50 protein-coding genes and 1 other RNA gene (2 of these 51 cut by a window edge) are annotated in these 57,671 nt (G+C 59.1%); 22 read left to right on the forward strand and 29 right to left on the reverse strand.

Annotation, left to right across the window (positions count from 1 at the left end):
- Window positions 1–1,659: the 3' portion of an ATP-binding protein gene (locus OKC43_RS00535; RefSeq protein ID WP_270658756.1), read on the forward strand. Its footprint begins 168 nt before the window's first position; 1,659 of the gene's 1,827 nt are visible here — the last part of the coding sequence; its start codon lies off the left edge, out of view; its stop codon occupies window positions 1,657–1,659.
- A 218-nt stretch (window positions 1,660–1,877) separates the two neighbouring features.
- Here OKC43_RS00535 and OKC43_RS00540 read toward each other — a convergent pair whose 3' ends face one another.
- Window positions 1,878–2,762, reverse strand: a complete 885-nt coding sequence (locus tag OKC43_RS00540) for a LysR family transcriptional regulator (RefSeq protein WP_270658837.1) — start codon at window positions 2,760–2,762, stop codon at window positions 1,878–1,880.
- A 209-nt stretch (window positions 2,763–2,971) separates the two neighbouring features.
- Here OKC43_RS00540 and OKC43_RS00545 point away from each other — a divergent pair, with 209 nt between their 5' ends.
- The 3 genes from OKC43_RS00545 (at window position 2,972) to OKC43_RS00555 (ending at window position 5,798) form a co-directional block, all read left to right on the forward strand.
- Window positions 2,972–4,108, forward strand: a complete 1,137-nt coding sequence (locus OKC43_RS00545) for an alpha/beta hydrolase (protein WP_270658755.1) — start codon at window positions 2,972–2,974, stop codon at window positions 4,106–4,108.
- An 82-nt stretch (window positions 4,109–4,190) separates the two neighbouring features.
- Entirely contained in the window at window positions 4,191–4,640 is a 450-nt protein-coding gene (locus tag OKC43_RS00550; RefSeq protein ID WP_270658754.1) for a cyclophilin-like fold protein, read from the forward strand.
- Window positions 4,641–4,736: 96 nt separating this feature from the next.
- On the forward strand, window positions 4,737–5,798 hold the full coding sequence (locus OKC43_RS00555) for an MFS transporter (protein WP_270658753.1): 1,062 nt from the start codon (window positions 4,737–4,739) through the stop codon (window positions 5,796–5,798).
- Window positions 5,799–5,873: 75 nt separating this feature from the next.
- Here the strand turns inward: OKC43_RS00555 and OKC43_RS00560 are convergent, their stop codons facing one another.
- The 9 genes from OKC43_RS00560 to OKC43_RS00600 all read right to left on the reverse strand — a co-directional run bounded on the left by OKC43_RS00560 (window position 5,874) and on the right by OKC43_RS00600 (window position 14,239).
- Window positions 5,874–6,275, reverse strand: a complete 402-nt coding sequence (locus OKC43_RS00560; protein ID WP_270658752.1) for a hypothetical protein — start codon at window positions 6,273–6,275, stop codon at window positions 5,874–5,876.
- A gap of 84 nt (window positions 6,276–6,359) precedes the next feature.
- Window positions 6,360–6,456: signal recognition particle sRNA small type (gene ffs, locus OKC43_RS00565), an RNA gene on the reverse strand.
- A 102-nt stretch (window positions 6,457–6,558) separates the two neighbouring features.
- Window positions 6,559–7,347: a sulfite exporter TauE/SafE family protein gene (locus OKC43_RS00570; RefSeq protein ID WP_216948502.1), complete on the reverse strand. Its 789-nt coding sequence runs from the start codon at window positions 7,345–7,347 to the stop codon at window positions 6,559–6,561.
- Between the two features lie 105 nt (window positions 7,348–7,452).
- Complete coding sequence (gene arcD / locus OKC43_RS00575; RefSeq protein WP_005336921.1) at window positions 7,453–8,889, reverse strand: arginine-ornithine antiporter; 1,437 nt, start codon at window positions 8,887–8,889, stop codon at window positions 7,453–7,455.
- A gap of 358 nt (window positions 8,890–9,247) precedes the next feature.
- A complete protein-coding gene (locus OKC43_RS00580) occupies window positions 9,248–10,027 on the reverse strand; it encodes an SDR family oxidoreductase (RefSeq protein ID WP_123172940.1) in 780 nt (259 codons plus the stop codon).
- Between the two features lie 52 nt (window positions 10,028–10,079).
- Complete coding sequence (gene mmsB / locus OKC43_RS00585) at window positions 10,080–10,982, reverse strand: 3-hydroxyisobutyrate dehydrogenase (protein ID WP_270658751.1); 903 nt, start codon at window positions 10,980–10,982, stop codon at window positions 10,080–10,082.
- Window positions 10,983–11,033: 51 nt separating this feature from the next.
- Window positions 11,034–12,146, reverse strand: coding sequence for an enoyl-CoA hydratase/isomerase family protein (locus OKC43_RS00590; RefSeq protein ID WP_139442698.1), 1,113 nt, complete (start codon window positions 12,144–12,146; stop codon window positions 11,034–11,036).
- Between the two features lie 18 nt (window positions 12,147–12,164).
- Window positions 12,165–12,947, reverse strand: coding sequence for an enoyl-CoA hydratase (locus OKC43_RS00595; RefSeq protein WP_005336930.1), 783 nt, complete (start codon window positions 12,945–12,947; stop codon window positions 12,165–12,167).
- A gap of 134 nt (window positions 12,948–13,081) precedes the next feature.
- Window positions 13,082–14,239: an acyl-CoA dehydrogenase family protein gene (locus tag OKC43_RS00600; protein WP_270658750.1), complete on the reverse strand. Its 1,158-nt coding sequence runs from the start codon at window positions 14,237–14,239 to the stop codon at window positions 13,082–13,084.
- A 305-nt stretch (window positions 14,240–14,544) separates the two neighbouring features.
- Here OKC43_RS00600 and OKC43_RS00605 point away from each other — a divergent pair, with 305 nt between their 5' ends.
- The 9 genes from OKC43_RS00605 to OKC43_RS00645 all read left to right on the forward strand — a co-directional run bounded on the left by OKC43_RS00605 (window position 14,545) and on the right by OKC43_RS00645 (window position 26,170).
- Window positions 14,545–15,687, forward strand: coding sequence for an isovaleryl-CoA dehydrogenase (locus OKC43_RS00605; protein ID WP_144712818.1), 1,143 nt, complete (start codon window positions 14,545–14,547; stop codon window positions 15,685–15,687).
- Window positions 15,684–17,285, forward strand: coding sequence for a carboxyl transferase domain-containing protein (locus OKC43_RS00610; RefSeq protein WP_270658749.1), 1,602 nt, complete (start codon window positions 15,684–15,686; stop codon window positions 17,283–17,285). Before OKC43_RS00605 ends, OKC43_RS00610 begins: the two co-directional genes overlap by 4 nt.
- A gap of 11 nt (window positions 17,286–17,296) precedes the next feature.
- A complete protein-coding gene (locus OKC43_RS00615; RefSeq protein WP_270658748.1) occupies window positions 17,297–18,151 on the forward strand; it encodes an enoyl-CoA hydratase-related protein in 855 nt (284 codons plus the stop codon).
- Window positions 18,148–20,118: an acetyl/propionyl/methylcrotonyl-CoA carboxylase subunit alpha gene (locus OKC43_RS00620; RefSeq protein ID WP_270658747.1), complete on the forward strand. Its 1,971-nt coding sequence runs from the start codon at window positions 18,148–18,150 to the stop codon at window positions 20,116–20,118. The genes OKC43_RS00615 and OKC43_RS00620 overlap by 4 nt, the downstream gene beginning before the upstream one ends.
- Entirely contained in the window at window positions 20,115–21,083 is a 969-nt protein-coding gene (locus OKC43_RS00625; RefSeq protein ID WP_270658746.1) for a hydroxymethylglutaryl-CoA lyase, read from the forward strand. The genes OKC43_RS00620 and OKC43_RS00625 overlap by 4 nt, the downstream gene beginning before the upstream one ends.
- A gap of 2 nt (window positions 21,084–21,085) precedes the next feature.
- Window positions 21,086–21,496: a MerR family transcriptional regulator gene (locus OKC43_RS00630; protein ID WP_005336945.1), complete on the forward strand. Its 411-nt coding sequence runs from the start codon at window positions 21,086–21,088 to the stop codon at window positions 21,494–21,496.
- A gap of 36 nt (window positions 21,497–21,532) precedes the next feature.
- Complete coding sequence (locus OKC43_RS00635; protein ID WP_270658744.1) at window positions 21,533–22,294, forward strand: substrate-binding periplasmic protein; 762 nt, start codon at window positions 21,533–21,535, stop codon at window positions 22,292–22,294.
- Window positions 22,295–22,346: 52 nt separating this feature from the next.
- On the forward strand, window positions 22,347–25,349 hold the full coding sequence (locus tag OKC43_RS00640) for a DUF748 domain-containing protein (RefSeq protein ID WP_270658743.1): 3,003 nt from the start codon (window positions 22,347–22,349) through the stop codon (window positions 25,347–25,349).
- Between the two features lie 224 nt (window positions 25,350–25,573).
- Window positions 25,574–26,170 (forward strand): acetate uptake transporter, encoded by a 597-nt coding sequence (locus tag OKC43_RS00645; protein ID WP_005336948.1) that lies wholly within the window; start codon window positions 25,574–25,576, stop codon window positions 26,168–26,170.
- Window positions 26,171–26,506: 336 nt separating this feature from the next.
- Here OKC43_RS00645 and OKC43_RS00650 read toward each other — a convergent pair whose 3' ends face one another.
- The 9 genes from OKC43_RS00650 to sdhC all read right to left on the reverse strand — a co-directional run bounded on the left by OKC43_RS00650 (window position 26,507) and on the right by sdhC (window position 37,808).
- Window positions 26,507–27,955: an autotransporter outer membrane beta-barrel domain-containing protein gene (locus OKC43_RS00650; protein WP_270658742.1), complete on the reverse strand. Its 1,449-nt coding sequence runs from the start codon at window positions 27,953–27,955 to the stop codon at window positions 26,507–26,509.
- Between the two features lie 277 nt (window positions 27,956–28,232).
- Window positions 28,233–29,105 (reverse strand): succinate--CoA ligase subunit alpha, encoded by an 873-nt coding sequence (sucD, locus tag OKC43_RS00655; RefSeq protein ID WP_005333542.1) that lies wholly within the window; start codon window positions 29,103–29,105, stop codon window positions 28,233–28,235.
- Window positions 29,105–30,271: an ADP-forming succinate--CoA ligase subunit beta gene (sucC, locus tag OKC43_RS00660; protein ID WP_005361097.1), complete on the reverse strand. Its 1,167-nt coding sequence runs from the start codon at window positions 30,269–30,271 to the stop codon at window positions 29,105–29,107. Before sucC ends, sucD begins: the two co-directional genes overlap by 1 nt.
- Before the next feature lie 171 nt (window positions 30,272–30,442).
- Entirely contained in the window at window positions 30,443–31,633 is a 1,191-nt protein-coding gene (odhB, locus tag OKC43_RS00665; protein WP_005333546.1) for a 2-oxoglutarate dehydrogenase complex dihydrolipoyllysine-residue succinyltransferase, read from the reverse strand.
- Between the two features lie 35 nt (window positions 31,634–31,668).
- A complete protein-coding gene (gene sucA / locus OKC43_RS00670) occupies window positions 31,669–34,476 on the reverse strand; it encodes a 2-oxoglutarate dehydrogenase E1 component (protein WP_270658741.1) in 2,808 nt (935 codons plus the stop codon).
- 115 nt (window positions 34,477–34,591) lie between these two features.
- Window positions 34,592–35,308: a succinate dehydrogenase iron-sulfur subunit gene (locus OKC43_RS00675; protein WP_005333549.1), complete on the reverse strand. Its 717-nt coding sequence runs from the start codon at window positions 35,306–35,308 to the stop codon at window positions 34,592–34,594.
- Between the two features lie 16 nt (window positions 35,309–35,324).
- Window positions 35,325–37,091, reverse strand: a complete 1,767-nt coding sequence (gene sdhA, locus OKC43_RS00680; RefSeq protein ID WP_270658740.1) for a succinate dehydrogenase flavoprotein subunit — start codon at window positions 37,089–37,091, stop codon at window positions 35,325–35,327.
- 1 nt (window position 37,092) lies between these two features.
- Window positions 37,093–37,437 carry a succinate dehydrogenase, hydrophobic membrane anchor protein gene (gene sdhD / locus OKC43_RS00685; RefSeq protein ID WP_270658739.1) on the reverse strand — a complete coding sequence of 115 codons (345 nt, stop codon included), beginning with the start codon at window positions 37,435–37,437 and terminating at the stop codon, window positions 37,093–37,095.
- Entirely contained in the window at window positions 37,431–37,808 is a 378-nt protein-coding gene (gene sdhC / locus OKC43_RS00690; RefSeq protein ID WP_005333571.1) for a succinate dehydrogenase cytochrome b556 subunit, read from the reverse strand. Before sdhC ends, sdhD begins: the two co-directional genes overlap by 7 nt.
- Before the next feature lie 64 nt (window positions 37,809–37,872).
- On the opposite strand from sdhC, the gene OKC43_RS00695 reads away from it, so the two are divergent.
- The 3 genes from OKC43_RS00695 (at window position 37,873) to OKC43_RS00705 (ending at window position 39,950) form a co-directional block, all read left to right on the forward strand.
- A complete protein-coding gene (locus OKC43_RS00695; RefSeq protein ID WP_124929313.1) occupies window positions 37,873–38,073 on the forward strand; it encodes a hypothetical protein in 201 nt (66 codons plus the stop codon).
- A gap of 177 nt (window positions 38,074–38,250) precedes the next feature.
- Window positions 38,251–39,537 (forward strand): citrate synthase, encoded by a 1,287-nt coding sequence (locus OKC43_RS00700; RefSeq protein ID WP_005333572.1) that lies wholly within the window; start codon window positions 38,251–38,253, stop codon window positions 39,535–39,537.
- A gap of 92 nt (window positions 39,538–39,629) precedes the next feature.
- Complete coding sequence (locus tag OKC43_RS00705) at window positions 39,630–39,950, forward strand: DUF4377 domain-containing protein (RefSeq protein WP_019446103.1); 321 nt, start codon at window positions 39,630–39,632, stop codon at window positions 39,948–39,950.
- A 78-nt stretch (window positions 39,951–40,028) separates the two neighbouring features.
- Here the strand turns inward: OKC43_RS00705 and OKC43_RS00710 are convergent, their stop codons facing one another.
- Together OKC43_RS00710 and OKC43_RS00715 are read right to left on the reverse strand one after the other, a co-directional pair.
- The gene (locus OKC43_RS00710; protein WP_270658738.1) at window positions 40,029–40,469 is read right to left on the reverse strand and encodes an acetyltransferase; all 441 of its coding nucleotides are present in this window, start codon (window positions 40,467–40,469) and stop codon (window positions 40,029–40,031) included.
- A gap of 57 nt (window positions 40,470–40,526) precedes the next feature.
- Entirely contained in the window at window positions 40,527–41,372 is an 846-nt protein-coding gene (locus OKC43_RS00715; RefSeq protein WP_047438856.1) for a DUF5718 family protein, read from the reverse strand.
- Window positions 41,373–41,710: 338 nt separating this feature from the next.
- Between OKC43_RS00715 and OKC43_RS00720 the strand changes: the two genes are divergently transcribed.
- The 3 genes from OKC43_RS00720 to OKC43_RS00730 all read left to right on the forward strand — a co-directional run bounded on the left by OKC43_RS00720 (window position 41,711) and on the right by OKC43_RS00730 (window position 44,118).
- Complete coding sequence (locus tag OKC43_RS00720; RefSeq protein ID WP_069529935.1) at window positions 41,711–42,103, forward strand: NUDIX hydrolase; 393 nt, start codon at window positions 41,711–41,713, stop codon at window positions 42,101–42,103.
- Window positions 42,104–42,194: 91 nt separating this feature from the next.
- Complete coding sequence (locus tag OKC43_RS00725; protein ID WP_129503908.1) at window positions 42,195–42,701, forward strand: GNAT family N-acetyltransferase; 507 nt, start codon at window positions 42,195–42,197, stop codon at window positions 42,699–42,701.
- A gap of 298 nt (window positions 42,702–42,999) precedes the next feature.
- Complete coding sequence (locus OKC43_RS00730; RefSeq protein WP_129503907.1) at window positions 43,000–44,118, forward strand: glycerol dehydrogenase; 1,119 nt, start codon at window positions 43,000–43,002, stop codon at window positions 44,116–44,118.
- A 107-nt stretch (window positions 44,119–44,225) separates the two neighbouring features.
- On the opposite strand, the gene pdxY is transcribed toward OKC43_RS00730, so the two are convergent.
- From pdxY to OKC43_RS00745, 3 genes are all read right to left on the reverse strand, one after another.
- Window positions 44,226–45,089, reverse strand: coding sequence for a pyridoxal kinase PdxY (pdxY, locus tag OKC43_RS00735; RefSeq protein WP_129503906.1), 864 nt, complete (start codon window positions 45,087–45,089; stop codon window positions 44,226–44,228).
- 174 nt (window positions 45,090–45,263) lie between these two features.
- Entirely contained in the window at window positions 45,264–46,040 is a 777-nt protein-coding gene (locus tag OKC43_RS00740) for a DUF429 domain-containing protein (protein WP_270658735.1), read from the reverse strand.
- An 84-nt stretch (window positions 46,041–46,124) separates the two neighbouring features.
- Complete coding sequence (locus OKC43_RS00745) at window positions 46,125–46,688, reverse strand: VC2662 family protein (protein ID WP_005352548.1); 564 nt, start codon at window positions 46,686–46,688, stop codon at window positions 46,125–46,127.
- A gap of 260 nt (window positions 46,689–46,948) precedes the next feature.
- On the opposite strand from OKC43_RS00745, the gene ybcJ reads away from it, so the two are divergent.
- On the forward strand, window positions 46,949–47,182 hold the full coding sequence (gene ybcJ / locus OKC43_RS00750; protein ID WP_005361116.1) for a ribosome-associated protein YbcJ: 234 nt from the start codon (window positions 46,949–46,951) through the stop codon (window positions 47,180–47,182).
- Window positions 47,183–47,215: 33 nt separating this feature from the next.
- Here the strand turns inward: ybcJ and OKC43_RS00755 are convergent, their stop codons facing one another.
- The 4 genes from OKC43_RS00755 to OKC43_RS00770 form a co-directional block, all read right to left on the reverse strand.
- A complete protein-coding gene (locus OKC43_RS00755; RefSeq protein ID WP_005352552.1) occupies window positions 47,216–47,689 on the reverse strand; it encodes a DUF4442 domain-containing protein in 474 nt (157 codons plus the stop codon).
- Between the two features lie 167 nt (window positions 47,690–47,856).
- Complete coding sequence (locus tag OKC43_RS00760) at window positions 47,857–49,608, reverse strand: ABC transporter transmembrane domain-containing protein (RefSeq protein ID WP_270658734.1); 1,752 nt, start codon at window positions 49,606–49,608, stop codon at window positions 47,857–47,859.
- A complete protein-coding gene (locus OKC43_RS00765) occupies window positions 49,605–51,341 on the reverse strand; it encodes an ABC transporter transmembrane domain-containing protein (protein ID WP_270658733.1) in 1,737 nt (578 codons plus the stop codon). Before OKC43_RS00765 ends, OKC43_RS00760 begins: the two co-directional genes overlap by 4 nt.
- 166 nt (window positions 51,342–51,507) lie before the next feature.
- Window positions 51,508–54,312 carry a hybrid sensor histidine kinase/response regulator gene (locus OKC43_RS00770; protein WP_129503902.1) on the reverse strand — a complete coding sequence of 935 codons (2,805 nt, stop codon included), beginning with the start codon at window positions 54,310–54,312 and terminating at the stop codon, window positions 51,508–51,510.
- A gap of 187 nt (window positions 54,313–54,499) precedes the next feature.
- Between OKC43_RS00770 and trxC the strand changes: the two genes are divergently transcribed.
- Together trxC and OKC43_RS00780 are read left to right on the forward strand one after the other, a co-directional pair.
- On the forward strand, window positions 54,500–54,934 hold the full coding sequence (gene trxC, locus OKC43_RS00775) for a thioredoxin TrxC (protein ID WP_123172917.1): 435 nt from the start codon (window positions 54,500–54,502) through the stop codon (window positions 54,932–54,934).
- 161 nt (window positions 54,935–55,095) lie between these two features.
- Entirely contained in the window at window positions 55,096–56,478 is a 1,383-nt protein-coding gene (locus OKC43_RS00780) for an SLC13 family permease (protein WP_005333606.1), read from the forward strand.
- Between the two features lie 63 nt (window positions 56,479–56,541).
- On the opposite strand, the gene OKC43_RS00785 is transcribed toward OKC43_RS00780, so the two are convergent.
- Window positions 56,542–57,671: the final stretch of a glycogen/starch/alpha-glucan phosphorylase gene (locus OKC43_RS00785; protein WP_129503901.1), read on the reverse strand. Its footprint extends 1,345 nt past the window's final position; the window shows 1,130 of its 2,475 coding nt (coding positions 1,346–2,475); its start codon lies off the right edge, out of view; the stop codon is at window positions 56,542–56,544.

Raw genomic sequence — 57,671 nt, forward strand, 5'->3', positions numbered from 1 at the left:
GAAGCGCTGCGTTTTCAAAGCTCGCTGCTCCATGAGTCGCAACCGACCTTCCAGCTCAGATACGATATTCTGGTCAGCCGCATGGATCTGGTGTTGGAGAGCAAGGATCGCAGCCTGCTTCAGCAAACAGAGATCTACCAGCAGGCAAGCAAAGCCATTCGATCCTACATCTCTCTGGCGGATATCTGGCTCGGCCCGGAAGCCACCAAGCCGCTCGACAATCTTGCCCATCAGGAGCTGCGCCAACAGCTTGCCTCCCTGCTTCCCCTGCTCCATCAGCTGACTCTGGAGGTGAACCAGCAGGCGACCCTGTTTGATGTGGCACGTCGCGACAGCGTGAGGGAGCAGATCATCACGACGACACTCATCGCAACCCTGCAATTTGCGCTGCTCTTTGTGCTCGCCCTGCTGATCTGGCGGCAAATGAATATCTCGTTTCTGCAGCACAAACTGATGCAGCAGCTCAATGACAAACTGCTGCGGGCAAATCAGGCGGCAGAGGCCGGCACAAGAGCCAAAAGCAGCTTTTTGGCCAACATGAGCCATGAAATTCGCACCCCCATGAATGGTATTCTCGGCATGCTCTCACTGCTGGCCGACCGGGATATGGATCCGAGGGAGCGAGACTATCTGGAGACGGCGCGCGAATCGGCAAACCATCTGCTCGGTCTGCTTAACGACATTCTGGATGTATCCAAGCTGGAAGAGGGCAAGATCGAGCTGCAACTGGCCCCCCATCACTTGCCCCAGCTGCTGGAGGATATCCGGGCTCTGATGCAGAGCAACTGCGATGCAAAAGGGATCAAGCTGACCCTGACTGTTGCCCCCGATACGCCGGAGTGGTTGATGATCGACCCGCTGAGAGTGCGCCAGATCCTCTTCAATCTGGTGAGCAATGCCATCAAGTTCACCCATCAGGGGGAAGTAAAGATCCACGTTGATAGCACCCTGTTGGAGCAGGATCGCCACTCGATACGTATCTCGATCCAGGACACCGGGATCGGCATGAGCAAAAGTCAGTTAAAGAACCTGTTTCAACGTTTCGCTCAGGCGGATGTCTCGATCACCCGCCAATATGGCGGATCGGGCCTGGGACTTGAAATATCCCGTAACCTCGCACGCCTGATGGGCGGCGATATCTCGGTAGAGAGCAGCGAGGGGCATGGCAGTACTTTTACCTATATCTGGCCCGCCAGAGCCACGACCCCCTCGATTGTTTGCCTGCCGTCCAAGCCGCTGGATCAGGAGAGCTATCGCATCTTGCTGGTTGATGACAATGCCACCAACCGCAAGGTGATCGGTGCCATGCTCGACTCCGTGGGCCATCAGGTCACATTGGCCGTTCAGGGAGAAGAGGCGCTGGAGAAACTGGGTCACACCGAATTTGATCTGGTGTTGATGGATGTCCAGATGCCAGTGATGGATGGCCTGGTGGCCACCACCCGGATCCGCACCTCCCAGATGCCTTGGGCAGATATCCCCATCATCGCCCTGACGGCGGATGCGATGCCGGAATCCAAGCAATACTATCTTTCCCATGGCATGAACGGGTATATCACCAAGCCCATCAATAAAGAGACGCTACTGAGCGAGATAAACAGACATATTTCCCATGGTCGGCTCAAATACAACGCCACCCTGCGTGTCACCAAGCAATAAACCCCCCTCCCTGATTCCGGGCTACTGATTGCTCATGTGGGGCAACATTGACCTCTGCAGGCAACTGAATGGGCTTGGGTCTGGAACCCACGCAGGCAAGCCGCTTCGCAACAGCAGCACGGGCCGTCGGCTTGTCTCGGGTATGCAGGGATTTTTTGATCTGTACAGATCTAGTAATCCCCTCCCTACAACGTCCAGACCAGAGTGAATGACTATATTTATGTTTTTAATGCATCAATAACCACTCTTAATGCGGGTGAAACATTCCGGTGGGGATAATAGAGGTACAGACCAGCCAAACGGTGACTATAGGGTTTCAATACCTGGATTAAGATGCCGCGCTCAAGTTCATCGCTCACCAATTCCTCTGGCACATAGGCCAGTCCCAGCCCCATTTTGGCAGCAGCCGCCTCCATATAACTGTCAGAGAAGACCCACTGCCCCTGTGGTCGATGCTTAATCGCCTTCCCCTCTTGCCACAGTTCCCATTGATAGAGGTTGCCATCGGCAAATTGGTAAGCGATACAGGGATGTCCCGCCAGATCGGCAGGCGCCTGGGGAAATCCGTATTGAAGAAAATGATCTGGTGTGGCTACCATCACCATCTCCAGATCGGGCGTAATGCGCACGGCCACCATCCCCTCATCCACCTCGTCACCCAGCCGCACGCCAGCATCAAAGCGCTCATCGATGATGTTCACGAAGCGGCTTTCACTGATGAGTTCCAGCCGAATATCGGGATAACGCTGCCTGAAGATGGTCAGCTTGGGAAGCAGCACCTTGTCGATGGCATGTTGGCTGGCGTTGATCCGTACCGTGCCTGAAGGGGTATCACGATAGTGGGCGAGCGTGGCCAGACCCGCATCAAGGGACTGAAAACAGCCCTGCGCCGTGCGGTACAACTGCTCACCCGCTTGGGTTAAGGAGAGGCTGCGGGTAGTGCGCATCAGAAGCTGCACCCCGAGCCGGGCCTCGAGATCCCGAATCGTTCGGCTGACCCCGGACTGGGCAAGCCCCAACCTAGCTGCGGCCTTGGTAAAACTCCCTTCCCGAGCGACCAGCATAAAGACATGGAGATCGTTGTAATTCTCGCGGCCTGTCATTTTGTTCACCCCCTATGTTCCTGTCCGCCACGACCTGAGTCAGGTGCGCGTCAGACGTCTTAATTTAGAACAAATAAGCATTAATGTTATCAAAAAACCGCCACTAATCATCACTATTCGTTCTAACTAGACTGTGTGTCGTGGTTCACAAAACCAGCCCTCCACCACCAGGACCACGCATCAGAAATCCGATTTCGAGGAACTTTGCCATGAATGTTCTCCCCAAGAAACTGACAGCTATCGCGTCTACCCTGCTGCTGGGCGCCGCATTAACCGGAGTCTCTACATTGAGTCATGCCCAAACAACCAACCCCACTGAACCTGTCTCCATGGTCACCCAATGGGACAAGACCTTCACCCAAAGCGACAAGGTCGATCATCGCAAGGTCACCTTCAAGAACCGTTACGGCATCACTCTCGTGGCTGACCTCTATCTGCCGAAAAACCGGGGAGACGCCAAGCTGGCGGCCATTGCTCTGAGCGGCCCATTTGGTGCCGTAAAAGAGCAGTCGAGCGGCCTCTATGCCCAGACCCTGGCTGAGCGTGGTTTTGTCACGCTGGCGTTTGACCCCTCTTACACCGGTGAGAGTGGCGGCCAGCCACGTGATGTGGCCTCGCCAGACATCAACACCGAAGATTTCAGCGCCGCCGTCGATTTTCTCGGCCTGCAAAAAGAGGTCGACCGCAACCGTATCGGTCTACTGGGGATTTGCGGCTGGGGTGGCATGGCCCTCAATGCCGCCGCTGGCGACACCCGCATCAAGGCGGTGGCAACCAGCGTGATGTATGACATGAGCCGGGCCATGGGGCATGGGGTGGGCGATGGCAAGGATCGATTTTCCACCGCCGATCGCCGCGCCGTGCTGGCATACCTGAATGAACAACGCTGGAAAGATGCGGAAAGTGGCACCTATGCCCATAGCAATCACGACCTCTATGTCGATGACAAGGGAAATGTCACCGCTGCCGCCCGCACCCTGCCAGAGGTTCTGCCGGAAAACCCGCACCCGGTACTCAAGGAGTTCTTCGATTACTACCGTGTACCGCGTGGTTTCCATGCCCGTTCTGTCAACGCCAACGGGGCCTGGACCACTACCATGCCGCTGTCATTCATGAATATGCCGCTGCTGAGCTATGCAAGCGAAATATCCATTCCCACCCTGATCGTGACCGGTGAGCAGGCTCACTCTCGTTACTTTGCCGAAGATGCCTTCAAGGCCGTTGGCAGCAAGCAAAAAGAGCTGGTCGTTGTGCCTGGCGCCAATCATGTCGACCTGTATGACAACCAGGCTGGCAAGATCCCGTTCGCCAAGTTCGAGCAGTTCTTCAAGACCAACATGAAGTAAACGTCGAAAACGCGGCGGCCTCTTCGCCGCGTTTTCTCACTGGTTTCGACGCCACCTTTCACGCCGCATTGGGAAAAGAACAATGACCAGAGGAGTGTTTGTCAGCGCGATGGCTCTGTTGCTGGGGGTGACCAGCACAGCAACCGCTACAAGTGCTAAGGCTCAGAACAAGGCAGATAGTATGAACATCACGATGACGATAGCCAGCCAGATCATCACGGCCACCCTGGAAGATAGTCACAGCGCCCGGGACTTTTTTGCCATGCTCCCCCTGACACTGCCCCTCGAGGATTACGCCGACACCGAGAAGATTGCTTATCTGCCCCGCAAATTGACCACACAGGGCGCCCCAAAAGGCATTGACCCGAACGTGGGGGATCTCACCTATTACGCCCCGTGGGGCAATCTGGCGATCTTCTATCGGGACTTTGGCTATTCGACCGGACTGATTAAGTTAGGGCGCATTGAATCGGGTCTCTCCCACCTGACCACAACCTCGGCCGCCAGCATCACGATCGAAGCAATCGAATAAGCCCATATTTCACTTTCAGGTCATGCCATGAACGTAACATCGTTATCATCACATACACCCGCTGTCGTCAACGAACACTGGTCTGCGGTTGCTGCCATGTCCCTGTGTGTGGCACTGCTCATTGCCGCCGAGTTTATGCCGGTCAGCCTGCTGACGCCGATCGCCACCGATCTAGGTGCCAGCAATGGCATGGCCGGTCTTGCTATTGCCATCTCCGGCCTGTTTGCCGTCCCGACCAGTTTGCTGATCGCACCTCTATCTCACAGGCTGGACCGACGTCATGTGCTCATGGGGCTAGCCGTCGTGATGCTGACCTCTTTAATCGTGATCGCCCTAAGCCCCAACTTTACCGTGCTGATGGTGGCACGCGCTCTGCTCGGGATCGTTATCGGCGGTTTTTGGGCGCTGGCAACCGCCACCATCATGCGGTTGGTCTCCAGCCAATCCGTCCCCAAAGCGTTGGGCATCCTGTATACCGGCAATGCGGTCGCGACCGCCTTTGCGGCCCCCATTGGCAGTTACTTGGGTGGACTGATCGGCTGGCGAGGCGTGTTCTGGCTGCTGGTACCATTGGTAGTGATCAACCTGCTGTGGATGGTACTTTGCCTGCCTTCCATGCACTCCCAAGCACGCCCGCGCAGCGCATTTCGCCTGATGCGCAGACCCAACGTCGCCATTGCCATCATGGGCGTGACGCTGACCTTTGCCGGCGCCTTCAGTGCCTTTACCTATTTTCGTCCCTTCCTGGAGACACGCACCCAGGTCGACCTGCCACAACTCTCGGCGCTGCTGCTGGCTTTGGGGCTGGCCGGTTTTGTTGGCACCACAGCGGTAAGCATGCTGCTGCGCCATCATCTTTACCGGATGCTGCGCTGGTTGCCACTGGTGCTCGGCGTTATCACCCTGGCGCTGCTGGCGGTGGAGCATCACTTCTGGAGTGTGGCCCTGATGCTGATCCTCTGGGGCGCCCTTAACTCCGCCATTCCGGTCGCCTGGTCAGCCTGGATCACCCAGGGCATCTCAGATTCACCCGAGAGCGGTGGAGGCCTGATGGTGGCAGCTATTCAGCTGGCGATCACGTTGGGGGCTGCCGTGGGGGGTGGTTACTGGATTCCCTCTCTATCAGGGCCACCTTTATGGGCAGTGCCCTGTTACTGACCGCCGCCTCCATGGTGGTCGGCAATGGCAGCCGACTAAGGCCCGTCACGCTTGACCAGTAAGTTGACCCATCCGTTAGCAAATCCATTCGCCATCGCACAGTGCAATTTCACCCAGCGCCTTGATGAAGCAGCCGATGTAGTTCTTCTGGTTGCTGAGCTCTTTCGGTGCCCAGGAGAAGGCCTTCTCTTTTTGATAGCGGTCACACGAGACCGACAACAGCGGAGCAAGCGGTTTGGCCGCCAGAACAGCAGGCTTGATATTCGGCTGAGGTTGAGGGTTATCTGGCTCGCTTGTGGGTTGCAGAACTGGCTTAGCTTTAGAACGCACACAGGCAAACCGCTTCGCAACAGTTGCACGGGTCGTCAGCTTGTCTCGGGTATGCAGGGATTTTTTGATCTCTTTACGACGACCACAGGGGAGCGTGGTGACTTTCCGGTAATACCAGATGCCGTGGGGACTGAGCCAGAGATTCATCGATGAGCTCCTCGTCGTCCACACAAAGTGGATGACCAAGGGCTTTAGGAAGCTAACTTATTGAATTGCAGAAACAAGTGGTGGCCCTACCAGCCACATCCCGGCACTCGAGTCCCCCGCCTTGGCTGCTACCTTCCGGTCCTGACCAGGTCGACGGGTTATCAATGCGAGAGGACCAATAGGACCACCGGCGAGGAGAATAGGCAAACTGGGCGTTCAATGCAACGGCTTTCTACCCTCCAACAGATCGTTTGCCTTATTTTTCAACAATCTGCCGAATGAATCAGCTAAACAGCATAAATTTCGCCCCCACCAGCAGCATCAGCAGGGCAAAGGCCTGCTTGAGGCGTGTGGGTGACAGGCGGTGTGCCAGCTTGGCGCCAAGGCGTGCGAACTGGGTACTGGTCAGCACAATGCCCAGCAGGGCGGGCAGATAGATGTAGCCCACACTCCACTCGGGCAGATCGGCATGACCCCAACCCGCATAGAGGTAGCTGAGGCTCCCCGCCAGCGCGATGGGCATGCTGCAGGCTGCAGAGGCCGCTACCGCATTGCGCATTGGCACCGAGTTCCAGCTCAGATAAGGGACGGTCAGCGAGCCACCGCCAATACCAAACAGGGCTGACATCCAGCCAATGATGGTACCGGCAATGCCTGTGCCGAGCGGCCCCGGCATATGGCGCTCCGCTTTGGGTTTAAGGTTAAGCCCCATCTGTAGCGCCATGCTCCAGGCGAAACAACCGATGATGATATTGAGGGTGCTGGTGCTGAGCAGATTGGCGGTCATGCCGCCAAGCCAGCCCCCGATCAGCATGCCGGCGCCGAGTCGGCGGATCATCACCCAATCGACGGCGCCCGCCTCCCGGTGGGCCCGCAGCGAACTGAATCCGGTAAAGATCATGGTGGGCAACGAGGTGCCGAGGGCCAGATGGGTAATGATTTCAGGGTCGATGCCCTGGGCGCGAAAGGTCATGACCAGCACGGGGACAATGATAAGACCGCCGCCGATCCCGAACAGTCCCGCCAGCATACCGGCAAAGGCGCCCAGCAGGAGGTAACCCATAAACAGCATAAAAATTCCTGTGTTAAACAAAAACTGGCCAACACGGCCGGGCAACAGTGGATATCTGCATGAAAAAAAAGAGATGGCGCGAGGGCCATCTCTTCATTGTGCCGGTTAGTGCAGTGGAATGGTACCGTCCATCACCTTGTAGAAGGCCAGCACGGCACAGCCGAGCAGGGCCGCCGTCATCCCCTGCTCCAACCGGTTAAGGCCGCGCAGACCGTGATGCTGACGCGCCTTCCAGTAGATGAAGATGCCCGGGCTGTAGAGCAGCGCCACCAGCAACAGGTACTCCACACCGGCTGCGTAGACCAGCCAGCAGCCGTAAACCGTCGCCACCAGGGCCAGCAGCAGGTCACGTTTGCGCTGATGGGGTTGACCCTGATAGGTCTCCCCTTTCAATGCCAGCTTCAGGCCATAAGCGCCCGAAAAGACGTAAGGCACCAGCGCCGCCGAGGTTGCGATGTTGACCAGCGCCAGATAGGTGCTGCTCTGGAAGTAGATGATGATCAGGAAGATCTGCACCAGACAGGTGGAGCACCAGAGGGACACCTGCGGCGAGCCGTTCTTGTTCTCCTTGGCAAACCAGCCCGGGAACACGCCGGTCTTGCCTGCGATGTAGGGCACTTCAGCGGCCAGCACGGTCCAGCTGAGCAGCGCCCCCATCACCGACACCACCAGACCGATGTTGATAAGCCAGGCGCCCCAGGGGCCGACTACGGCTTCGAGGATCATGGCGGTCGAAGGGTTCTTGAGCGCCGCCAGTTGCGGCTGGCTCATGACACCCAGCGAGAACAGGGTCACCATCACGTAAAGCGTCAGGGCGCCGAGCAACGCCAGCACGGTAGCTCGGCCCACATCCTTGCGATGACGGGCACGGGCAGAGACCACCACGGCCCCTTCAATCCCGATAAAGACCCAGAGGGTCACCTTCATGGTGGACTTGACCTGATCCATCACGGAGCCCAGCTCCATGTTGTTCTGGCCCCAGATATCCAGAGTGAAGGTATCCATGTTGAAGGCCAGCAGGATCGCGACACAGAAGACGATGAGCGGCACCATCTTGGCGATGGTAGTGACGATATTCACCAGTGCAGCAACTTGTACCCCGCGCAGCACCAGCGCATGCACCGACCAGATCAGGATGGAGGCCAGCGTGATAGCCACCGGCGTATTGCCGTCACCGAAGATGACGTTGTCAGGTGTATCGAAGAAGTAGCTCAGGGCGCTAAACACTACGATGGCGTAGGAGACGTTGGCCAGCAGTTGGCAGAGCCAGTAACCCCACGCGGCGTTGAAGCCGATGAAATCGCCGAAACCGGCTTTGGCATAGCTGAAGATACCGCCATCGAGATCGGGGCGGCGCATGGAGAGGTTCTGATAAACCAGCGCGAGACAGATCATGCCCAGACCGGTGATGGCCCAACCCAGGGCGACCGCCCCGGCACTGGCATGCGCAGCAATGTTTTGTGGCAGACTGAAGACCCCGGCGCCGACCATGGAGCCGATCACCAGCGAAATGAGGGCGCCCAGCCCTAGTTTCTTGTCCATTTCAATCCTGTTTATTTAGGCGGCGGCAGAGCGTCCGTATTCATACTGCGCGCAATATGGGAGGGGCTGGGAATCCTGACCCCGTGAAAAAGGCGGCAACTATATTGCATGACTATTCCGACCGCAATCCCTCGTCCCGTCAATCATGCACCGCCTTGACCGCGCGCAATTTTACAGCACTGACCCATATGGCCTGTGAGCTGGCTCAAATTAACCAAGACCCATTGATATTTCTCATTTTTCTGCCAACACAACCTGACTCGCATGGTTCCTATGCATCGCCATTCAGGCACTCTCTGTATAAATAATCTGCATAAAAAAGCCCCGGTGGAAACACCGGGGCCCATTATGTAAATCCCTATAAACGCAAACCGCCATCCAGTTCTATCATCCTTCCCGACAGATAGTCGTTGGCAAAAATAAAGCTCACCGTCTCGGCCAGCTGTTGCGCCTCGCCAAGGGTGCCGACCGGAATGGCCTGCTGCATCCGCGCCATCGCCTCCGGCTTCATCGCCGCCGTCATGTCGGTGGCAAACACCCCGGGGGCAATCCCCATCACCCGAATGCCATGGCGCGCCAACTCCCGCGCCCAGGTCACCACCAGCGAGGCAACCCCCGCCTTGCTGGCGGCATAGTTGCTCTGGCCAATATTGCCAGCGCGGGCGATGGAGGAGATGTTGATGATGACGCCCCCCTGCCCCCCTTGGGCCATCAGCGCCGCCCCTTCGCGACCACAGAGGAAGGTACCGGTGAGGTTGACGTCAATCACGCTCTGCCACTGGGCCAGCGTCATCTTCTCCACCAGCTCACCCTCTTTCACCTTGATCAGCATGCCATCGCGCAAAATGCCGGCGCAGTTGATAAGACCGTGCAGCACGCCAAAACGCTCCTTGATGCCAGCAAAAACCGACTCAACCTCGGCTTCGCTCGCCACATTGCAGACAAACAGCTCGCACTGACTATCTTGATCGCACTGATCATTCTGACTGCGCACCAGGGCTGCGGTCGCCTCCAGATCGGCGCGATTGATGTCGAGCAGCGCCAGCGTCGCCCCCTGTGCGCCCAGGGCCAGCGCAATGGCCCGTCCCAAGCCACGTCCAGCGCCGGTAATAACGATGACCTTATCTTTGATATCCATCAATGCTCCTTGTAGCTGGTCGAAGAGAGATGCCTTAAAGAGAGGTGGCCCGTCAGGCGGGATCCTGTTTATCCAGATAGAGTTCGACGATGCTGGAGAAATCGCGGCTCCCCTGCCCCTGAGCGGCATGCAGGTTGAACAGGTTGCGGGCCAGCGCCCCCATCGGCACAGCGCTGTGGCCATGCTCGGCCAGCGCCATGGCCAATCCCAAATCTTTCACCATCAAACGGGTCATAAAGCCCCCCTGATAGTTGCGGGCGGCTGGGACATTCTCCATCACCCCGGGCCAAGGGTTGTAGCGCTCCAGACTCCAGTTGTTGCCCGAGCACTTGCCCATGATGGTGGAGAGCACAGCGGGATCCAGTCCCTCCTTCACCCCGAGGGCCAGCGCCTCGGCAGTGCCCGCCATATGGATCGCAAGCAGCATGTTGTTGCACATCTTGGCGATCTGCCCAGCACCCAGCGCCCCGGCGTGAAACAGATTCTGCCCCATGCAGGCGAGCAGGGGTTTCGCCGCCTCGAAATCCGCCGCGTCGCCGCCAACGATAAAGGTGAGCGTCCCGGCGGCCGCACCGGCGACACCGCCCGATACGGGGGCATCGATAAAGCGCAAACCGCGTGCGCGGGCCGCCTCCCCGACCTGACGGGCAGAGTCGACATCGATAGTTGAGCAGTCGATCACCAGTGCGCCAACCGGCAGGGCTGCCAGCAGATCCTGCCCCTCAGACAACCAAAGATCGCGCACATGCTCCCCCGCAGGGAGCATGCTGATCACCACCTCGCAGCCGGTCACCGCCTCACGGGCATCCCCAGCTGCGATGCAGCCAGCGGCGATAGCGTGCTCAATGTTTTGGGCAACCAGATCAAACACCTGCACCGTCTGCCCGGCCCTGGCCAATTTGGCCGCCATGGGGCCGCCCATGTTGCCGAGCCCGATAAACCCTATCCTTGTCATCCCGCTTGCTCCTTGCGTTGCTGATGGCGGCGTCCGCCGGTTGCCAACCTGTTATTCCTTGCAGGCCAACGGATTGCGCCCCTGCGGCCAGCGATAGAACTCGTCCAGCCACTCCCCCTCCGGTGGCAACAGTTGCCAGCGGGGATCTTTATCCTTGTCGATCAGCAGTGCCCGTACCCCTTCCACAAAATCCCCCTTCAGCACGCAGTTGACCGAGAGGGTCAGCTCCTCGGCAAATACCTCTGCCAGTGAGTTGCGGCGAGCCTGCCAATATTGGCGCCACAAAATGGCACGGCTGATGGGGCTGCCGGTGCGGCAGAGCTGCTGCGCCTGCTGGAGTACCGCCTCCTGTTCATCGAACTGAGCCTCGAACAACCGCGCCAATACCCCTTGCAGCGTGCGCCCCGCCAGCAGGGCATCGATCCTCTGTTGATGGGGCAACAATACTGGCGCAGGCAAGCGGGCCGCCACCTCACCATGCAACCCCGTGAGCAGCAGATCGATCTGCTCACGGGGCTCACCACTGCCAGCCCAGTCGAGCACGGCGAGGCGTGACAACAGCGCACTGCGCTCGCCACTGGCGATGGCGTGATCCGCCAGCCCAAGACCGATGGCATCACTCCCGTTGAAGCGGGCACCTGTCAGACCGAGCCAGAGCCCGAGTCGCCCCGGCATCCGGCTTAAAAACCAGCTCGCCCCCACGTCGGGGTAGAGGCCGATGGTCACCTCCGGCATGGCGAACAGGCTTCTTTCGGTCACCACCCGAAAATCGGCTCCGGCAAACAGGCCAATACCGCCCCCCATGCAGATACCGTCCGCCACGCAGATAAGGGGCTTGCGGTAAGAGTGGATGTGGTGGTCGAGCCGGTACTCCTGCTCGAAAAAGTCGCGGGCATATTCGAACAGTTCCGATCCGCTTGCCTCCTGTTTGCGGTAGTAGAAGGAGCGGATATCGCCACCGGCACAAAATGCCTTCTCACCCGCCCCCTGCAGCAGTACACAGACGATGGCGGGATCCTGCTCCCAACGGGTCAGCGTCTGTTGCAGGATCTGGATCATCGGCAGGCTCAATGCGTTGAGAGACGCAGGGCTGTCGAGGGTCAACACCCCGATCTGATGGCCATCTTCGGTGGGATAACAGCTAACCTTGACCGGCTCACTCATAAACGGCTCCGTATGGATTTATTCTGTTGGGCCATATTGCCAGCGCGGTAAGCGTTTCTCCAGGAAGGCGGCCACCCCTTCACGCTGATTGGCATCGCTAAAGAGATCGAGAAACAGCGACCGCTCAAGGGGCAAGGCGGCATCCCGCGGGCCACTGCGGCCCTGATTGATCAGGGTTTTGCAGGCGCGCAGGGCGCTCGGGCTCTGGCGCTCCACCAGATGGGCCATCTGGTGCGCCGCCTCCCATGCCTGACCGGTTTTCACCACCTCCTCCACCAGCCCCATCTCGTAGGCCAGCGAGGCACTCACCTTCTCGCCGCAGAGGATCATCCGCTTGGCCCAGCCCGGCCCCACCAGCTCGGTCAGACGCTGGGTACCACCGGCACAGGGAAGCAAGCCCACCGAGGCTTCCGGCAGTCCCAGCAACGCCTGCTGCTCGGCGATGCGGATATCACAGGCCAGCGCCACTTCCAGGCCACCACCCATGGCATAACCATTGATGGCGGCGATACTGACGCCGTGAAAACGGGCCAGCGCCTCGAAGGCCTTGCCAAAGGCCTCGGCTACTTCGCGGGCCAGCTCGACATTCCCCTCGACAAACATATTGAGGTCGGCACCGGCGCAGAAAAATTTGTCGCCCGCACCACGGATCACCAGCGCCACCACATCGGGACGACTGTCGAGCTCCACCATCATCTGCAAAAAGGCCTGCAGGCTGGCGAGGGTCCAGGTGTTGGCAGGGGGATGGTCGAGGGTGATATAGGCCACATGGCCATGATATTCGAGTCTGATCCTTGTCATAACATTGTCCTTGTCGATGAAGCTGCCGCCATGATGACAGGCTTGAATGACACCAACCTGTGGCTGGCTCACAAAGCCGAAACCGGCATGGTGCAATCGGGTGGCAGGCAACACACCCTTGATGCGACCACCGGTTAGCCCAGCGACAAACCGGGATCGGCCAGCAGGCGGCGCGCGATGATGAGTCGCATCACCTCGTTGGTGCCCTCCAGAATGCGGTGTACCCGGGTATCGCGCAGATAGCGCTCGAGCGGATACTCGCGGATATAACCATAGCCGCCAAAGAGTTGCAGAGCCTCATCACAGATTCGATAACCCACATCGGTAGCAAACCGTTTGGCCATAGCACACCAGGCACTCTTGTCCGGTGCCCCGCGCTCCAGCTTGTCGGCGGCCTGACGCACCAGCAAACGGGCTGCAGCCAGCTCGGTCGCCATATCGGCCAGGCGAAACTGCACGCTCTGGAATTCGCTGATCGGGTGACCAAATTGCTGGCGCTGCTGCACATAAGCTAGCGCATCGTCCAGCGCCTGCTGGGCGGTGCCCACCGAACAGGTGGCAATATTGATGCGCCCCCCATCGAGGGCCTGCATGGCGAACTTGAATCCTTCCCCCTCTTCGCCCAGCCGGTAGCAGGCAGGAATGCGAACCCCGTTGAAAACAACCTCCCGAGTCGGCTGGCTGTTCCAGCCCATCTTCTCTTCTGCCTTGCCATAGCTCACGCCGGGGGCATTAGCCGGCACCATAAAGGCAGAGATCCCCTTCGCACCTTCACCACCGGTACGGGCCATCACCACCAGCACATCGCTGCTGCCTGCTCCCGAGATAAAGACCTTGGTCCCCTCGATGAGGTAGCTGTCACCCTCGCGCACCGCCCGGGTCTTGAGTGCCGCCGCATCGGAACCCGCCCCCGGCTCGGTGAGGCAATAGGAGCCCAGCAATTCGCCGCTAGCCAGTTTGGGCACCCACTCCTTGGCAACCTCGGTGGGCAACCAGCTACCCAGCATCCAGCTCACCATGTTGTGGATAGTCAGATACGCCGTGGTCGAGGTACAGCCCATGGCGAGGCGCTCGAAGATGAGGCTCGCATCGAGGCGAGGCAATCCCAATCCGCCAAACTGCTCCGGGGTATAGAGACCGCAAAAACCTAGCCCGGCCGCCTGCTTGATGGTCGGGATCGGAAACTCATGCTCCTTGTCCCAGCGCGCGGCATGGGGTTTGAGCGCCTCATCGGCAAAGGCGGCGGCCGCCTCCACATACGCCTGTTGATCATCTGTCAGGGTAAAATCCATCTCGTCTTTCTCTCCCTTGTTGCCCCGCGCTTATTTTCCTGAGTTAGCGCTTTATGACGCGGCGCCCACACACTGGTCATTCGGATCTGCCACTATGGCGCTGTTGTCGTGGTAGCTGCTGACTCTTTCACTACCACCGCTTTATCGACACACAACAGATTAACAATTGATTTACGTTTACGCTAACGTAAACTTGTGGCAAAAGTGAAGTACAAAAATGGACCGACCACTACCAGCCGTAACGCCGAGTCAGCCGGTCGAGCCAACCTTCCTACCCGACTGTCATATCCGCAAGGAGAGCATGGATGCAGATGGATGAGACCCTGAATGCCCTGACCGAACAGGTTGCGGCCTTCTGCCAGAAAGTGATCGCCCCGCGCGCCAGCGAGATCGATCAGAGCAACGCCTTTCCCCGTGATCTCTGGCCCCGGATGGGTGAACTGGGGCTGCACGGCATCACGGTGGTGGAGGAGTATGACGGGGTGAATCTCGGCTATCTGGCCCACGTGCTGGTGATGGAACAGATAAGCCGCGCCAGCGCCTCGGTCGGCCTCTCCTACGGCGCCCACTCCAATCTCTGTATCAATCAGATCCACCGCCACGGCACGGCGGAGCAAAAAGCACGCTATCTCCCCCCGCTGGTGAGCGGCGAGCATGTGGGGGCGCTGGCCATGAGCGAACCGGGAGCCGGGTCCGATGTGGTCAGCATGCGCCTCACCGCGGAGCGCGAGGGCGATCACTTCGTGCTGAACGGCAACAAGATGTGGATAACCAACGGACCCGATGCCGACACCTTCGTCATCTATGCCAAGACAGATACCAGTGCGGGCCCCAAAGGGATTTCTGCCTTTATCGTTGAAGCCGGCACTCCCGGTTTTTCTACCGCCCAGAAGCTCGACAAGCTCGGGATGCGCGGCTCCAGCACCTGCGAGCTGGTGTTCGACAACTGCCGAGTGCCGCAGGAAAACCTGCTGGGCCCCCTGCACGGCGGGGTCAAGGTGCTGATGAGCGGGCTCGATTACGAGCGGGTGGTGCTGGCTGCGGGCCCCCTTGGCATCATGCAGGCCTGCATGGATGTAGTGCTGCCCTATGTGCGTGAGCGCAAGCAGTTTGGTCAAGCCATCGGCGAGTTCCAGCTGGTGCAGGGCAAGCTCGCCGACATGTATACCCGCCTCGCCAGCAGCCGGGCGCTGGTCTACTCGGTGGCGAGCGCCTGCGATCAGGGGCGCACCAGCCGTAAAGATTGCGCCGCAGCCATCCTGTTTGCCGCCGAAAACGCCACCCAGATGGCCCTCGACGCTATCCAGCTGCTCGGCGGCAACGGTTACATCAACGAATACCCCACTGGCCGCCTACTGCGGGACGCCAAACTCTACGAGATCGGCGCCGGCACCTCGGAGATCCGCCGCTGGCTCATCGGCCGCGAGCTGATGGGAGAAAATGCATGAGTCGTATCCACTCCCGCCTCGACACGGCGAGCCCGGAATATGCGGCCAATCGGGCCGCCATGCAGGGGCTGGTCGACGATCTCCACGCCCGCATTGCCGAGATCGCGCTAGGGGGCGGCGCGGCCAACAACGCCCGCCATCAGGCCCGTGGCAAGCTGCTGCCCCGCGAGCGCATCAATCAGCTGCTGGACCCGGGCTCCCCGTTTCTCGAACTGTCGGCGCTGGCTGGCTGGCAGGTCTATGACGAGCCGGTACCCGCCGCCGGTATCATCACCGGCATCGGCCGGGTCTCGGGCAGGCTCTGCATGCTGGTGGTGAACGACGCCACCGTGAAGGGTGGTACCTACTACCCGCTCACCGTGAAAAAACACCTGCGTGCCCAGACCATCGCTGAGCGGCTGCGTCTCCCCTGCCTCTATCTGGTGGATTCCGGCGGCGCCTTTCTGCCGATGCAGGATGAGGTGTTCCCCGACCGGGATCACTTTGGTCGCATCTTCTACAACCAGGCCCGCATGTCGGCCCAGAATATCCCGCAGCTGGCGGTGGTGATGGGGCTCTGCACCGCAGGCGGCGCCTACGTGCCTGCCATGGCGGATGAATCCATCATGGTCAGGGAGCAGGCCACCATCTTTCTGGCGGGTCCGCCGCTGGTCAAGGCCGCCACCGGCGAGGAGATCAGCGCCGAGGCCCTGGGCGGCGCTGAAGTGCACTGTGCCCACTCCGGCGTTGCTGATCATATGGCCCGTGACGATGCCCATGCGCTGGCCATCGCCCGCACGCTGGTTACTCATCTGGGTAACGAGCCGATAGAGAGCAGCCCCGGCTACGAGCCCCCCTGCTACCCGATCGAGGAGCTCTACGGTCTGGTGGGCACCAGTCTCAAACGCCCTTACGACGCCCGCGAACTGATTGCCCGACTGGTGGATGGCTCTGACTTTGACGAGTTCAAGGCGCTGTTCGGCACCACACTGGTGACCGGCTTTGCCCGTATTTGCGGCATGGAAGTGGGTATCCTCGCCAACAACGGCGTGCTGCACAGCGACAGTGCCCAGAAGGGGGCCCACTTTATCCAACTCTGTAACCGGCGTGCCATCCCGCTGCTCTTTTTGCAGAACATCACCGGCTTTATGGTGGGGAGTAGCGCAGAAAAAGAGGGGATCGCCAAGCACGGCGCCAAGCTGGTCACCGCAGTAGCCTGCAGCCGGGTGCCCAAGATCACCCTGATCGTCGGCGGCAGCTTTGGCGCTGGCAACTACGGCATGTGCGGCCGCGCTTATGAGCCCGATTTTCTCTTTAGCTGGCCCAACAGCCGTATCTCTGTCATGGGTGGCGAACAAGCTGCCGGAGTGCTGGTGCAGGTGCGTCGCGACAAGCTGACTGCCGAGGGCAAAGATTTGAGCGAGCAGGAAGCGGCCGCCATCCGTGCCCCGGTGATCGAACAGTATGAGCGCCAGGGTCACCCCTACTACGCCAGCGCCCGCCTGTGGGATGATGGCGTCATTGACCCGGCCCAGAGCCGCACCGTGCTGGCGCTGGCGCTCGCCGCCTGTCAGGGTGCCCACATTGAACCCGAGCAGTACGGCATCTTTCGGATGTAAGGAGCAAACCCATGTCAGATCCACTTACTTCCTCAGCACTTGGCTCTTCAACACAGGGCCCGTTTCGGCTGGAGCGGCACGGCCCGCTGGCCGAGCTGGTGCTGTCGCGCCCGGCCCGCCACAACGCCTTTGATGCCGACCTGATGCTGGGGCTACTCGACTGCCTCGATGATCTGGCCCATCTCCATGGTCACTCACTTGCCGAACGCCCCCACGCCCTGCTGCTGCGGGCAGAGGGCAAACACTTTTGCGCGGGCGCCGACCTCAACTGGATGCGCAATCTGGCCCACGCCGATTTCGAGCACAATCGCGAAGACGCCCGGGTACTGGCGCGGCTGATGCAGACCCTCGACGAGCTCCCCTTCCCCACGGTAGCGCTGGTGCAAGGGGCCGCCTACGGCGGGGCGCTGGGGCTGATCTGTGCCTGCGATCTGGTGCTGGCCAGCGATGATGCCCGCTTCTGTCTCTCCGAGGTGAGCCTGGGCCTGGTACCTGCGGTGATCAGCCCTTACGTGGTGCGTTCCATGGGAATGCGTCAGGCGCGCCGCTACATGCTCACTGCCGAGCCGTTCGATGCCATCACCGCTTGTCGGCTCAACGTGGCACATCAACTCTGCAAGCAGGATCAACTGCTGGCGGAGGGACGGGCGCAGGCCCTTCGTCTGTGCCGCAACGGGCCGGAGGCAATGAAAGAGACCAAACGACTGCTGGCGGCGATAGAAGCCCATCCTTCCCGCCTGCACGAAGAGAAAACCGTCGAGACCATCGCCCGGGTTCGGGTGGGGCTCGAAGCCCAGGAGGGGATGCAAGCCTTCTTCGACAAACGTCCTCCCGCCTGGCGTCCCCGTTTCAAGGATGAGACATGACCCATCACACTCAGATTAAGCGCCTGCTGATTGCCAATCGTGGCGAGATTGCCGTGCGCATCATCAAGACGGCGAAACGCCTCGGCATTCACACCATCGCCCTCTACTCCGATGCCGACGCCCACGCCATGCACACCCGTCTGGCCGATGAGGCCTGGCATCTGGGGCCCGCACCGGCCAGAGAGAGCTATCTCGACACCGGCAAGGTGCTGAAGATTGCCAAAGAGGCGCGCGCCGATGCCATCCATCCCGGTTACGGCTTTCTGTCGGAAAACAGCGATTTTGCCACCGCCTGCGAACAGCGCGGCCTGCGCTTTGTCGGCCCAAGCGGCGCCGCCATTCTCGCCATGGGCGACAAATCGGGCGCCAAGGCGCTGATGCAGTCCGCCGGCGTACCTGTACTGCCTGGCTATCACGGCACGGATCAACGACCGGACTTCTTGCGCGATCAGGCGAGCCAGATTGGCTTCCCGCTACTTATCAAGGCGGCCAGCGGCGGCGGTGGCAAGGGGATGCGCCGGGTCGATCAGCTGGCCGACTTTGACGAGTCGCTGGCGGCAGTCAAACGGGAAGCCAAGGCCGCCTTTGGCGACGATCTGGTGCTGCTGGAGCGCTATCTGCCCCAGGCTCGCCATGTGGAAGTACAGGTCTTTGCCGATAGCCTCGGCAACGCCATCTATCTGGGGGACAGGGACTGCTCCTTGCAGCGACGCCACCAGAAGGTGATCGAAGAGGCGCCCGCCCCCGACATCCCTCCGGCTCTGCGCCGCGCCATGGGGGAGGCAGCCGTGGCCGCAGCCAAAGCCATCCATTATCAGGGGGCTGGCACCATCGAGTTCCTGCTCTGCAAAGATGAGTTCTTCTTTATGGAGATGAACACCCGGCTGCAGGTGGAGCATCCGGTCACCGAAGCGGTGACCGGGCAGGATCTGGTGGCCTGGCAACTGGCCGTGGCAGAAGGCAAGCCGCTGCCACTCACTCAGGAGGAAGTTGTGCTGCGCGGCCATGCGGTGGAAGCGCGCCTCTACGCCGAGGATGTGGCGGCCGGTTTTCTGCCTGCCAGCGGGCCTATCCACTGGCTCCACTGGCCCGTTGGCGTGCGCATCGACACCGGCGTCACCGCTGGCGATGAGGTGAGCCCCTATTACGATCCCATGATCGCCAAGCTGATCGCCCACGGCCAGAGCCGCACCGAGGCGTTCGCCAAACTGGCCGATGCGCTGGCGGCACTGGATCTCGGCCCGCTGGTACACAACGGCACGCTCTTGCTGCGCCTTTGTGAAGAGCCTGACGTCCTGGCCATGGGCCACCATACCCAGTGGCCCATACCCACCACAGCACGGCCCATTCCTGAGCTCGCCTGGCCGCTGGCCACCCTCTGGCTGGCGAGCCGCCCTGCGGGCACCTCCCCCTGGCAGCAAGCCTGCGGATTTCGGCTGGGGCCGGATCGCTGCTGGAAAGCGGCGGTGCGCATCGGTGATGAGCACCGGGTATTGACCCTTAACGATCATGGCGGCCAGTTTGAGTGGCAAGGGGAGACTCATTGCTACCAGAGAGGTGACGATAATATCCGGCTGCAGCAGGGTGGCTGCTGGCAACAGATCCCCATTCAGACGGTCACAGGCCCGGAGGCAACCTTCATCATGACCCTGGCGGGCCAGCGCATCCGTTTCGCGGCCGATGATCGGCAGCACAGCCACCATCATGATCAGACAAACGAGAAGGCGCAGGGCGCCATCGCCCCCATGCACGGCATAGTGGTAGCCGTGCTGATCGAGCAGGGGCAAACAGTCAGCAAGGGGCAACCCCTGCTGGTGCTGGAGGCGATGAAGATGGAACACCAGTTGCGTGCAGAGCGTGACGGGGTAATTGAAGCCCTGCAGTGCAAACAGGGCGAGCAGGTAAGCCAGGGAACCGTGCTGGTGCGCTTTGCCGAAGAGATTGCCACACAGGAGGATCACCCATGAACCGATCACAGGACGTCCGTGACGACAGGGTCAGTCTGGTGGAGATGGGGCCGCGAGATGGCCTGCAAAATGAAGCTGCGCCCCTCTCCCTGGTACAGCGGCTGGAGCTGATCCAGCGCCTTACCGACAGCGGCCTGCAACGCATCGAGGTGGGTGCCTTTGTATCGCCCAAAAAAGTGCCGCAGATGGCGGACTCCGCTGCGCTGTTCGAGGCACTGCCGCGCAAGGGCTCAACCCGTTACGGCGCTCTGGTGCCCAATCTGCAAGGCTTGCAGGCAGCCATTGCCGCCCGCGCCGATGAGATTGGCCTCTTCACCGCCTGCTCCGACGGTTTTACCCGCGCCAATATCGGCATCAGCGTGGAGGAGTCGCTGGTGCGCTTCGCCCCGCTGGTGCAGGAGGCACGCCGCCTCGGCATCAAGGTGCGCGGCTACCTCTCCACCGTCATCGCCTGCCCGTTCGATGGCCCGACCAGCCCGAAACGGGTCGCTGCCATGGCCGAGCAACTGCTGGATCTCGGTTGCCACGAAATTTCGCTGGGGGACACCATAGGCGTCGGCACTCCGGGCACCGTGGCCCCCATGCTGGATGCGGTACTGCACGAGATCCCGGCGGGGCGACTCGCGGTCCATTTTCACGACACCTACGGCCAGGGGTTGGCCAACCTGCTACCCGCGCTGGAGCGCGGCATTCGCACCATCGACTGCTCGGTGGCGGGGCTTGGCGGCTGCCCCTATGCGCCGGGCGCCTCCGGCAATGTGGCGTCAGAAGAGGTGGTCTACCTGCTGCACGGCCTTGGCATGACGACGGGGGTGGATCTCGACAAACTGGCGGCCACCGGCCAGTGGGTGAGCGAGCAGCTCGCTCGCCCCAACGGCTCGCGGGTCGGTCAGGCCCTGCACGCCAATGCCGAGCGGCTGCGTGCCCGCCTCTGCCAGCCACACGCCCAGCAACAGGAGTCATGACCATGTCCCGTTCCCTGCCCGGCAAGGAGATCACCTACAGCATTTCGGAGCTGGCCCACGAGTTCGATGTCACGCCGCGCACCATCCGCTACTACGAGGATGAGGGGCTGCTCACCCCGCTGCGGGAGGGGCAAACCCGCATCTACAGCCATCGGGACAAGATCCGGCTCAAGTTGACCCTGCGCGGCAAACGGCTGGGGTTTAGCCTGGCCGAGATCCGCGAGCTGTTCGATATGTACGACACCGACAAATCGAGCAAAACCCAGCTCCACTCCATGATCCAGCTGATCGAGGCAAAACGCGGCGCCCTGCGCCAGCAACTGGAGGATATCCAGATGGTGATGGCCGAGCTGGAAGCCGCCGAACAGCGCTGTGTTAATTCCCTTAACAGCTTGAAAACTGGCGCAGATTAACCGAATCTGGGAGCATGCTTTTGCCTTGGGGATCCCATGAGATATTGGTGCTGGTTTTTGCTCTTGTTCAGCCTCTCTGGCTGGAGCCATCCCCTCATCAAGGTTGGTGGATACCCCTATGCCCCCTTTGTGGTCAAACTCCCCGATTCCCGCTATGAAGGGCTGACTCTGGAGCTTATCGACCAGCTCAATGCCGTGCAGAAAGAGGTGACCTTCGTCTTTGTTCCCACCTCGGCCGCCAACCGTTACAAGGCGCTCGATCTGGGCCGTTTCTCGCTGATGCTGTTTGAAGACACCAAGTGGGGCTGGGACACCGATAAATTCAAGATGACAACCCCCTTCCTCGGTGGTGGCGAGGTCTATGTGGCCCTGAACAAAGCGGGCCGGGATCAGCGCTTTTTTGACGATCCTGCCAGCCATCACCTCATCGGGGTGACCGGCTATCACTACGGTGTCGGCCAGTTCAATGCCGATCCCCTCTACCTGCAGCGCAAGCTCAATATCACCCTGGTCAAAGACAACGTCAGCGCCCTGCAAGCGCTACTCAAAGGGCGCGGCGAGGTAGCCATTCTCAACGTTTCGTACCTTAACCAGTATCTGCAGGCCAATCCCGACACAGCCGACCAGCTGCTGATCTCGCAAAAATGGGATCAACAGTATCAACACCGCGCCATCCTTCACCCTGCGGCCCCCATTACCCCTGCCCAGCTGGAACAGTGGCTGGCAGTGCTACAACAAAAGGGTGAACTGGATCGCCTTTGGACAAAGTACGGCGTACAACAGCACGCAACCCCATGATTACTATCCAGCTTTTCTGTACCATGGCGGGAACCAAATGGGAGTGCACCAAATGAACACCACCGAGCCCGCGTCCCCCAAGCTCCGCTTGCTGCGCTACCTTGCCTACGCTTTCCTGCTGTTTCTTATCCTGATCACTCTGCTGCTGTGGCAAACCCCCCGTCTAGTCCAGCGCTATCTGCCCGGCTGGCTGGCTGAGCACTATGGCCTGCAACTGACGCTGGGGGAGATTGACGTAGGAGTCCGCACCCCATCTCTCACCCTCGGCGCGACTACCCTGCTCGATGCCAAACAGCAGCCTATCGTCCGTTTTGAGCAGCTCTTTATCACCCCCGACCTGCAAGCCAGCTGGCAGCAGAAAGGGGTCGTGCTTTCCGCCGTCACCCTGACCAAACCCGTGGTGCTGCTGCAACGGCTGGCAGACAAAAAGGGGGAGGTTCGACTCAATCTGACCGATGCGCTGGCGACCCTGCTCGCCCCTTCGCCCTCCCCCGAGCCCGAAACAGCCAGAGCCCCGCTGCTGGTCGACATTGCAAGTGTCAATGTCACTGACGGGCATGTGCGCTATCAGGATCAGCGCAAGGAGAGCGAACCCGGCTGGTTGCCGCTCCTCAATCTGGAGAAAGTGACCCTCAAGCTCGATAACCTGCGCACCGAGGCAAATCACCCGACCGCCTATCAGCTGAACGCCGCCATCAACGGCAAAAGCAGCCTCGCCGCTCACGGCAAACTCGATGTGATGAGCGGCATGGGTCAGGGCAAGGTGAGCCTCAAGCAGGTCGAGCTGAAACCCTTCGCCCCGCTCTGGGCACCCTATCTCAAGCTGGATCTGGCCAAGGGCCACGCCAATGCAGAGGTGGAGTACCAGCTTAAAGAGGGCAAGCAAGGAGTGCTGTGGCAATTGTCCAAAGGCAAGCTGACGCTAGACAACTGGCAGCTTAAAAAACACAAGGGCGACGAATTTGCCCGCTTCGGCCAGTTGGCCCTTAGCGAGCTGGCAGTCGATGGCCAGAAACAGTCGCTCCAGATCGGCAAGGTGACCCTGCAACAGCCCCTGCTCAAGGCCACCCTCAACCCACAGCAGGAGCTGGATCTGGCTGACTTGCTGATTGAACAGGCCCCCGCCAAGCCCGTCAAAGGGGCCCACGCCGCAAACGAGGTGGCCAACAATGCGGCGCCCAAGTCGGCACAACAAGCAAAGACAGCCGGTAACGGCAAGAAGCATGCGCCAGACAAACCCTGGCAGTGGCAGATCAAGCAGATCCTTATCGACAAGGGCGATCTCACCCTCACCGAATCGAGCAGCGGCAAACCGCAGGCACGCCAGCTCTCCGGCCTCAAGCTGGCGTTGGGGCCACTGGGCAGCAAGGGGGAGCAACCGAGCAAACTGACTCTGGCCACCCAGTTCAACCAGAGCAGCCCCCTCGCCTTTGATGGCCAACTGACCCTGACTCCTTTCACCTTAAGTGGCGACATCAACCAGCAGGGGCTGCCCCTGACGCTGGCACAGCCCTATCTAGCCGATCTGGTACGCATTAAGGTGCAAAACGGGCTGCTGAGCAGCAAGACCCGCCTTGATCTCGCCACCACCGCCCAGGGAGATCTGAGCAAGCTGACCCTGCAAGGGGGGCTCGATATCAACGGGCTCAAAGTAGTCGATCGGGCAGACAATCAGCGGCTGCTGGAGTTCAACACCCTGGCTCTCACCGGTCTGACGTACGACGGCATCAGCCAGCAGATGCGGATCAAGGACATTGCTCTGAACAAGCCCTTCGCCCGCATCGAGATCAACGAAGATGGCACCACCAACCTGCAACAGCTGCTGTTGCCGCAACCAGCGGCAGCAAAAAGTACTGAAGCAAAGGCAGGCAGCAAGGCTCCCGACTTTCGTTTCACCATCGACCAGCTGCGCACCGAGCAGGGCAACCTGCGCTTTGCCGATCGCAGCCTGAGCCAAGATTTTGTGGCCGATATCGCCTCGCTGGGCGGCCAAAGTCGCCATATCAGCAATATTCCGGGGCAACGCTCCGATCTCGCCTTCAACGGCAAGGTGGATCGCTATGCGCCAGTGACCATTCGCGGCGGTACCAACCTGCTGGTGGCCAACCCGATCCTCGACATCGCGGTCGCTTTCCACAATCTGGAGCTCACCACCTTCACCCCCTATTCGGGCACCTATGCCGGTTATGCCATCGACAAGGGGCAGCTCTCCATGAAGCTGCACTACAAGCTGGAGGGCAATCGGCTGGAGGGGGATAACGACATCACCATCAAGAAGCTGCAACTGGGCGAGAAGATCAAGAGCGATCAGGCCAAGGATCTGCCGCTGGGGCTAGCCATCGCCCTGCTAAGCGATGCCAACGGGGTGATACAGATGAACCTCAAGGTGAAGGGCGATCTCGATCAACCGGACTTCAGCATCGGCAATATCTTCTGGGATGTGCTGGGCAACACCCTGAGCAAGGCGATCACCTCCCCCTTCTCCCTGCTCGCCTCGCTGGCCGATGGCACCGAAGATCTCGACGAACTTCCCTTCCTGCCGGGGGATCCCGATCTCACCCCCACCCAGCAGGAGAAACTGGTCAAGCTGGCGCAGGCCCTTAAGGATAGACCCAAGCTCAGCATGAACATTCGCGGCAAGGTCAACTTCAACGAGGAGCGCCCCATCCTGCAACGGCAAAAGCTGGAGCGGGTACTGGCCAAGCTCACCGGCAATCAGGCGGATCTCGACCTGCTGGAGCAGGACTCAGCCCTGCAAGAGGCGCTGGCCCAGGCCTATGAAGAGCGCTTTGGCGAAGATCTGGATGATCTGGCGGACCGCCTCCATCTGGATGAAGAGAGCGCGGCACTGCGGGCCCAGGCGGTGATCCTGCTGCGGGATCAGCAGCTCATCACCGCCAAATCCCTGCGCAATCTCGCCATGCGCCGGGCGCAAAATACCAAGGAGTTTCTGGTCGACAGCCAGGGGATCGCCCCGGAGCGGCTGTTCGTGCTCGACAGCCAGGTCAAGGAAGAGGACAAGGAAGCCAAAGTGATCCTGACACTGGATCAGTGACGCCGCCGCACTTCGTAAAAGCGTAATAAAAATACAACCCCTCAACTATTTTGACACTTTTTGCTCACCAAACAGCCTGCCTTGGTGAGCATTTGGCCTCTGATGCAAATAATCACGTAGTTTTTTTACGATTTATCCCCCTTGCCCCCTTGCGGGCGCGCCGCAGCCTGCCTAAAATCGCGCGTCTTTTGTTAACCCCCACCTCTATTTTTGGAGAACGCCACGTGAGCGAAAAATTGGCCAACCCTGCCCCTCTGGGTCTGATGGGTTTCGGTATGACCACCATCCTGCTGAACATCCATAACGCAGGTTTCTTCCCCATCAGCGCCATGATCCTGGCCATGGGCCTGTGCTACGGCGGCATCGCCCAGATCATCGCTGGCATCATGGAGTACAAGCGTGGCAACACCTTCGGTGTGACCGCGTTCACCTCCTACGGCCTGTTCTGGCTGAGCCTGGTGTTCCTGCTGATCATGCCGACCATGGGTCTGGCCGAAGCCACTCCGCACGCCTACATGGGTTGGTATCTGCTGATGTGGGGCATGTTCACCCTGTTCATGCTGGTTGGTACCATCAACTACCCGCGCGCCAAGCAGTTCGTGTTCGCCTCCCTGACCGTGCTGTTCTTCCTGCTGGCCGCCCGTGACTTCACCGGCAGCACCCTGATCGGCACCATCGCCGGTTTCGAAGGCATCATCTGTGGCGCCAGCGCCATCTACCTGGCCATGGCCACCGTGATCAACGAGCAGTTCGGCCGCACCGTGATGCCAATCGGCGATCACAAGAAAGCCGCCGCAGTACAGCTGAAAGCCGCTGCCTGATAGGCAAGCCACTCAGATTGTGAAAAAGGCACCCTCGGGTGCCTTTTTGCTATTTCGCAAAGCTGACGTTCCTGCGCACACATTTTCCCTTTTCAGCCCTACATCCGGATATCCGTCTCTAGCTATTCGGCACTCCTGACACACCCATTTGTGGATATATCCATCAACTAAATAAGGCTCTCACGGGCCACCACAAGGGATGCAGTTTGTTATTCGGTATGAAGCCGTATGACCACTCCCTTTTGTTGGCAACTGTCAGGTGAATACCATCTCCATACAAGTAATTTAAATCAAAGTGCCGACCAAGTTATCGGTACTTTTATCTCCCTATGTAAGTTAAAAATTCACTGCGGCGTTAAATCTAATATCCCAGAGGTCAAGGTCCTGACGCCCGATACTGTAATAACCGGTGATAACTTCAAAACGCTGATGACGCTGAGGGGCTACCGCCAGTGCAATCCGTACAGATCCACTCCACGGAGTCGTACTTTCCATTGTCAGATTTTCATTCAGGATCTGACCATCATTGGGACGCTCAATATCATAACGAACCCCAAGACGCAGGGCCGGTATAATTTGAACACCATCGGTTGTGGTGAAAATACGACTGATATCCCCTGATGCTTCACTGGTGGCATATTCAAAAGAGTTTTCATTAACCCGCAATGTCACGTTATAAATCTGGTTTGCATAAGGCAATGAGCCTGTGTAATCAAACGCATCGGATTTATTGTGACTGTAAAAGAGGGCAAGCTTGGGCCGCAGCAGATATTCACCAACATCGTAGCCACCGGTCAGGTTGGCTGAGATCAACCCGGTCGTTGTCTTGAAACTCCCTTTAAGGACATCGAGTTCGGTATCGTTATCAGTTCGTCCCCATGCAGCCCAGCCATCCAGCAGCCAGTGCGTATCTAGCCTATAGCCGCCATATGGCCCAACAAAGAAGCTGTCCCCCTCATTTCGTACCGAACTGCCAAACGTGCCAAGAGAGGTTTTGCTATTGGCAAATGCAATACCGCCCAGCCCGTCTTTACCAAGGGATCTGTGTATACCGATCAAAAAGCTGTTGGCATGTCCGGATGTGTCTATCTCGTTACGATCATCGGAGACTCCGGTATGGCGTACATCAGTCCATACCTGCCACAACCCCTTTTGACCGGCAATATCTTCAAATTGGTCAAGCCCGACAACGACACGATCTGAAATACTGAGGGAGCCGCTCAAATAGCCCATCAAGGCATCTGCACTGATACTGGTCACAATATTGCGGATCGGGTCACTCCCACCACCGGTGCCACCACCACTACCACCATTGCTGCCATCCCCCCCGCCGGTTCCGCCACCAGTTCCACCATTGCCGCCATCCCCACCTCCAGTTCCGCCACCAGTGCCACCGTTACTATCTCCCCCATCGATCGGGGGAATATTTGGAAATACCGGATTGTTCTGGTTTCTCGAATCGAGGAAGCAGTTGAAAGAACCATCCGCATTGAGGAGATCCAGTTTGTGAGTCCCGTTAAGGTCATCAAGTACTACAGGTGAGACACTCAGGTGCAACGACGAGCGGTTTGCATTCCAACTATCGATTTCAGATACCCCGGGAGCAGAGAGGCGAAAATTACCCCCGGAACCTGGACTTGAAAGCCATAGTGATACCGAATTGTCAGCCGAACGCCCAAGAAACTCTAGATGCTGCCCCGGTTGCCTGTTCGGGCAATCCGCCGCCCATGCTGTTGGCAAGCAGATACTGGTAAGGCAGCCAATTCCCAAAATACGTGAAATCATTATGTCCTCCTGACACTACGTTATCTCACTGACATCCTTGCATAACTTTTAGCATTACCCACTAACAGGTCACTCGATGCAATGGGTAAAGGAACAAATCAATCTGACAAGTTCAAATCGCAGACTATTTTAGTATCCACACTGTTTCTGATCTCCTGTAATAAAATTTGTTTAGCGCCTGAATCGCGATGATTGATTAAATCAAACCACTTTAAAACCCATAAAAAATGCCGCCCATCGGGCGGCACTTTTATTAGAGATAACGGGCTAACAGGAATTACCAGCCGGTTACTTCGCGCAGGGCCTTGCCGATATCGGCCAGGGAGCGGACGGTTTTCACGCCAGCATCTTCCAGCGCGGCAAACTTCTCGGCGGCGGTACCCTTGCCACCGGAGATGATGGCGCCAGCGTGGCCCATCCGCTTGCCGGGAGGGGCAGTAACACCCGCGATATAGGAGACCACCGGCTTGGTGACGTGGGCCTTGATATAGGCGGCCGCGTCTTCCTCGGCGTTGCCGCCGATCTCGCCGATCATCACGATCGCTTCGGTCTGCGGGTCGTTCTGGAACATCTCCAGAATGTCGATAAAATTGGAGCCCGGGATGGGGTCGCCACCGATACCGACACAGGTGGACTGGCCAAAGCCCTCGTCAGTGGTCTGCTTGACCGCTTCGTAGGTCAGGGTGCCGGAGCGGGAGACGATGCCCACCTTGCCCGGCTTGTGAATGTGGCCCGGCATGATGCCGATCTTGCATTCACCTGGGGTGATAACGCCCGGGCAGTTGGGGCCGATCATCCGCACGCCGGTCTCTTGCAGCTTCACTTTGACATCCAGCATATCCAGCGTCGGGATGCCTTCGGTGATGGTGACGATGAGCTTGATACCCGCGTCGATCGCTTCCAGGATGGCATCCTTGCAGAACGGCGCCGGCACATAGATGACGGAGGCGGTGGCGCCGGTAGCTTCGACCGCGTCACGGACGGTGTTGAACACCGGCAGGCCCAGATGGGTGGTGCCGCCCTTACCCGGAGAGACGCCGCCCACCAGCTGGGTGCCATAGGAGAGCGCCTGCTCGGAGTGGAAAGTACCCTGACCGCCGGTAAAGCCCTGGCAGATGACTCGGGTGTCCTTGTTGATCAGTACGCTCATCAGTTGGCCTCCGCTGCTTTGACGACTTGCTGCGCGGCATCGGTCAGACTCTTGGCCGCAATGATGTTGAGGCCGCTCTCGGCCAGCTTGATACCACCCAGCTCGGCGTTGTTGCCTTCCAGACGGACCACGACGGGCACCTTGACCCCCACTTCCTTGACCGCACCTATGATGCCTTCCGCGATCATGTCGCAGCGCACGATGCCGCCAAAGATGTTGACCAGCACCGCTTTGACGTTGCTGTCGGAGAGGATGATCTTGAACGCCTCGGTTACGCGTTCCTTGGTGGCGCCACCGCCGACGTCAAGGAAGTTGGCCGGCTTGCCGCCGTGCAGGTTGACGATGTCCATGGTGCCCATGGCCAGACCCGCGCCGTTGACCATGCAGCCGATGTTGCCATCGAGGGCCACATAGTTGAGCTCCCACTGGGCGGCGTGCGCTTCGCGGGGGTCATCTTGTGACGGGTCGTGCATCTCGCGCAGCTTGGGCTGACGATACAGTGCGTTGGCATCGATATTGATCTTGCCATCCAGGCAGTGCAGGTTGCCCTGCGCGGTGATCACCAGCGGGTTGATCTCCAGCAGCGCGAAATCGCAATCCAGGAACATCTGGCCCAGACCCATGAAGATCTTGGTGAACTGTTTGATCTGATCGCCGACCAGACCCAGTTTGAAGGCCAGTTCGCGGGCCTGATAGGCCTGCGGACCCACCAACGGATCAATGGCCGCCTTGTGGATCAGATGGGGGGTTTCGTGGGCGATCTTCTCGATGTCCACGCCACCTTCAGTCGAGGCCATGAAGACCACGCGGCGCGAACCACGGTCAACCACGGCGCCCAGGTAGAGCTCTTTGGCGATGTCGGTGCAAGATTCCACCAGGATCTTGGTGACCGGCTGGCCGTTGGCATCGGTCTGGTAGGTCACCAGATTTTTGCCAAGCCAGTTCTGGGCAAAAGCACGGATCTCATCCTTGCTCTTGGCCACTTTCACGCCGCCCGCTTTACCGCGGCCACCGGCGTGTACCTGGCATTTGACGACCCAGGTATTGCCGCCAATCTTGTCGGCCGCTTCGGCTGCTTCTTGTGGGGTAGCACAGGCATAACCTTCGGAGACCGGCAGGCCATACTCGGCAAACAGCTGTTTTGCCTGATATTCATGCAGATTCATAGATGCTCTATCCGTGTTGTAGGTATTTCCGTCCGGGGCTGGTGTTTCTCAATCCCCTGTGAATGGGGGCCTGGGCGGCCCCTCGTTATCTTTCAATCGCTCGGGTATTACTCAAACGTCCAGCAGCACATTCGGCTCGGGGCGCAAACCCCTTGCCCGGGTGCCACGGGCTTAGACGTCCAGCAACAGACGGGTCGGATCTTCCAGCAGCTCCTTGACGGAGACCAGGAAGCCTACCGATTCGCGTCCGTCGATGAGACGGTGATCGTAGGAGAGCGCCAGATACATCATCGGCAGGATCTCGACCTTGCCGTCAACGGCCATCGGGCGATCCTGGATCTTGTGCATCCCCAGAATGGCGCTCTGGGGCGGGTTGATGATCGGGGTGGACATCAGGGAGCCGAACACGCCACCGTTGGTGATGGTGAAGTTGCCGCCTGTCAGTTCATCCACGGTCAGCTTGCCGTCACGGCCCTTGCCCGCCAGATCCTTGATGGCCTTCTCGATGTCCGCCAGGCTCATGTTGTCGCAGTCGCGCAGCACCGGCGTCACCAGACCACGGGGGGTAGAGACGGCGATGCTGACGTCGAAGTAGTTGTGGTAAACCACGTCATCGCCATCGAGCGCCGCGTTCACTTCCGGATAGCGCTTGAGGGACTCCACCACCGCCTTCACGTAGAAGGACATAAAGCCGAGCTTGATGCCGTGCTTCTTCTCGAAGATCTCGCCGTACTGCTTGCGCAGATCCATGATGGGCTTCATGTTGACCTCGTTGAAGGTGGTCAGCATGGCGGTGGTGTTTTTCGCTTCCAGCAGACGCTCGGCAATGCGCTTGCGCAGACGGGTCATCGGTACCCGCTTGTCGGTACGACCACCCAGCGGGGCAACCTTGGCTGCCGGGGCTGCAGTTGCGACCGGTGCGGCTGCCGCAGGCTGGCTCTTGGCCTTGATGAAGGCTTCCACATCATCCTTGGTGATGCGACCGCCCTTGCCGGTACCGGTCAGCTTGGTCACGTCGATGTCGTGCTCGCCAATCAGGCGGCGCACCGAGGGGCTCAAGCCATCGGCACCATCATCGGCCACCGCTTCAGCGGGTTTCTCTTTGGTCTCTTCACCGGCCACCGGGGCGGCGGTGAGGATGGCAATCAGTTGACGGGACAACACGGTCGCCCCTTCCCCTTGCAGAATATCCCCCAGCACACCGGCTTGCGGTGCCGGCACTTCCAGCACCACCTTGTCGGTCTCGATGTCGACCAGCACTTCGTCACGGGCGACCAGATCGCCCGGTTTTTTGTGCCAGGTGGCGATAGTGGCATCGGCCACTGATTCCGGCAGATCCGGTACCTTGATTTCGATAGTCATCCAATCAGTTCCTTTTTACTTCTATGCCAGAGGCTTTACAGGGTAAGGGCATCTTCCACCAAGGCTTTTTGCTGCTTGGCGTGGACAGACATGTAACCGACGGCCGGTGAGGCGGACGCCGGACGACCGGCATAACGCAGGGTGGCTCCGGCTGGCAGCACGCCATCGTAGTGGTGACGGGTGCAGTACCAGGCGCCCTGGTTCTGCGGCTCTTCCTGACACCAGACAAAGTCGGTGACATGGCTGTACTCGGCCAGAATGGCGCGCACTTCCTCTTCCGGGAAGGGGTAGAGCTGCTCAATTCGCACCAGTGCCACATCTTGCTGCTCGGCCTTGCGACGGGCATCGAGCAGGTCGTAGTAGACCTTGCCGGAGCAGAAGACCACCCGCTTGACCGCTTTCGGATCCAGCGCATCGATCTCGCCGATGGCGTTCTGGAAGGTACCTTCCGCCAGCTCTTCAAGCTTGCTCACCGCCAGCGGATGGCGCAGCAGGGATTTGGGCGTCATGACGATGAGCGGACGGCGCATCGGGCGCACAACCTGACGACGCAGCATATGGAACACCTGCGCCGGGGTTGAGGGCACGCACACCTGCATGTTGTGCTGGGCGCACATCTGCAGATAACGCTCCAGACGGGCGGAGGAGTGCTCCGGGCCCTGCCCTTCGTAACCGTGCGGCAGCAGCATGGTCAGGCCGCACATCCGGCCCCACTTCTGCTCGCCTGAGGAGAGGAACTGGTCGACCACAACCTGGGCACAGTTGGCGAAGTCGCCGAACTGGGCTTCCCAGATGGTGAGGCCAGCCGGCTCGGCGCTGGCGTAACCATATTCAAAGGCCAGTACCGCGTTCTCGGTCAGCACAGAGTCATACACCTCGAACGGGCCCTGCTCATCGTGCAGGTTGCACAGCGGTGTATAGGTGCTGGCATCGGTCTGGCTGTGCAGCACGGCGTGGCGGTGGAAGAAGGTGCCACGGCCGGAGTCTTCACCGGTAAAGCGGATGCGGGACCCCTTGTCCACCAGAGTGGCGTAGGCCAGGGTCTCGGCAAAGCCCCAATCCACCAGCTTCTCGCCAGCGGCCATCAGACGTCGGTCTTCGTAAATCTTCTCGACCTGACGCTGCAGCACGTGGGTCGCCGGATACTGGCTCACCCGTTCGCCGAGGCTCTTGAGGTGATCCATCGGCACGGCACTCTCATAGGCCATGTTCCAGTCGTGGCCCAGATAAGGGGTCCAGTCGACGGAGTGCAGCTCCATCGGCCGCCACTCCTTGCTCACCCGCTCGCCGCGATCCAGCGCTTCACGATACTCGTTGACCAGTTCGGTCGCCCGCTCCTGAGCGAGGCTCCCCTCGGCCACCAGCTGATCGGCGTAGATCTTGCGCGGGGTCGGGTGCTGCTTGATCTTCTGGTACATCAGCGGCTGGGTGGCGCTCGGCTCGTCCGCTTCGTTGTGACCGTGACGACGGTAGCAGACCAGTTCGATCACCACGTCGCGTTTGAAGGTGTTGCGGTAATCCAGTGCAATCTGGGTCACCAGCACCACAGCCTCCGGATCATCCCCGTTGACGTGCAGCACCGGCGCCTGCACCGCCTTGGCGATGTCGGTGCAATATTCGGTAGAACGCAGGTCACGAATATAGGAGGTGGTGAAACCAACCTGGTTGTTGATGACGATGCGCACCGTCCCGCCGACACCATAGGCGCGGGTCTGGGACATGTTGAAGGTCTCGGCCACCACGCCCTGACCGGCCATGGCCGAGTCACCGTGAATGGTGATGGGCAGCACGCTGGAGCCATCCTTGTCACCGCGACGATCCATACGGGCACGGACCGAGCCGATGACCACAGGGTTGACGATCTCGAGGTGGGAGGGGTTGAAGGCGAGCGCCAGATGGACGTTGCCACCCGGGGTGGCGAAGTCGGAGGAGAAGCCCATGTGGTACTTCACATCACCGGTACCCCAGGATTCGCCATGCTTGCCGGCAAACTCGTCGAACAGATCCTGAGCGCGCTTGCCCAGTACGTTGATCAGCACGTTGAGACGACCGCGGTGGGCCATACCGATAACGGCCTCTTTGCAGCCCTGCTCACCGGCGCGACGGATCAACTCCTTGAGCATGGGGATCATGGCGTCGCCACCTTCCAGCGAGAAGCGCTTGGCTCCCGGGAACTTGGCGCCCAGATATTTCTCCAGCCCTTCGGCGGCAGTCAGGCTCTCGAGGAAACGGGTCTTCTCTTCGAGGGTGTAGCTCCCCTTCCCCTCAATGGATTCGAGACGCTGTTGCAGCCAGCGCTTCTCTTCCGTGGAGGTGAGGTGCATGTAGTCGGCGCCGATGGAGCCGCAGTAGGTCTTCTTCAGCGAGGCGTAGAGGTCGGAGAGCACCATGGTCTCGCGACCGATGGCGTAGGAGCCCACATTGAAGGTGGCCTCCATGTCTGCGCCCTGCAGGTTGTGGAACGCAGGATCCAGTTCGGCAACGGTTTCACGCTGCCACAGGCCCAGCGGGTCCAGATTGGCATTCTGGTGGCCACGGAAACGGAAGGCGTTGATCAGCTGCAATACCCGCACCTGCTTGGCATCCACTTGCGGATCAGAGACGGGGGCACTGTAGCGAGAGGGATCCTTGGCCAGACGACGGAAATAATCGCGGACCTGGGAGTGGGGTTGTTCAACCGCATGGCCATTGACCTGGGGCAGCTCGCTAAACAGGCTGCGCCACTCGTCGGACACGGAGTCAGGATTTTCCAGGAAGGATTCGTACAAATCCTCGATATAGCTTGCATTCGCACCAGCCAGGTGAGATGACTCCAACCAGGCCTTCATCACGCCGTTATGCATTTCTATCCCTTGTACTTCTTGTTACTGCTGCGCAGCTTGTAGGGGTCAAATAGCCATCCTGCCACGGGTGGGATGGCTATCCAGAGGTCGGGCCAGCACCTGGCCGGCCCTGATACTAAACAGCCCGATTGAGCAACATCGACTTGATCTGACCAATCGCCTTGGTCGGGTTCAAGCCTTTCGGACAGACGTTCACGCAGTTCATGATGCCATGGCAGCGGAACACGCTGAATGCGTCGTCCAGATTCCCCAGTCGTTCGGTGGTCGCGGTATCGCGGCTGTCAGCCAGCCAGCGGTAGGCGGCGAGCAGCCCGGCCGGACCGATGAACTTGTCGGGATTCCACCAGAAGGAGGGGCACGAAGTGGAGCAGCAGGCACAGAGAATGCACTCGTACAGGCCGTCAAGCTTGGCGCGCTCTTCGGGGGATTGCAGGTGCTCACGCACCGGCGGCAACTTGTCATCATTGATGAGGAAGGGTTTGACCTTCTCCCACTGGGTGTAGAACTGGGTCATGTCGATCACCAGATCACGGATCACCGGCAGGCCGGGCAAGGGGCGGATAACGACGTTATTGCCCTTCTTCAGCAGGTCGGAGAGCGGGGTGATACAGGCAAGACCATTCTTGCCATTCATGTTGAGACCGTCTGATCCACAGACCCCTTCGCGGCAAGAGCGGCGGAAGGCGAGCGTGGGATCCAGCTCTTTCAACTGGATCAGTGCGTCGAGCACCATCATGTCGGAACCTTCAGGAATATCAAGACGATATTCCTTCATATGGGGGACGTTATCAACATCCGGATTGTATCTGTAGACAGAGAATGTGACGTTCATTGGGCTGGCTCCGCAATCAGTAAGTCCGGACCTTGGGCGGGAACGCCTCACGGGTCTTGGGTGACATGTTGACAGCGCGACGGGTCATGGACTCGGTGTCCGGATGATAGAGGCTGTGGCACAGCCAGTTCTCATCGTCGCGATCCGGGAAGTCGAAGCGGCAGTGAGCACCGCGACTCTCGGTACGGAAGTTGGCGGCAACCGCCGTGGCAAACGCCGTTTCCATCAGGTTGTCCAGCTCCAGGCACTCGATGCGCTGGGTGTTGAACTCTTTGGAGGTGTCATCCAGACGGGCTGACTTGAGGCGTTCGCGGATAACCTTGAGCTCGGCCAACCCTTCTGCCATCGCCGCACCTTCGCGGAATACGGAGAAGTTGTTCTGCATGCAGCGCTGCAGGTCTTTGCGGATCTGCACCGGGTCTTCACCGTCACTGCAATTTTCCCAGCGGTTGAAGCGGGCCAGTGCTGCATCCAGATCCGACTCGGAAGCATCACGACCGTGCTCCATCTCGCCCAGAGTGTTGACCAGATGCATGCCAGCAGCGCGGCCGAACACCACCAGATCCAGCAGGGAGTTGCCGCCCAGACGGTTGGCGCCGTGCACCGAGACGCAGGCAATCTCGCCCACCGCAAACAGACCGACCACCGGCACGTCGTTGCCGTTCTTGTCCTGGGTCAGGCACTGGCCATTCACGTTGGTCGGCACGCCGCCCATCATGTAGTGGCAGGTCGGAATGATCGGGATCGGCTCTTTGACCGGATCCACGTGGGCGAAGGTGCGAGAGAGCTCGCAGATGCCCGGCAGACGGGATTCCAGCACCTCTTTGCCGAGGTGATCCAGCTTGAGCTTGATGTGCGGACCCCAGGGACCGTCGCAACCACGTCCTTCGCGGATCTCGATCATAATGGAGCGGGCCACCACGTCACGACCGGCCAAGTCCTTGGCGTTCGGGGCGTAACGCTCCATGAAGCGCTCGCCATCTTTATTGAGCAGATAGCCGCCTTCACCACGGCAGCCTTCAGTTACCAGCACCCCTGCCCCGGCGATGCCGGTCGGGTGGAACTGCCACATCTCCATGTCCTGCACGCCGACGCCGGCACGCAGCGCCATGCCGACGCCGTCACCGGTGTTGATGTGGGCGTTGGTGGTGGACTGGTAGATGCGACCGGCACCGCCGGTGGCCAGCACGGTCGCCTTGGCCTTGAAGTAGACCACTTCACCGCTCTCCATGTCGATGGCGGTACAACCCACCACGTGGCCATCCTGGTTCTTCACCAGATCCAGCGCATACCACTCGGAGAAGACAGTGGTCTTGTTCTTGACGTTCTGTTGGTAGAGGGTGTGCAGCAGGGCGTGACCGGTACGGTCGGCGGCCGCTGCGGTACGAGCAGCCTGCTCGCCACCGAAATTCTTGGACTGACCACCAAACGGACGCTGGTAGACAGACCCGTTGTCGAAACGGGAGAAGGGCAAGCCCATGTTCTCCAGCTCATAGATAGCCTCGGGGCCGGTTTTGCACATGTACTCGATGGCTTCCTGATCACCGATGTAATCGGAACCTTTTACCGTGTCATACATATGCCACTGCCAGTTGTCGTCGTGGGCATTGCCCAGCGCAACCGTGATCCCGCCTTGGGCGGAGACAGTGTGAGAACGGGTTGGAAAAACCTTGGACAACAGAGCGCAGCTCTTGCCGGACTGGGCAATCTGCAGCGCGGCGCGCATACCGGCACCACCGGCACCAATCACCACCGCATCAAATTCACGAGTTGGAATAGTCACCTTACACACCCCACAGCACGACGAAACCCGTCATCAGATAGACAAACAGCACCACGACCAGGGCAAATTGCAGCGCCCCGTGCAGCCCTACCGGCTTGATATAGTCAGTCAGCACCTGCCACAGACCAATCCAGGCGTGGATCAGTACGCAGAGCAGGGTCAACAGGGTGAATACTTTGGTGAATGTTTTGGCGAAGAAGCCTGCCCACACCTCGTAGGTGATGTCGTTGAACGCGACAAAGCCCACCAGATAGAGGACATAACAGGTCATGATGAGGGCGGTGGCGCGGATCAGGATGTAATCGTGAACGCCGCTGCGCCCGAAGGTTGCAGAATTGGTTACCATACAAGCACTCCCGCCAATACAGCCAGGATCGCGGTGATCACGAAGGCCACGCGGGCGCTCTGATTGCCGGATTCCAGCTCTTCCCAATAGCCCATATCCATGACCAGATGACGCAAGCCGCCCACAATGTGGTATGCCAGCGCAGTCAGGATCCCCCACAGCACGAGTTTGACCAAGAAGTTGTCCATGATGGCAACCACGGTTTCAAACCCTTCGGGAGAGGCGAGTGAAGTACCAAGCATCCACAGCAAGATGCCCAGTGCAACAAAGGTAATGACCCCTGAAACACGGTGCAGGATGGATGCAATGGCAGTGACAGGAAAGCTGATCGTCTGTAGGTCGAGGTTGACCGGTCTCTGTTTGTTTTTCACGCTTGCCCACTCAGCTCCATTGAGCACGTTAGTTATTGTTTTAACTCACACTTGAGGGCACGGAATGGTGATTGTTGGTTTTTTGTTACCAAAACACTCTGAAAAAGCCAAAACGCGAGTTTTCGGTTTCACATCAGGCTTTGCCAAAGCGTTTCAAACACCCGCAGCCATGACCCACGTGGCGCAGTATATCGGCGGCCTTAACCGAAGACAATCAATTAGCTACAAAGAAAACACAAAACCGCAAACTCGATCGCATATTTAATTTAACATTTCATTAATGCCATTAATGGGGTTCCAGCAAAATTGACATTGATAAGGAACTCTGTTTCAAATAAGGCGCTCCAGCCACTTCGGTATGGGTAACAACCTTTGCCAGCGTCATAAAAGTCGTAATAGAGTAGGACTGGAACCAAATTATAAAGAGCAAAGGAGACGTGCTATGGCTGATAAGATAGCCACCCTACACCTGCCCGGAAAAGATCCGGTCGAACTGCCGATCCTCTCCGGCACCATCGGCCCGGATGTCATCGATGTCAGAAAATTGGGATCACAGGGGTATTTCACCTTTGACCCCGGTTTTATGGCGACCGGTTCTTGCAAATCTGCCATTACCTACATTGACGGGGATCAGGGTGTCTTGCTGCACCGTGGTTACCCCATCGCCCAGTTGGCCACTCAGGCCACCTATCTGGAAGTCTGCTATATCCTGCTGTACGGCGAAGCGCCGACCAAGGCCCAATATGCCGAATTCGAACGCCTGGTCACCCGCCACACCATGGTGCACGAGCAGATAGCCTTCTTCTTCCGCGGCTTCCGTCGTGACTCCCACCCCATGGCCATCATGTGCGGTGTGGTCAGCGCCCTCTCCGCCTTCTATCACGATGCCCTCGACATCAATAACGAGCAGCATCGCGAGATCTGTGCCTTCCGTCTGCTCTCCAAGATGCCGACTCTGGCCGCCATGTGTTACAAGTACTCCATCGGCCAGCCGTTCATGCAGCCGCGTAACGCCCTCTCCTATGCCGGTAACTTCCTGCACATGATGTTTGGCGTGCCGACCGAAGAGTACAAGGTCAACCCCATCGTTGAACGTGCCATGGATCGTATCTTTACCCTCCATGCAGATCACGAGCAGAACGCCTCCACCTCCACCGTTCGTCTGGCTGGCTCCTCCGGTGCCAACCCGTTCGCCTGTATCGCCGCGGGGATCGCCTCCCTGTGGGGACCGGCCCACGGTGGTGCCAACGAAGCCTGCCTGCGCATGCTGGAAGAGATCGGCTCGGTGGATCGCATCCCCGAGTACATCGCCAAGGCCAAGGACAAGAATGATCCGTTCCGCCTGATGGGCTTCGGTCACCGTGTCTACAAGAACCACGACCCCCGTGCCACCGTGATGCGCGAAACCTGCCACGAAGTACTGACCGAGCTGCAGATCAAGGATCCGCTGCTGGATGTGGCCATGGAGCTGGAGCGTATTGCGCTCTCCGACCCCTACTTCGTCGAGAAGAAACTCTACCCGAACGTAGACTTCTACTCCGGCATCATCATGAAGGCGATCGGCATCCCGATGAGCATGTTCACCGTGATCTTCGCCATCTCCCGCACCATTGGCTGGATTGCCCACTGGAACGAGTTCCACTCAGACCCGGACAGCAAGATTGGTCGCCCACGCCAGCTCTACGTGGGCCACCCGCTGCGCGAGTTCACTCCACTCGAGCAGCGCTAACCACTGCGCTGATATGGTTTGTTACAAAGGCGGTCATTGACCGCCTTTTTGTTTGCCGCTCTAATGCCCCCTTTCGCGTTAAGGAGTCCATTATGAAACCACTGTTTATCAGCGCAGCCTTGCTGCTGACCGCCTGCCAGAGCGCCCCTGCATCGTCACAGGGGGAGACCCTCTATATCAACAGCCAGCTGGTCGATTGCGTCGGAGTTGGCCCGATGCAGTGCATGCAGGTTCGCAGTGATGAGCAGCAGCCCTGGACGCTGTTCTACCAGAATATTGAAGGTTTCCAGTTCGAGCCGGGCTATCGCTATCAGCTCACAGTCAGCAAGGAGCAGCTCACCGATGTGCCGGCCGATGCCCCCTCCGTGCGCTATCAGCTGATCAAGGTAGTGAACAAGGTCGCCAGCAAGTAACAAACACGATCAAAAAAACGGGGGATGGCTGATGCCATCCCCCGTTGGTTTATGGGTACTGCGCCTCATCAGGCACGATCAGGTCGGCGCCAGCGCCATATGCAGCAGCGGATAGGGCTTGCCCTGACCATCCAGCGGCGAGCGACCCGTCACGGTGAATCCCATCTTCAGATAGAAGCCCACCGCCTGTTCGTTCTGCTCGTCGACGTCAACCTGCGTCGCGCCGCCCTGCGTGATGGCATGGGCCACCAGCAAACGTCCCACGCCACTGCCTCGCGCCCCGGGAGCCACAAACAGCATCTCCAGCTTGCCCTCGTACACTCCGCTAAAACCCGTAATCTGCCCCTCTTCTGTGCGGGCACTGTGCAGTGTCACCGCATCGAAGTAGTGCTCCAGAATAAGCGGTTTGAGAGCCAGGATCTCGGCCTCGGGCAGGAAGTGGTGGGTCGCCCGAACAGAGGCCTCCCACAGATCGATCAGGGCCGGATAATCGGCCCGGGATACCGGAACAATCGTCATGGAATGACTCGATATGATAACCAGCGGGAAGAGACACCTTCCCGCTGGCAACGGTGATTAGCGCGCCTGCACCGCCTGCAGCAGCACCGACATATCAGCGCCAAAGTTGCGGCTGCGGATCGCCTCGCGAATATCCGCTTCGCTATAACGGCTGCCCGGATAGACCACCACGCAGGAAGTGTCGCCCGGTTTGAGGAAGTGGGTCTCGCCAAACGGGGTATAGCGGGTGGCACCGATACTGATGAGCGCATGGGGAGGATGTCCCGCCTGCGCCAGCAGTCCCTGAATGTGCTCCGCCGGCCCTTCATCCTGCTGATGATTGAACTTGTCGATGGCCCAGTCGAGCAGCTTGCCGTGGAAGTAGCTGTAGTCGATGGCGGCGCTGTCTACCCCGTAGGCGTGCAGCTCGCCATCGCGCTCCAGATAGCAGGCGATACGATAGTCATCGAGCTCGCAACCGGCGGCAAAACCGGAAAGCGGCAGCAGGTTGGCCGCCAACCCCTTGCTCTCTTCGCCCCAGTTCTTCTTCTCGCTGATCTTCTTGGCGTTGGGACGGCGGATGGAGCAGTCGTTATAGGCACCAAAGGCACGGGGATGGATCGCCACCACCTGCTTGCCCGCATACTCCAGCTCGCACCAGAGGGCTACTTCCGGCTCGATCTGCACCTTCTCGTCACCGCTGACCGCCGCTTCCGGCAGGAAGATCGCCTTGTCGCTCAACGGGAATACCCCGAGCTGACCCGGATGGCCCGGCACGAAGAAGGGGAACAGCGCCTTGGGCGCTGTGGTGTCACGCACGACTACGGCTACGAAGTCCGATGCTTCACCCGCCTGCTCCAGATGACCGGCGAAATTGCCCGCGACCCCGAGTCCGATAAACTTGCTCTCTGCTGCTATCTGCATCTTGCTCACCTGCATCTTGCCCACGCAAGGTAGCAGGCTCGTCGCCTACTACCGCTAAAGTGGCAAGATTAAACCACAAGGGCCCCGCCTTCGCCCAGTCCGGTCCTGTCGTGGTGTGCGCCAGTCCACTTTTTTAGGGACGAGAAGGCTGTGGCGAACCAGCCATTGCGCACTCATTCAGCTACGCAGTCACCGCGCTGGAAACAGTGCGTTTCCGGCCTATCCCCTCTTTCTACTTGGGACTCAACTTCATCTTTGTTAGGCTGCCGGCATGCAAAACAACTGTGCGCTTGAGTGCGCCAGTGCTCATCACGGCAACCCCATTGGAGAGAAAACAGATGATCGACAAACTCGCCTGGCTCACCTTTAAAGATCAGCAACTGCTCTGCGCCCGCTCCCACGGCAAGGGCATCTATTACATCCCGGGCGGCAAGCGGGAACCGGGCGAGAGCGACGAGGCGGCGCTGATCCGCGAGATTGAGGAGGAGCTGGCTGTCACCCTGCAACCCGACACCCTGCGCTTTGCCTGCGAATTCAACGCCCAGGCCGATGGCAAACCGGCAGGTGTCGAGGTGAGATTGCGCTGCTACACCGGCGAAGCTAGCGGCACCCCAATCGCCTCGGCCGAAATTGCCGAGCTGCGCTGGCTCGATAGCTCTCACCTCGATGAGCTCTCCCCCGTCTCCCGCCTGCTGTTTACCTGGCTGGTTGAGCAGGAGCTGATCCGCTGACTAGCCGTACTCGCGGCGAGCATAAGTACCTACCGCATATGAACCAACGGTGGCAATCAGCCACATAACATCGCAACGACAAGGATGTCAGATGGATATTGTGGAAGTTAAAAGCGCAGCGACCTACCAAAGTGCGCTCATCACCCTGCTGCAAGATTGTGTCGATAGCGGCGCCTCGGTCGGTTTTTTACCGCCGCTGACCATGGAGGAATCTGCCCGCTACTGGCAAGGAGTTGAAGCAGATCTTGTGGCAGGTCACCGAAAGCTGTGGCTTGCCCTTGAGCAACAACAGCTCGTGGGAGCGATTCAGCTCGCGCTCTGTGGCAAGGCCAACGGTCGCCACCGAGCCGAAGTGGAAAAACTGATGGTACTGCAAACGGCGAGAGGAAAAGGTGTCGGTCGTGCGCTGATGCAGGCCTTGGAACAAGGCGCCCATGCCGCGGGCCGTTCACTGCTGGTGCTGGATACTCGCGCCGGTGATGTGGCCTCCCACCTTTATCGTCAACTCGGCTATCTGGAGGCGGGCCAGATCCCGAGCTTTGCGCGCAACGCAGATGGCACTCTTGCTGCAACCGTCATCTTCTACAAACCGCTCTGACCATCCCCTATGCCTTATCCACATACAGCAGGGCCGCACCAAGCGGCCTTGCTTGTTGCCCGCGTGACAGCTTGTTGCAGCAATATGGCTTGCGACGGATTGCCACGATAGAGCCATTGATCCTGCATGTCTCAACACCGCCAATCGCTCGCCCCAAAATACAACCAAACAAACAGAAAGATTAATTAATGATTAAAACGCCCCTCTTTTCTTCTTCATCTATTGCCTCATCCGGCGTATCGTGAGAGACCCATTTGATAATCAAATCTATGTTGTTCACTGCCTTGAGGAATAATGGATGCCCACTTTGCCCCGTACAGTTACCTCCCCCAAAAAGTTCATCATCGGTCAACACCTTCTCCCGCAACTCCATGAGCACGTTAAAGATTTTGGTGACTATGCGTTGCTCATCAGCGATGAGTTCATTCTGGAGCGGGTACGGGAAGAAGCTTTGGCAGGGCTCCTGCAGGCAGGCCTCAGGGGAGTGGTCGACAAGTTTCGCTACGAATGCACCGAACAGGAGATCCACCGCCTGACCCACCTTGCAGAGCAATATGGTGCAAACGTGATTGTCGGGATCGGCGGCGGCAAGACGCTGGATGTCGCCAAGGCCGTGGCCTTCTATCTGCGCCGTCCGGTTGTGCTGTTCCCGACGATTGCCTCCACAGATGCTCCCTGCACGGCACTGGCGGTGATCTACAACCAGGCGGGGGAATTTGAGCGCTATCTCTTCCTGCCGCAAAATCCGGACGTGGTGCTGGCTGACACGGCCATCATTGCCGCCGCCCCTCCCCGCTTCTTTTCCGCAGGCGTTGGCGATGCCCTGGCCACCTATTTCGAGGCGCGCGCCTGCTATCGGTCGGACGGACTCAATCTGGTCGGCAAGCGTCCTTCACGCACTGGCCTTGGTCTGGCACAGCTCTGTTACGAGCTGCTTGGTGAGAACATCGAGCTGGCCATGGATGCGATACGCCACCATGTCTCGACCCCGGCGCTGGAGCAGGTCATCGAGGCCACCATCTACCTCAGCGGGGTCGGCGCCGAAGCCGGTGGACTGGCCGCCGCTCATGCCGTCAACAATGGCATGTCACTGATCCCGGAGCTCCATCGTGCCCAGCATGGCGAGAAGGTGGTCTTCGGCCTGCTGACCCAACTCGTGCTTGAGCGCGCCCCACAACATGAGCTTGATGAGGTGTTTCGCATCATCGACTGCGCAGGCCTGCCCATGACACTGCAAGAGCTGGGGCTCACCCACTTTGATGAAAGCGAGTGGCGTAAGGTAGCGCAGCTGGCCTGCGATCCCCTCGATACCATGGGCAACATGCCGATGACAGTGAGTGAACAGGATGTCTACGCCGCCATGGTAGCGGCCAATGCCATGGCAGAGCGTTATCGCCTCCGCCATCCCCGCCCCTGATTGCTTGCCGCACTAAACAGTGCAAACAGTAAAAAGGCTTGCCCATTGGCAAGCCTTTTTCATCTGCATCCCATCGCTTGTCTAGATAGACGAACGCCTGCGCAGTATCAGGGCAGTTTCACCGCTCGCACTGCAACCTCTGGCAGGGCGAAGGCATCTTGCGCGGCGATGAGTTGCAGCTCGTAAGCCTGCTGGCGCCAGGTCTCCTGCAGCACCGCATCCACCGAGGCGTTGGTGCGCTCGAACGCGCTGACCGCATCGTGACCGGCCAGCAGATTCGCCAGCATCAGGGCGCTGATAAGATCGCCCACCCCTACCGGCTGGCGGGCAAAGTCATAGAGCGGACGGGCAATCAAGTAATCCCCTTGCGGGGTGGCCAGCAGCATCTCGAAGCGGCTGGAGTCCTGCGCCGCACGACCGAGATGCTTGACCAGCACCAGCTTGACGCCGCGGGCCAGCAGCTGATGGGCAGCCGCGCGGGTCTGATCCAGATCTGCCAGATGGGTATCACAGAGGGTCTCCAGCTCCAGCAGGTTGGGGGCAATCATGTCGGCCACCGGCAACGCCTGCTCGGTCAGGAAACGGGTGACGCCGGGAGCGACGATACACCCCTTCTCCGGGTGACCCATCACCGGATCGCAGAAGTAGATGGCATCGGGGTTGGCCGCCTTGACGGCGTTGACCACGGTCAGGATCTCGTCCCCCTGCTCGGCGGAGCCAAGGTAGCCGCTCAGCACGGCGTCACACTGGCTCAACACCTCGATATTGCCCAATCCTTTCACCAGCGCACTGATATGACCCGCCGGCATCGCCATTCCCTGCCACCCCTGGGCATATTGGGTGTGGTTGGAAAACTGCACCGTGTTGATGGGCCATACATCCATACCGAGGCGGCGCATGGGGAAGACGGCCGCGCTGTTGCCGGCACAACCAAAGACCACGTGGGACTGAATAGAGAGAACGGATTTCATCGGGAATACCACAGCAAAGGATCAGCAAGGTGGGCAATATATCGGATGAAGATAACGATGCGCCACCTTGGCGCGGGATGAACAGGCAATTTCCTGACTAAAGACAGGTTTTTTGCGCCATTTGGCCCGCATCGACAGGATGAGCGGCGCCATGATGCGCCGCGTCACCGTCCATCACATGCCGTTGTGCTCAACGCCATGACGGGCAAAGTGATAGACCCATCCCTCATCACACGGCATGTCACTGGGTGGCGAAATCAGCTCAGGCAATACCGTCACCTTGCCACCAGCGGCATATTGCAGCGCCATCAGGGCGCACAGCGCCGCATCGTAGCGATCCGTATCCGTCACCACATCGGCAGGCAGCAGCGCCGCCAGCTCGGGTCTGGCAGGGGATGCCTTGCCGCCCACTTTGGCCAATGCCGGATAGACCTCCAGCACGGCACGACTGGCCTTCGGGGCAACGGTCGGCACCAGTTGCAGATCCGAGAGCCGCGGCAGCATGGAGAGCGCCAGGGTAGCGTTGTTGCCGAGCCGGTCGAAGATAGCCGAGAGCGGCTTCTTGCCGTATTGCTGATACAGCCAGCGCTCGCAGTCGCGGTAGGCGTAGGGGTTGTCTATCTCCCGCTCGGGCACTGCGCAGCTGTGTGGCTGGCCGTTGAGCAGATCCCGCAAGGCGCGGGAAAAGGCAAGCGGCGCATCGATACCGAGCGCCAGTTGCGGGCAGGCTTCTACCTGCATCAGGGTCAGCTCGTTTTGCAGGGCCGGACGCAGCAGAGCGGCCAGATCCGGCGCCACCCGCGAGCTCAAGCGAAACAGCGGCGACACCCCGAGCCAGTGCAGGCGGTTGGATTCGGCCTGCCAGCCCACCACGGCCACCGCCTGGGCACTGCCCTGCCAGCCACGCACATCCCAGCCGATCCCGATTGCACTCATCTGCCCTGCCGTCATCAATTACCTCTGTTCGCCTGTCACAAGTTGCAAGAGGCACAGGGTAATCAGCAGATGCCTTTAACGCAAAGCGAACTGCCTTGGTCAGAACGATTTCTGGAAGTTCACCAGTGGCAGAATGGGGAACACGCCGTTGGCGGCATAGTTGGCCAGCCCGATCTGCAAGCCATCGAGGTGCTTGGTGGCATTGATAAAGCCAATCTGGAAGGTGGTACGCTCGGCATAGTTGACAAAGCCAACGTTGGCCAGCGCATTGCCCTTGGCGATATTGACCGCCCCCCAGTTGAGCCCCTGCACATTGTTGGTCAGATTGACCAGCCCCAGATTGACGCCGGTATCCTGCCCTTCGTGCCAGTTGATGGCGTTGATGGCGACCCCGCCAAACTGGTGGCGCACCCGGCCAGCACCCAGGAATACCCCGAGCTGCAGGCCGCTGAACTGATCCACATCTGAGAGGGCGAAGATCGGCAGATCAATACCCTTCACCTGACCGGTCCGACCGTAGAGCAGCGAGGCGCGCGCCCCTTCCACCTGATGGGACGCGGGCAAATTGACCCCGGGCAGCGAGACCTGCACCGGAGTACTGGCCTGCGCGACACCGCACAGAGTAAGGGCGCTGCATGCCAGCAGCAGGCGGGAGAGTGTCATGGGAAGTTCCTTGGGCCATTGAGAGTGGCCCGATCCTAACAGTCAGGGGAGAGTGTGGGCACACCAGCAGGGACGAGGTGCGTCACGATACGTCACGGGTGGCCCTCTCACCTCTCCATCAGGACTTGCGAAAGCGCCACCTCAAGGACAATCGGCCACTTTTTCACAGCGAGTGGTTCCTCTTCCTTTCTTTGCCTGAGCGAACTGCCTAAAATAGTCGCCCTGCTGTATCCGGCATTCATCCATCTAGAGGATTTCCCATGGAGACGTTTCTGCTCGAAGGTCACCCCTTCGTTGCCTTGTGTGACCTTATCAAACATCAGGGGTGGGCCGATTGTGGCGGCGCCGCCAAAGCCCTCGTTGCCGAAGGGCTGGTCGAGGTGGACGGTCAGGTGGAGACCCGCAAGCGCTGCAAGATCGTGGCCGAACAGGTGGTCAACTTCAACGGCATGAAGGTCGTGGTGAAAGAGGGCGTCAGCCCGGAGATTGGCTAACCCCGTCTCGGGGGGCCACTCTCCGGCAACCCGCTAGCTGGCCTTGATCGACAGGGTCAGCACAAAACGCGCCATCGCCTCATCCCCGTTCAATGACGGACAGGTTGCCACCACCCGGATGGGGCGATTAATGCGCTGACCGCTTGCCAACGACTCGTCGATCATGGCATCGATCTCCTCCCCCGCTGCGCAGTCGAACTGCACATCCCCCTCCGGTCGTTTCAAAAACTCCCCCTGCACATCTTTGAAGGCGAAGTGCACCTTCTTGCGCCGCTGCCGCCCCTTCTCCATCACCAGTAGACCACCTACCAGATCGGCGCCGGTCGCCAGCGCGCCAAAATACATGCTGCCCAGGTGGTTGCGGGTACGCCAGCCAAGGGGAATGCGGATGCGCAGCGCCTTGGCGTTCATCTCTTCGATGATCGGGGCACAAAACCCGATGACGGGAATATAGCGCCAGGCAAACAGCCGGAGCGCCAGATTGGCTTTGAAGCGTTGCAAATCCATATGCGAACTGATCCGATGAGTTAATGTAAACAACATGTTGCCTGCATCTGCGCCATTCGACAAGCACAGGGATCACGGTTACGACCTTTTGCCCAACCCAAAAAAACAGAGGGAACCGCACCGGTTCCCTCTTTTCGCTCATGTCGCTGTTACAGCAAATGTGCCGATCAGGCGCGCTTCTCTTCCAGCCAGGCCCCCTGACTCTGCATCTCGAACAGCTGGGCATAGTGACCGCCGAGGGCCATCAACTCACCATGGGTACCCCGCTCGCTCACCTGACCGCGGGAGAGCAGCAGGATCTCGTCCGCATCGACGATGGTCGAGAGGCGGTGGGCGATGGCGATGGTGGTGCGGCCACGACGGGCGGCAGAGATCGCCTGCGACAGCGCCAGCTCGGTCTGAGAGTCCACACTCGCCGTTGCTTCATCCAGAATGAGGATACGCGGATCCCCCACCAGCGCGCGGGCAAAGGAGAGCAGTTGCCGCTGACCGGCGGAGAGGTTCTTGCCCCCCTCCTCCATCAAGGTGTTGATCCCCTGTGGCAAGCTGCGCACAAACTCGGCCAACTGCACCTCGCTCAACGCCTGCCAGAGCCGCGCTTCGTCTATTCCGGCGCGGCCGAGACGCAGGTTCTCCGCCAGGGTGCCGACGAAGATAAAAGGATCTTGCTGCACCAGCCCGATGCTGCGGCGCACAGCCGCCAGCGACAGGGTATCCAGTGCGTGCTCATCGAAGCGGATCTGCCCCTGATCCAGCGGATAGAAGCCCATCAGCAAGCTGATGATGGTGGACTTGCCGCTGCCGGTATGGCCCACCAGCGCCAGCATCTGGCCCGGTTTTGCGGCAAAGCTGACCTCCCGCAGCACCTGTTGCTCACCATCGTAGGAGAAGCTCACCCGCTCGAAACTGACCCGCCCTTCCAGCGCGATCATCTCGCCATCGGTGCTCTCGCGGGTTTCATCGAGCAGAGCAAAGACACGCTCCCCCGCCACCATCGCCTGCTGCAGCTGGTTAAGCTGGTTGGTCATCTCGATGAGCGGCTCGATCATCCGCCCCAGATAGCTGATAAAGGCGTAGAGCACCCCCACCTGAATGGCACCAGCGTGGCTCACCCCCTCGTGGGCGAACAGCGCCAACAGGCCAATCAGCACCATCATGTAGAAGAGATCGATGAGCGGACGCAGCAAAATGCCGTTGATCTTGAGGCTCTTGATCCGTGCCGACCAGTGCTGCTGGTTCACCTCGGCAAAGGCGTTGGCAAAGTGTCGCTCCTGCACCATAGCCTGAATGACCGGCATCCCCTGCAGCGACTCGTTGAGGCGGCTGTTAATGTCGGAGAGCAGACTGCGGGTTGCTCGCACCACCGGCACACTCAGTTTCTGGTAGAGCCACATCACCCCGCCCACAGCGGGCAGCAACAGGGAGCAGACCAGCATCAGCCGCAGATCCAGCAGCGCCATGGAGATGAGGATGCCGCACAACAGCACCACCTTTTGCACCAGCAAGCCGATCACCTGCACATAGAGGTTCATGATCGCTTCGGTGTCGTTGGTGATGCGGGAAATCAGCGAGCCGGAGCGATGCTTGTCAAAATAGCGGGCTGGCAACCGGATGGCGGTGGCAAATACCTGCTCGCGCAGGGTTTGCACCACCGCCTGAGCGATGCGATTGAAGCTCAAGGATTGCAAATAGAAACCCGCCGCCGAGAGTACCTGTAAGCCCAGATAGCCCGCTGCGATCAGAGCTATGGTAGGCAGCACGATATTGCGAGGCGCCAGATAGTCATCGATAAAGAGCTTGATCAGCAGCGGCCCGGCCACTTCGGCGCCGGTGGCAAGCAGCAAACAGATCCCCGCCTGAATAAGCCAGCGGGGATACTGGGCGCAGTAGGCGAGCAGTCGTTTAATGGTCGGATTCACAGGCTCTCCTCCACCGCTTCTTCGAGACGCTGGTAACGCACCATATCTGCATACCAGCCATTGTGCGCCATCAGGGTACCGTGATGACCCCGCTCGCTAACGGCCCCCTGCTCCAGCACCAGGATCTCGTCGGCCTGCTCCACCGCCGTCATGCGATGGCTGACCAGGATCAGGGTGCGACGATGGGCCTTGAGGGCATGCAGAATTTGCTGCTCGGTGTGGGCATCTACCGCCGAGAGCGCATCATCGAGCACCAGAATGGGCGCCTCCAGCAGCAGGGCGCGGGCAATGGCCAGCCGCTGTTTCTGGCCGCCGGAGAGGGTCACCCCTTTCTCCCCCACCTCGGTCTCATAGCCCTTGGGGAAACGCACAATATCATCGTGGACACAGGCAATGCGCGCCACCCGTTCGACCTCCTCGCGGCTCGCATCGGGTTTGCCGAGGGCGATATTGGCGGCGATAGTGGTGGAAAACAGGAATGGCTCCTGCGGCACATAGGCAAACTGGCTGCGCAGTGTGGCGAGCGGCAGCTGGTCAATCGGAACGCCACACATGACAATCGAACCGTGAGTCGGATTGGCAAGGCGCATCAACAGCTTGAGCAGGGAGCTCTTGCCTGCCCCGGTGCGCCCCACCACCCCGAGCATCCCCCCTTGCTTGAGGGTAACGTCGATATCCGCAAGCAGGGTGCGCTGCTCAAGTTGATAACTCACCCCCTTGATCTGCAAAGGAAAGGCAGAGGTAAACACCGCCGGCTGGGCGGGCTCTTCGATATCGCTGCGCTCCCCAAGCAGGCTTTCGATACGGGAGTAGGCGGCGCTGCCCCGCTCGATGATGTTGAACAGCCAGGCGATGGCAAACATCGGCCAGATCAGCTGGCCGAGGTACATGGTGAAGCTGGTGAGCTCACCCAGGGTCAGCTCATCGCGCAGCACCAGCACACTGCCCCCCGCCACCGCGAGGAAGTAGGAGCAACCGATACAGAGATAGATGACCGGATCGAATTTGGCATCGATGCGGGCCACCGCCATATTGCGCTCCCCCGCCTGTTTGGTCAGCTCAGCAAAGCCTTCATCTTCCAGCGATTCAACCGCATAGGATTTCAACACCCGTACGCCGGAAAGGGCCTCCTGGGTCTTGTTGTTGAGCCTGGAGAAGGCCCCTTGCGCCGCCTTGAACTGGGTGTAGATCTGGGTGCCGAAGCGGTTCATGAAATAGGCCATCACCGGCAGCGGCAGCAAGGAGACCAGCGTCAACTGCCAGGAGTACTGGCTGCACATGATGGAGAGCACCAATACCCCGACCATGATGGAGTCCACCAGAGTCAGCACCCCTTCGCCAGCGGTCATCTCCACAGCCTGAATGTCATTGGTGGCATGGGCCATCAAATCGCCAGTACGGTGGCGCTGATAAAAATCGGGGCTCATCCGGGTGAAATGGCTGAAAAGGCGATTGCGCAACACATAGGCCAGACGGTAAGAGGCACCAAACAGCATCACCCGCCAGACGTAGCGCAGCAGATAAATCAGCACACCCAGACCAAACAGCCCCGCCAGATAGCGCATCAGGGTACCATTGTCGAGACCGCCCTTGGTGATGCCATCCACCACCCAGCCCACCACTTTGGGCGGAATAACGGTCAACAGGGCCACCATCAGCAGCAGGGAGATAGCAGCCAGATAACGGGGCCACTGCTCCTTGAAAAACCAGCTCAATCGTAGAAATACGCTCACACCACCAACCTTTAGCGCTATCTGCCCGTGACCGCTCCAAGGAGCGGCCATCAGAGAAGCCACGCAGAAATAGAAGAATGAAAACAATCGCCTCCGGCTGGAGGCGATTCGAACGAAAGCTCATCATATCCCGAACCGGGATGGTTGAGAATAATTACTATTTAATTCACTGTGACATGCGATCATCCCCTGATGAATAGGGATTATACGAATTTTCATGCTGCTCACCGGTCAACAGGAAGTGTGACACCTCTTCCCGGGTCTGGCTGAACACCTGTTGCAACTGCTCCAGATCCGTCTCGCTTAGCACCTCGTTTTGCCGCAAGCGCCACTCCAGCTCGCCAGCCACCAATTGCAGACGGGCCGCCGAGATATTGGCAGACACCCCCTTGAGGGTGTGCAGCAGCTTGCTGGCCACCTCGGGCTGCTGACGGCGCAGGGCGGAGCGGATCTCCCACAGATCGTCCTTGTGCTCCGACATGAACAGCTTGAACAGGATCTGCAACGCCTCCTTGTCCTGCTCCAGCCGCTTGAGGGCATCCTGCAGATCGAGGATCCCGATCATATCCGGCGGTTTCACCTCCATGATCCCCGCCTGCTCCACCCCTTGCGGCTTTACCCACTGCAGCAGGTTGTTGTAGAGATCCAGCTTGCTCACCGGCTTGGTGACATAGCCATTCATCCCCACCCCCAGGCAACGCTCCTTGTCACCGGGCATTGCACTGGCGGTGAGGGCAATGATGGGCACATCGTGTTTGTCGACCATCTTGCGGATCTGGCGGGTGGCATCGAGTCCGTCCAGCACCGGCATCTGCAAATCCATCAGGATCACGTCAAAAGGCTGCTCGGCGACCCGCTCCACCGCCTCCCGACCATTGCTGACCACACACACTACCGCATCGACGCGCCGCAGATACTCGATGATGAGCTGCTGATTGACCCGGTTATCTTCCGCCAACAGCACTCGGGTACCCTGCAACAGGGATTTGAAGTGTTGCTGATCCCCCTGTGCCTCTGCCTTGCGCAGGTTGAGTTCGTAGGAGCTGCCGTTAAGCAGCTCGTCCACCTTGGCCAGCAGGGCATTTTCGGTCATCGGTTTGGGCAGAAAATGGGTCAACCCCATGCTGTCCATCCTAGCGTGTAGCCCCTCTCTGGCCCAGGCGCTGATCATCAGGATGGGGATCCGCCGCCACTGGCTGTGCTGATACATCTCCAGCGCCAGATCGAGCCCATCCTCCTGACCCATGCGCCAGTCGAGGATCGCCAACCGCAGATTCGGTCCCTCTTCACGGAGCAGTTGACGGGCACGGGAAAGGGAGTTGACCGGCAGCACCCGCACACCAGCCCGAGTCAGAATGTCCCGGGCCAGATCCAGCACCAGTTCGTTGTCATCCATCACCATCACCAGCGGCTGGTTCTCGAAGAATACTTTCCGTCCAGCCACGCCGTAGACCGCCTGCGCCATCGGGATATCGAACTTGAACAGAGAGCCGACGCCAGGCTTGCTCTCTACGGTGATCCGCCCCCCCATCAGCTCCACCAGCCGCTGGGAGATGTTGAGCCCAAGACCCGAGCCGCCATATTTGCGGGTATTGCCCGCCTCCAGCTGGGTAAACGCCTGAAACAGTTGGGTCTGCTTCTCTTCGGCAATGCCGATGCCGGTATCGCGCACACTGAAGCGGATCCGCATTGGGTGAGGATTGGCCAGCTCGATGCAGACTTCGACTTCACCGCGTTCGGTAAACTTGATGGCGTTGTTCACCAGATTGACCAGTACTTGCCCCAATCGTAGGGGATCTCCACGCAAGAAGACCGGTACCTCCGGTGACTTGCGAATAACCACCTCCACGTGCTTGCGCTCCGCCAGATCGGCAAACATGCCCGCCAGCGAATCGAGCTGCTCGCTGAGATCGAAGTCGATCTCCTCCAACGTCAGCTTGCCGGACTCCACCTTGGTCAAATCAAGGATGTCGTTGATCAGCAGCAGCAGGGTATCGGATGAGGATTTGATCTTGCCCAGATAGTCCCGCTGTTGTTGATCCAGTTCAGTCTGCAGTGCCAGCGAGCTAAAACCTATGATGGCATTCATGGGGGTGCGGATCTCGTGGCTCATGTTGGCCAGAAAATCGCTTTTGGCCTGGGCCAGCAAGCCGGTCTGGCGCGACAGTTCGCTCAGCTTCTGGTTACGGCGCCACAGGGTGAAGGCCACCAGCGCAAAGCAGATCAAAGCTCCGCACAGCACCATCAGATAAAAGCGATTCATCAAAGAGGAGGCGCGCTCCAGCTTGTCGAGTTTCCAGCGCACCAAACTCTCGATCACATGCATGTCGATGAGCTGGTAACGCAAGGTGTGATAGGCCATCACCTGCTGGCTCATCTCCTTGCTCAGGCGGATCAGGGTCGCGATCTCCGGCAAGTTGCCATAACGGGATTGCAACTGCTGTTGCAGCAGATCCAGCGTAGTCTGTTCACGTTTGTCCCAACTGCGCTGCAGATAGTTGCTCAGTTGCGCCAGCTCCTCCAGGTCGCGATGAAGCGCACTGTCTGACGGGCTTATCCCCCGCACCTTTTGAATCTGGGCCTGCAGGGGCGCATTGAGATACTCGATAGCCATCTCAATGGCATGAAGCCTGGCCAGCGCCATCAGATAGGTGTCCATGTCCTCAAGCAGTGCCTGGGAGAGATCGTCTTGCACCAGCTCGGGATCGCTTCTGACTTCCCGTACAAAACCGTCAAGGGTGATGGATAACTGGTTCAGGCGCTGCTGGACATTGCTGTCATTGGCCTGCTCCCGCCCAAGCAGATAGACGGTATCGGCGTTGATCCGGTTCAGTACCACCTCGGCCGCGTCGTTCAGGTCGTGGGCCTGTTGCTGCTGACTGAGCGACTGCCAGCAGTAGCCCGAAAAGGCGAGCAGCAAGGCAACGATCAGCCCTGGCACAGCACGGTTTTTCCGTGATCCTTTATTCATCCCGTCTCGACTCTCATCTGGTGGTCGCTGAATTATCCGGTCAGGCAATGAACCCTGGGGGAATTATCCACTCCCGCTGGGCACTGTGTTACCGTTATTGCTCTGATATTTCGCTATTGTTTCGCGATTGCTTCATTCTGGCTTCTCATCATATCCCCGGCCAGAGCTGATTTAGAAGGAACCAATTATGTCATTTATCACTACTTATTGTAGCCACTGCTTTACCAGGAACCGCCTGCCCGTTACCCATATCGATACATCTGCCAAATGCGGGCGCTGCAAAGCCCTCCTGTTCAGCCAGACCCCTTGCCTCGGGAAGGCGGATAACTTCGATACCCTGATCAACTCAGATATCCCGGTCGTGGTCGATTTCTGGGCCAGCTGGTGCGGCCCCTGCCAGCAGTTTGCTCCGGTATTTCATGAGGTTGCCCATGAACTCGAACCACGGATGCGCTTTGCCAAAGTCGATACCGAGCAACAGAGCACCATTGCCGCCCGTTACGCCATTCGCAGCATCCCCACCCTGATGGTCTTCAAACAGGGCAAACTGGTGAACCAGATAAATGGATCCTTGCCCAAGAACATGTTCAAGCAGTGGCTGGAACAGTTCATGGATGTTTGATTTATATTTCGCACATGTTTTATTTATGTGTTCATTTCCTCATTTTTATCAATGAGTATGTGAGTAGAGGCTGATTTTCAACATGTGAGTCTGTTTCAAACAAGTGAATGGATGTAATCTCGGCAACACAAAAACAACCATAAATTAACCGAGAGAACATTATGCACACATCAGCTGTACCCTCTGCTCCATCTCGCTGGCTGGACATCAAATCAGGGATCGTCATCCTGGATGTTTTGCTACTTTGTGCCATGCTCGCCTGGCTCCCGTTTGACCCCATGGTCAACAAGGGGCTGGGCATTCTGGTCTTTATCGCCATCCTCTGGCTGACCGAAGCACTGCACGTCACCATCACCGCGCTGCTGGTACCCCTGCTGGCTACCGTGCTCGGGGTGTTTGACATGAGCAAATCCCTCACCGATTTTGCCAACCCGATCCTGTTCCTCTTTTTTGGCGGTTTCGCCCTCGCGGCAGCCCTCTCCAAACAGGGACTGGATACCCTGATGGCAGGCAAGGTGATGCACCTGGCCAATGGTCATCTGGGTTGGGGCGTCATCCTGCTCTTTACCATCACAGCCGCCATGTCGATGTGGATCAGCAACACCGCTACCACCGCCATGATGCTGCCACTGGCGATCGGTATGCTGGCACGCCTCGATAGCAAAAAAGAGCGCGCCACCTTCGTCTTCGTATTGCTGGGGATCGCCTACAGCGCCAGTATCGGCGGCATCGGTACCCTGGTGGGTAGCCCACCCAACGCCATCGCAGCCGCCCAGATGGGGATTGGCTTCACTGACTGGATGAAATTCGGTGTTCCAGTAGTGCTGATCCTGATGCCCTGCGGCATTGCCCTGCTCTATCTGGTAACCCGCCCGCGTCTCAGCCACCGCGTCGAGATCCAGGATGTCACCATCAACTGGACCCGCGAGCGTAAAGTGACGCTGGCAATCTTCCTGACCACAGTTGTGCTCTGGATCGGCTCACAACCCATCTCCAACGCCTTTGGCGGTATTCCGCAACTCGATACCCTGATTGCCATGGGCGCCATCGTAGCCATCGTGGTTAGCCGTGTCGCCAGCTGGGATGACGTCAACCAGAACACCGACTGGGGCGTGCTGATGCTGTTTGGCGGCGGTCTGACCCTGAGCGCCATTCTCAAGGCCACCGGTACCAGTGCCTTCCTGGCCAGCCATCTGTCGGCCGTGCTCTCCAACGCTAACATTTTTGTCGTGTTGCTTATGCTGGCCGCCTTCGTGGTATTCCTGACCGAACTGGTCTCCAACACCGCCACCGCCGCACTGTTGGTTCCCCTGTTTGCCGGTGTCGCCGAGGCGCTTGGTGTATCACCTGTGGTGATGTCTGTGTTAATCGCTATCGGTGCCTCCTGTGCCTTTATGCTGCCAGTCGCCACGCCGCCAAATGCCATCGTCTTCGCCAGTGGCCACATCCGCCAAAGGGAGATGATGAAAGCCGGTATGGCTCTGAACGTGGTCTTTACCGTGCTGCTCGCCCTGCTGGCCTACTTCGTTGGCGATATCCTCTGATCCAACTCCCCCCAATAAACAAAAACCCCCGCATTGCGGGGGTTTTCTCATTTATGAATCCGATTAGCCGATGCTGCAGGCCTTCAGATCCCAGATCCGATCCACATAGTCCTGAATAGAGCGGTCGGAGTTGAACTTGCCCATGGTGGCCGAGTTGATGATGGCCTTCTTCGCCCACAGTGCCGGATCCCGATACCAGGTATCGATCAGCTTGTGTGCATCCGAGTAGGACTGGAAGTCCGCCAGGGTCAGGTAAGGGTCTCCCCCTTCCAGCAAGGAGCGCTTGATGGAGGCCAGCTCACCCGGACGACCAGGCGTGAAGTAGTCGGTATCAAACCAGTCCAGCACGGCTTTGAGCTCGGAGTTGGCATAGTAGAAGTCGTACGGGTTGTAACCGCGCGCCTTCAGCGACTTCACTTCGTCCACGTTCAGACCGAAGATGGCACAGTTTTCGGCACCCGCCTCTTCAGCGATCTCGATGTTGGCTCCATCCAGCGTCCCGATGGTGATTGCACCGTTGAGTGCCATCTTCATGTTGCCGGTACCGGATGCTTCGTAACCTGCAGTGGAAATCTGCTCGGAGACATCTGCCGCCGGGATCAGCTTCTCGGCCAGACTCACGCGATAGTTCGGCATGAACACCACTTTCAGCTTGCCCTGGATACGAGCATCGTTATTGACCCGATCCGCCAGCTTGTTGATGGCATAGATGATGTCTTTGGCCAGCTTGTAACCGGGCGCCGCTTTGGAGCCGAAGATAAACACGCGTGGGTGCATGTCATAGTCCGGGTTGGCCAGCAGACGACGATAGAGTGCCATGATGTGAATGAGGTTCAGCTGCTGGCGCTTGTACTCGTGCAGACGCTTGATCTGAACGTCAAAGATCGCCTCGGCACTGACATCGATACCGGTTTCGTCTTTTATGACCTTGACCAGCTTCTCTTTGTTGTGACGCTTGATGGTCATGAACTGCTGCTGGAACGCCTTGTCGTCGGCAAACTTCACCACGCCACGCAGTTTGTCCAGTTGCAGCGGCCACTCCTTGCCCACTACTTCGTTGTAGAGGCCAGCCAGTTCCGGGTTGCACGCCAGCAGCCAGCGACGCGGGGTCACCCCGTTGGTCACGTTGCACATTTTTTCCGGCCACAGCTCGGCATACTCGGGGAAGAGATCTTCCTTCACCAGCTTGGAGT

It is taken from the genome of Aeromonas sp. Y289-2 (genome assembly GCF_027705925.1).
In the GTDB taxonomy this organism is placed as follows: Bacteria; Pseudomonadota; Gammaproteobacteria; order Enterobacterales; family Aeromonadaceae; genus Aeromonas; species Aeromonas veronii.

Excerpts from the sequence above, each read along its gene's own strand:
- OKC43_RS00540 (WP_270658837.1), bottom strand. The coding sequence starts at position 2,762 with ATGACAGGCCGCGAGAATTACAACGATCTCCATGTCTTTATGCTGGTC.
- OKC43_RS00545 (WP_270658755.1), top strand. The coding sequence starts at position 2,972 with ATGAATGTTCTCCCCAAGAAACTGACAGCTATCGCGTCTACCCTGCTG.
- OKC43_RS00550 (WP_270658754.1), top strand. The coding sequence starts at position 4,191 with ATGACCAGAGGAGTGTTTGTCAGCGCGATGGCTCTGTTGCTGGGGGTG.
- OKC43_RS00555 (WP_270658753.1), top strand. The coding sequence starts at position 4,737 with ATGTCCCTGTGTGTGGCACTGCTCATTGCCGCCGAGTTTATGCCGGTC.
- OKC43_RS00560 (WP_270658752.1), bottom strand. The coding sequence starts at position 6,275 with ATGAATCTCTGGCTCAGTCCCCACGGCATCTGGTATTACCGGAAAGTC.
- OKC43_RS00570 (WP_216948502.1), bottom strand. The coding sequence starts at position 7,347 with ATGCTGTTTATGGGTTACCTCCTGCTGGGCGCCTTTGCCGGTATGCTG.
- arcD (WP_005336921.1), bottom strand. The coding sequence starts at position 8,889 with ATGGACAAGAAACTAGGGCTGGGCGCCCTCATTTCGCTGGTGATCGGC.
- OKC43_RS00580 (WP_123172940.1), bottom strand. The coding sequence starts at position 10,027 with ATGGATATCAAAGATAAGGTCATCGTTATTACCGGCGCTGGACGTGGC.
- mmsB (WP_270658751.1), bottom strand. The coding sequence starts at position 10,982 with ATGACAAGGATAGGGTTTATCGGGCTCGGCAACATGGGCGGCCCCATG.
- OKC43_RS00590 (WP_139442698.1), bottom strand. The coding sequence starts at position 12,146 with ATGAGTGAGCCGGTCAAGGTTAGCTGTTATCCCACCGAAGATGGCCAT.
- OKC43_RS00595 (WP_005336930.1), bottom strand. The coding sequence starts at position 12,947 with ATGACAAGGATCAGACTCGAATATCATGGCCATGTGGCCTATATCACC.
- OKC43_RS00600 (WP_270658750.1), bottom strand. The coding sequence starts at position 14,239 with ATGGATTTTACCCTGACAGATGATCAACAGGCGTATGTGGAGGCGGCC.
- OKC43_RS00605 (WP_144712818.1), top strand. The coding sequence starts at position 14,545 with ATGCAGATGGATGAGACCCTGAATGCCCTGACCGAACAGGTTGCGGCC.
- OKC43_RS00610 (WP_270658749.1), top strand. The coding sequence starts at position 15,684 with ATGAGTCGTATCCACTCCCGCCTCGACACGGCGAGCCCGGAATATGCG.
- OKC43_RS00615 (WP_270658748.1), top strand. The coding sequence starts at position 17,297 with ATGTCAGATCCACTTACTTCCTCAGCACTTGGCTCTTCAACACAGGGC.
- OKC43_RS00620 (WP_270658747.1), top strand. The coding sequence starts at position 18,148 with ATGACCCATCACACTCAGATTAAGCGCCTGCTGATTGCCAATCGTGGC.
- OKC43_RS00625 (WP_270658746.1), top strand. The coding sequence starts at position 20,115 with ATGAACCGATCACAGGACGTCCGTGACGACAGGGTCAGTCTGGTGGAG.
- OKC43_RS00630 (WP_005336945.1), top strand. The coding sequence starts at position 21,086 with ATGTCCCGTTCCCTGCCCGGCAAGGAGATCACCTACAGCATTTCGGAG.
- OKC43_RS00635 (WP_270658744.1), top strand. The coding sequence starts at position 21,533 with ATGAGATATTGGTGCTGGTTTTTGCTCTTGTTCAGCCTCTCTGGCTGG.
- OKC43_RS00640 (WP_270658743.1), top strand. The coding sequence starts at position 22,347 with ATGAACACCACCGAGCCCGCGTCCCCCAAGCTCCGCTTGCTGCGCTAC.
- OKC43_RS00650 (WP_270658742.1), bottom strand. The coding sequence starts at position 27,955 with ATGATTTCACGTATTTTGGGAATTGGCTGCCTTACCAGTATCTGCTTG.
- sucD (WP_005333542.1), bottom strand. The coding sequence starts at position 29,105 with ATGAGCGTACTGATCAACAAGGACACCCGAGTCATCTGCCAGGGCTTT.
- sucC (WP_005361097.1), bottom strand. The coding sequence starts at position 30,271 with ATGAATCTGCATGAATATCAGGCAAAACAGCTGTTTGCCGAGTATGGC.
- odhB (WP_005333546.1), bottom strand. The coding sequence starts at position 31,633 with ATGACTATCGAAATCAAGGTACCGGATCTGCCGGAATCAGTGGCCGAT.
- sucA (WP_270658741.1), bottom strand. The coding sequence starts at position 34,476 with ATGCATAACGGCGTGATGAAGGCCTGGTTGGAGTCATCTCACCTGGCT.
- OKC43_RS00675 (WP_005333549.1), bottom strand. The coding sequence starts at position 35,308 with ATGAACGTCACATTCTCTGTCTACAGATACAATCCGGATGTTGATAAC.
- sdhD (WP_270658739.1), bottom strand. The coding sequence starts at position 37,437 with ATGGTAACCAATTCTGCAACCTTCGGGCGCAGCGGCGTTCACGATTAC.
- OKC43_RS00695 (WP_124929313.1), top strand. The coding sequence starts at position 37,873 with ATGGTGATTGTTGGTTTTTTGTTACCAAAACACTCTGAAAAAGCCAAA.
- OKC43_RS00700 (WP_005333572.1), top strand. The coding sequence starts at position 38,251 with ATGGCTGATAAGATAGCCACCCTACACCTGCCCGGAAAAGATCCGGTC.
- OKC43_RS00705 (WP_019446103.1), top strand. The coding sequence starts at position 39,630 with ATGAAACCACTGTTTATCAGCGCAGCCTTGCTGCTGACCGCCTGCCAG.
- OKC43_RS00710 (WP_270658738.1), bottom strand. The coding sequence starts at position 40,469 with ATGACGATTGTTCCGGTATCCCGGGCCGATTATCCGGCCCTGATCGAT.
- OKC43_RS00715 (WP_047438856.1), bottom strand. The coding sequence starts at position 41,372 with ATGCAGATAGCAGCAGAGAGCAAGTTTATCGGACTCGGGGTCGCGGGC.
- OKC43_RS00720 (WP_069529935.1), top strand. The coding sequence starts at position 41,711 with ATGATCGACAAACTCGCCTGGCTCACCTTTAAAGATCAGCAACTGCTC.
- OKC43_RS00725 (WP_129503908.1), top strand. The coding sequence starts at position 42,195 with ATGGATATTGTGGAAGTTAAAAGCGCAGCGACCTACCAAAGTGCGCTC.
- OKC43_RS00730 (WP_129503907.1), top strand. The coding sequence starts at position 43,000 with ATGCCCACTTTGCCCCGTACAGTTACCTCCCCCAAAAAGTTCATCATC.
- pdxY (WP_129503906.1), bottom strand. The coding sequence starts at position 45,089 with ATGAAATCCGTTCTCTCTATTCAGTCCCACGTGGTCTTTGGTTGTGCC.
- OKC43_RS00740 (WP_270658735.1), bottom strand. The coding sequence starts at position 46,040 with ATGACGGCAGGGCAGATGAGTGCAATCGGGATCGGCTGGGATGTGCGT.
- OKC43_RS00745 (WP_005352548.1), bottom strand. The coding sequence starts at position 46,688 with ATGACACTCTCCCGCCTGCTGCTGGCATGCAGCGCCCTTACTCTGTGC.
- ybcJ (WP_005361116.1), top strand. The coding sequence starts at position 46,949 with ATGGAGACGTTTCTGCTCGAAGGTCACCCCTTCGTTGCCTTGTGTGAC.
- OKC43_RS00755 (WP_005352552.1), bottom strand. The coding sequence starts at position 47,689 with ATGGATTTGCAACGCTTCAAAGCCAATCTGGCGCTCCGGCTGTTTGCC.
- OKC43_RS00770 (WP_129503902.1), bottom strand. The coding sequence starts at position 54,312 with ATGAATAAAGGATCACGGAAAAACCGTGCTGTGCCAGGGCTGATCGTT.
- trxC (WP_123172917.1), top strand. The coding sequence starts at position 54,500 with ATGTCATTTATCACTACTTATTGTAGCCACTGCTTTACCAGGAACCGC.
- OKC43_RS00780 (WP_005333606.1), top strand. The coding sequence starts at position 55,096 with ATGCACACATCAGCTGTACCCTCTGCTCCATCTCGCTGGCTGGACATC.